This is a genomic window from Nocardia testacea NBRC 100365 (assembly GCF_000308775.1).
GTDB classification, from domain to species: domain Bacteria; phylum Actinomycetota; class Actinomycetes; order Mycobacteriales; family Mycobacteriaceae; genus Nocardia; species Nocardia testacea.
The window spans coordinates 1-47,571 of record NZ_BAGJ01000262.1; the positions used below are offsets into that span (position 1 = coordinate 1).

Below are 47,571 nucleotides of genomic sequence, written 5' to 3' on the forward strand. Positions count from 1 at the left end.
GCCGCCGCACCGGGCGCCGGTGCGGTCGTGGGAGCCGAGGCGGGAGCCGGCGCGGAATTGCTTGCCGGAGGCGGGGTGGCGTTCGGGGGCGGCGAAACGGGCGGCGGCGCGGGCGCCGCCGGCACCGAGCCGTTCTTTCCGCCACCCCCGTTTCGACGCTCACCGGGCTTGGCCGGCTGAGCGTCTCCGCCGTCGCGTTCCTCCCCTACGACCTCGATCTCGAACGGATACGGACCGATTTCCGCGCTGGTCACCCGGCATCCCCCAATACCCGTTTGATCTGTATCTCGGCGTCCTCAGGGATCCTCAGACGAACGAACTTCCCGCTGTCCACCGTCACCAGTTCTCCCGGCCCGAGCGCGACGCCGACCCGGGTCGCACGGCGGTCGACGTACTCCCAGAACACCAGGTCACCGGGCGATGTCGCTTTCGGGTCGACCGCTTGCCCGCAGTATCCCTGGTCGCCGACCGTGGCCGGCAGGATCACGGATGTCGCGGCCGCGGTGGGGTCTCCGCAGTTCTCCGTCACGACCGCCGCCGGTGCCCGGGTCGGGGCGCACTGTCCGGTCGATCCGGCGATCGAGGCACTGTAGATCACGTCGCGTGCGTAGTCGGCCATCGTGGCGGTGCCGCCCGCTTCCGGGTAGCGCAGCGCCAGGTCGGCAGCGCACGAGACAGCGGGCCCGGTATTGACCTGCTGCCACGGCTCGTCCTGTATCGGCGCCGTCTTCATAGCCGACGCGCAGGCCAGATCTCGAGCGGTGACGTTCGGATCGTCGGGGTCGAAAGTCAACTCCGCATAGGGATTCTTCTCCGGCCGCTGCTGCCGATCGACCGATGGCGGAACCGATGCCGCGGTCGTGGTGGCGGTAGCCGCCGTCGACGCGCCTGCCTCCGGCCCCAGCGCGATATCGCACTGCAGGTTGTAATGCTTCTTACCGACCGACATCATCTCCCCCAGTGGGACCCCAACGGCTGTGAGCGCGCCACCACAGCAGCAGATCAACAGGACGGCGATCACGATGACCAGCCGTATCGGCCCCGTGTAGCCGTCGGAATCCGATCCACCCGCCATCGTCACGCCCCGGTCACCGCACCGCCTCCGGCTCTCGCCGCTCGGTCTTCGCGACGACGGTCGGCGTACTGGTGATGGCTTCGGCTCTGTCCGTACGCGCGGGGCCGAGTACCTTGCCGCGCCCGATCCGGCTCAACGCATCCCGCATGAACATCTCACCACGGCGCTCTTCGGGTACCTGCCGGCCCGCGCCCACCGGTGGTGAGGTCTCCTCTCGCAGCGCCTGGAGTAGGAACGGCGCCTCCTCCAGATCGACTCCCAGCCATTCCAGGCTGTTGCGGGCCAGTGTCTCGTCGCGCTGGCGGAAGACGAAGCGATTGGGGATCAGATTGTGCGCGGCCCCCTTGAAGTCGGTGGCGGGATCGTGCGACGCGAGTCCGATGGCGGCGAGGTGTTTACGTCCGTCACGGCTGAAATCGGAAGTCACCGCGGCACCCACCTGGGTCTGGGTGAAATGGTGCGCCTCGTCACCGACCAGCAGACCGAACCGGCCGTTGTCGGAGAGGAACGCCTCCCGGGCGGTGACCCCCACCAATTCGTACAGCGCGGTGCCCAGCCGCTTGGTGAGCGGCAACCGGTTGTACAGATGAGGGGTGGTGAGTTCCTCGGCGGTCGGTAGCGCGAGCCGGTGACTGCGGACCACCGTGGCCGCGGCGTCCAGCCGGATCGGCGCCAGACCGGGATCGAACAGTACCGGAACACGCTCCACGATGGTCCCCAGGCGGGAGGCGAGGTCGGAGTACTCCTCGAGCGATCCCGGTTCGTCACGCAGCCGGCAGACGACCCGGAACAGGTCCAGCAGGCTGGTGATCTTGTGTTCTTCGATCCCACGCGGTGACAGCAGATTGCTGATGACCGCGCCGGTACCCGAGGTCGGGGAGAGGTCCAGCAGCGGCAGTACGGAGTCCAGCGCACGTTCCCCGGCCACCCGGGGATCGAACAGACGCAGCGGGTCCAGCGATACCGTGGGGTTTGCCAGATCGATGATCACGGCATCGTCGATGGCGGAGGCGAAATGCTCCCATTCCCCCACCTGGCTTCGGTCGATGGCGAGGAACTGCCCACCCATATCGTGGACGAGAACGGCCATCAGCTTCAGGAAATACGATTTACCCGAGCCGAGTTCGCCGGTCACCGCGAATGAAGCGGACAGATCGTGCAGTGCCGCCTCCATGATGCCGAAATGGATCGGCTCGAAATGCCCGGACAGCAGATTGATACCGATCACCGGGCCACTGTCGTCACCGATCTGGCTCGTGGTGAAGGGGACGAACCCGGCCCACATATCCGAGGGCACGATATGGGCGAAGTCGTCGAATGCCCGCCGCGGGGGGCTACCCGGCACGAGCAACGACCAGAGGTCCACCTGCGCGCCCACCGGCGCGGTCATTTCCACCTGGAAACGCTTGTAGCGGCGCCGTAGGGTGTTCACCGCGTCCATGGTCTCGTCCCGAGAGGGCCCCCCGATGGCGATGACCGTGGTGAACGAGACTTCCGATTCGCCGCCGTTGACCTCGAAATGCTGGTTGTACTCGCTCAGCATCTGCGCCTTGGACATCAGAGTGTTCTGCGCGAAGGAGATCTCCTGGTCGCGCTGGTCCATCTGCTCGCCGAGCCGCCGCAGGTTGATCTCGTTGGCCTTCAGTACCTGCTCGGCGGGTTTGGTGGAGATCCGCATCCCCCAGTCGACGGTGACATCGCCGAGACCGTCGATCACGTTCAGGAATTCACTGCCCCCGGGGAACATCATGCCCGCGTACGGAAAAGAACGCGGGGTGAGCATCGCCTGATAGGAAGGACGATAACCGGTGTCCGGCTGTACCACCTTGATCACCGGCACGAAGGAGGGGCGCAGCCGGCGCTGCGAATCGGCCCGGGCGCCCTCGTCCAATGCCGCGGATTTGAACACCGCCGCGGTCGCGTCGTCCAGGGCGCCGGCCCGGGTGGGGGCCACCGGATCACCCACCGCGCCGCGGGCCAGATAGTGCTCCCACAGCCACTGGAACATCGCCGCCGGCACCGGCACCGGATCGAAGTCGCCACCGATACGGGACAGGATCTCGTTCGCTTCGTTCTCGTAGGCGTCCAGTTCGGCCCGGGAGATGGCGGTCGCATCGATCGTGGTGGTGCTCCCCCGCCACATCCGCGAGAGCGCGGAGATACCGCTGGTGTTGGCAGTACCCACCGGGATCGAGAGCAGGAAGATCCGCGTCTGCGGGGCGATGGCGCGGACCCGCTCGTAGGAGGCGAACACCTCGTCGGCGTAGTCGGCGCATTCGTCGAGGTCCACGCCTTCGACCATTTTGCTCAGCACATCGATGGTGTTCTGCCGGGCCTGGATTCCGAGCAGCAGCGATCCGTTCGGCAGATTGTTGACCAGGGAGTGATGGGCCAATTTGACGTCGAACTTATCGCTGGCCTTACGCAATCCGTAGCCGAGCGGAGTGATGAAATAGTTCGCTGTGACCAACCCGGTGTGGGTGAATTGCAGATGCCCGCGAATCGCGGCTGTGGGTTGTAGATCCCGGTTGAACCCCATCAGCGTCCCTCTCCGCTCTTCGGTCGCCCCCCGTTACCACCTATCATCGTCCGCCAATTCGAGGGCGTACCGGACGCGGCGGCTGGTTCGATCACCTCCACCGGCCGCAGGAATCGGTTCGTCCCCAGCATTTCCAGGATCTGACCGCCGCGGGCGGCGTCCCGCTTGCCACGTTCCCGCGCCGATACCGGAATGGTCGGCTCGTGCGGCAGGATCGCCACCACGGTCTCCTCGACGAACATGGTGATCCGCGCGGACTCCGGAGTGACCGGCATACCGGAGGCGAGCGCGGGTTTCGGGTAGAGGATCAGCCGGCCGAACCATACGACCCGGGACAACAGTCGCACCCCGGTGTAAGGGATCAGGCCCAGCCCGAATCCGATCACTACGGTCAGCGCCACACCGACCAGGAAGGTGATCGCCGGATTCACCGGCAGGGTCATCGCGCCGAGGCCCGTGAGAATCAACCCCACGGCCACACCCGCCACCTGCGGCAGGGTGTAGGGCCCGAACGGCAACTTCTGGCCGTTCTGGGCCTTGCCGATCATGGTGGGGACACGTTTTACCGGCGTGAAGACCTTGATCACCTGGGTCACCTATAACCGCCCACAGGGTGGTCCGGCACGATCATGTTGGCGTCACCGCGCGCGTAGTTCACCAGGGTCGGCAGCATCCAGAACAACACGGCGGCCAGGATCGCCGAACCGGCGACCCCGAGGATCTTCGCGGGGGACAGTTTGGATTTCGCGGCCTCGGAGATCATCACGCCCATCGAGACGATGGTGATCAGGATCAGGCCCGCCCAGCGGACGAAGACGAGAATTCCGTACAGGATATTGGATATGTTGCCCATGTTTTCGTCGCCTCACGTCAGTTCTGGGTGGCCCGTGGAATCTCAACGGTCGTGGTGGGTGCCCCGGTGGCGGGACCCGGTGCCGGACCGGCTTTCTCCCCCTGGTTCACGACAGCGGTGAGCGGTTCTTTCAAGGCCGGCAGCGTCTCGATGACCCGTACCTGCCACTGCCCGTCACCGCGCGTCATCGTCAGCGGATAGGCGAGCGCCGGCGCGGCGCCGGACTGCCCTTCGGGAGTCACGGTCGCCAGCACTCGCGCGGTGTCCCCGGCGGCCCCGCAGGTGGTGTCCTCGGCGGTGACGGCCACAGTGGACAGCTCGGTGAACGGCGCCGGGCGCAAGGCCGCGATCCCGGAGTCGACGCTCACATATCGCGCGACGTCTCCCGAGCCGGTGAGGTAGGCGGTGAGGAATCCGGTGACGACCTGCGCGAACGGAGTTTCCTCACCGCACGGCGCCGAATAGGCCTGGGCCAGATCGGCTCCGACACCCGGCGGCTGCACCGCGGCGGGCAGGGTGAGCGCCCGGAGGTTCCCCTCCGATATCGAGACCGGCACGCGATAATACTGCCGAGCGCTGTCGGATTGGTTGCGTCCCACATGGACCGATACGGTTACCGACCAGACCTCCACCGTCCCGGCGGACAGGGTCCGGCTGGTGTAGACGATGATCGGGTCGCGCACCTGTTGACCGGTTTTGGGTAGCGATAGCTGCTGGGACCCGCCGACGTACCGTGACAGCGCTTCCTGCTGTCCGGTCCCGGCACTCAGATAGGCGACCACGAAATCTTCGGCGAAGGACCCGGCCAGGCGGTCGTGACCGGCAATGGTGACCATGGCGTCGTCGCCGGGAGGTTCGGGGTCGGCGGCGAAGAAATCGTAGACGGCGTGGCCACCGCCCAGCACGGCGAGCACCGCGAGGACGATCACGACGATATTGTCGCGGCGCCTGCGCGCGGCCATCTGGCGAAGCAGCGCTTCGCCAGAATCTGCACGTCCGGCCACCCCAGTCCTCACTCTCGAAATGGTAGAGAGCAGCCGGGCCACCGACCGGGGATCCCTTCCCACATCTGGGGACTCGAGGGGTCGGACACGGGCCCGTGATACTCAGGACATCGCGTTGTGCCGCAACCGGCCGGCCAGCCGATATCGGAGTTGGTCGTCGTATCCGATCGGCGTTCCCGGTGCGGCCAGATCCGTCGGTTCCGGTTCCACCATGGGGATATCGTCGGCAACCCGTACGAGCTGAGCGATGGCCAGCTCTCGATTGGAGAACCCGGGGTACGGATACAGCAACAGGGAGGTCGGCGTGTAGCCGCCGGCGTAGTTGAGCGCCCGCAGCGTGACTCCGGCACTGTCGCCACCGTTCACCCGGGAGCCCAGCTCCATCAGCCGGACCCGATCGTCGGGGTGGAAGACATCGACCGGCCGGAACAGGTAGTCCCAGCGGACCCAGGGCGCGGGATCGGTCAGCCAATGGGAAATGCTGGCGTGCGCCAGCTGAACCACCGCCAGGTGGTTTCCCGCTCGCCGGTGCGCCTCCCGCAGCCCGACGCTTTCCAGGGTCGGCCAGATCGCCGGGTCGCGGTCGGAGGTGATGTCCTCTATGAGCCACCAGGCACCGCGCATGTATTCGTCGTTGCGCGCCCGCATCGTGATCCGCCACCGGGTGGCGCGGCCCGCACTACGCAGCACGGAGACCTCGAATTGCAGCTTGTCTCCGGCAACGGGCCGGTAGAGGAGATCGAGTACTTCGGCGTGCCGATCGAAGGCCGAGATCCGGTGGAAGAACTCCGCGATGGACATTCGCGGCACGTATTCCTCGGGGGCGATCCCCGAGAGGGCGGTGATTCCGCTCGGCTGCGCCAGTGTCTGACTGTCCAGGTCCCAGATCACTCCGACCGCGCCGGGCAATGGGGGGACCGGGGCGTTCTGCGGTCCGGCCCACCAGCGAACAGCATGCACCTCTCCCCCGGGCCCGAAGACCGGGCGCACGATCAGCCGATGCGGTCCCGAGCGGGTGGACACCGCTTTGTCCACCTCGACCGAGCCTTCGAGGCACGCGCGGAGAGCTTCGGTGATATCACGCGTGCTCAGCCCGTCGTACAGAGCCGGCGTGCGAGAGAGCTGCCGCTGCAGTACTCGTCGCCAGTCGGCGAACTCCCGGGCGGTATCCCCGACCGACGCGACCGAGAACCCTTCCGGCGCCAAAGTTTCGACCGTCACCCAGGGGATCACTGCGCCCTCTCATCGCGTGCGTCCTACTGTTGCGCGGTGGGTGCCTCAAACGAGACAACGGCCGCAAGAGATAATGTACCGTTGCGCAGCGGTACGTTCAATAGTGGACCTTGGGTCGGCACCTAGAGCGCGTCTCGCAACCGGATCCGTCCGCAAGCCCTATTGACCGGGCATCCCGCTCGCCCACTGGGGAATTCTACGGAAACCCTTGGCAACACGAGCGATTCGGACCGCGTAGGCAGCACCGGCACCGGCTACCGCCCGGTTCGAAACCGCGTACGGCACCCCGCCGGAGAAAGCAGCTAATCATCGGCAATCCGCCGCCACCGGCCCCGGCCGCGGCTCGGCGGTTCCGCGGCCGCCACCGCACGGACCTCGTATCGCGGTGTCCCGAACGAGCCGGTCGCGCCGAGTCCGTTTTCCGAGAAAGGTTTTCACTCACTCTGAGAGGTCAGGGCGATAACGCCCGCGCCGGCCAGCAGGCCGAGATCCTCCAGCTCGGACGCGACCGCTCGCAATCCGGTGAGGAACGGTAGCCGCGCGTGCATCGCGACGGCATTGTGCAGCGGTTTCCACAGCGCCGATCCGGGCGTGGCGATCGGCCCGCCGATCACCACCCGGTCGATATCGAGCAGAGGCGCTACCGAGGCTATCGCCCGGCCCAGCGCCGTACCGGCCCGTTCGAGCGCCTTGACCGCGGTCCGGTCGGCCGCCTGCGCGTCGGCCGCCAGAGCCTCCAGCGAATCGCCGCCCCAGCCCTGCTCACGCGCCCATTTGATCAGCGCCGCACCACCGGCCACCGATTCCAGACATCCGCGTCCCCCGCATACGCAGCGGTCGTCGTAGCCGGGCACCAGCACATGGCCGACCTGGCCGGCGTTGCCGGTACGCCCGACCACCACGAAGCCGCCGACCATGACTCCGCCGACGATCGTGTCCGAGACATACATCGCCAGCGAGTCCATGATCTCCTGCGTGGCGCCGAAATGCCGTTCGGCCAGCGCCAGGCATACTCCATCGAGGGCCATCGCGACGGTCGCGGCCGGAAACAGCTTCTGTACCGATTCCACGAGCGGAAACCCGGATTGCCATTCCCGCACCTGATCCGGCGCCACCACTCCGGAGGCCATATCGATCGGCCCGCTCGAGGCGATACCGACCGCGGTGACATCGCGCCCGGCGGCGATCTTCAGCAACAGCTCCCGAACTCGATCCCACGCCCCGACACGAGGGACCGGGATCCGTTCGACCCGGTCGGCCCCGACGTCGTCGGCGATCTCGATCGCGGCGAACCGGGTCGGACCGATCTCCAACGCCAGGATTGTCATCTACGCACCACCCGAGCTAGATCCGTGCTTGCCCCCGGAGCATAGTCAGACCGCCGCCGACTCCGTCGGCCGCAGTGGGCGACCCAGCACGATATGCCGCTTCGGGGCACCGGCGACCGCCGTGCCGTGGGTGGGACGCGGGCCGTTGCGGATTATGCGCATCGGGCGCTTGTGGTCGATGGGCACGGTCCGGTGGCGATCGAGGTTCTCGATGACATTGCCCGAGTTGTCGTAGGCGACACCCGCCCAGATCATGGCTCGCGGTGCATCGCCCCGCTCGATGAGGGTCTGCGCCAACCGGCTGCACTGCACGAACAGCGGGCACCCATAGCAGATGCGCACTGCCGAATGCCATGCTTCCGGCGTCCCGGAGTCGAGGTCCCAGCTGTCGGGCACCTCGGCGCACGGGGGCCGCTGTGCCGATTTCGCGGGCGCCGGCAGCGGCGTCGCGGGAAGCCGGGAAGAAGTGGTGGAGCGAGGTGTGACCACGCTCAAGGAACGAACTCGCGTTGTGCTCATAACCGTCTCCGGAACTGCCGAGGGCACGCCGGGGGAAACCGATCGTGTCCCGTTGGTCGGGCGGAACGTCAGGGCTGCTCAACAGTCCCCGGAAACCAGCTGGTGTCAGCTGTATCACGCACGTTAGAGCACGGAAGGCGCTTCAGGCAAGGTCTCGTGCCGTTAGGTAACGGGACGTTGACGTGTTTTTCACATCTTTTAGCCGCTGCTCAGCGGTTCGTTTGGTTACGGACCGTTTATCTACGGGCCCGATTATGGTTTCCTATAGGTATGGCTGGCGAATCCGAGTACACGATCGACGAGCTGGCGCGGGCTGCCGAAACCACCGTGCGCAGTGTCCGCGTGTACCACGAGCGTGGGCTGCTGCCCTCGCCCGACGTCCGAGGCCGGATCGGCTATTACGGCTCGGACCACCTCAACCGGTTGCAGACCATCAGCCGTCTGCTCGGCCGGGGCATGAAACTGAACGGCATCCGGGAACTCCTGGCGGCCTGGGATCGCGGTGACGGCCTCGGGGACGTACTGGGCGTCACCGACCAGACCGTCAGCACACCCGGCCGGCAGGCCCCGGCCGCGGCACAGCCCGAGCCCGAAGAGCCGGTCCACGAACTTCCCGAATACGTCCAGCAGGCATTGGCCGCCAGCGACGACCCCTTCGACGTATATCGGGTCACCAACCCGCGCTGCAGCGATCTCGCCACCCGGCTCACCGACGCCGGCCTACCCGCCGCCGCCACCTTCCATCTGGTCGAACGTATGCGCGCGGATTGCGACCGCATCGCCGACCGCTACGCCGCCGAGATCTTCTACGTACTGGCCAGCCGGGCGTACGAGCAATCCGAACGAAATCCCAAAGACCGCACCAAACTGGAGACCGATCTCGCCATCGCACGGCTGATCGTCACCCGGGCCGCGTCCGAATTGATCGATCAGGCCTTCGGGCGCCGCGCGGAACTACCGGCGCCGGATGTGGACATCTCGCTTCCCCGTGCCGGCCAGCAGAGCGCGGTGACCGACGGAAAACAGCCGTCCCGGTCGCGGATCTGAGGGGCAGATCCGCGGCACGCGGCAAAGAACGAACACTTGTCGGGGTGACAGGATTTGAACCTGCGACCACCCGCTCCCAAAGCGGGTGCGCTACCAAGCTGCGCCACACCCCGTACTCTCCCGGAGGAATCGAGCACCGGCCCGGAGCGGGTGACGGGAATCCGACCCGCACCATCAGCTCTCGGAAGACGGATCTCCAGTAGTACGGGACCTGCCCATATATCAGAAAACCGCTGGTCGAACCGACTCTCGCTCCGCCCGATCGTACCCGATCGGGCCGATGGGACCGAACCGATGTCCATACCGGCCGGGTCTCACCGTGTTCTCCGGTCCCCGGTGCCCGGGGACGTTCGAACGAGAACAAGATGCCACGGCATCCACGGCGAAGGCAAACCAGGTAGAAGCCGCGCCCGCGCACAATGGGGCAGCGGCTCCCGGACTCCCCTCGTACCGGTCGCTCCTACAGTCCGCCCCCCACTCGGTGGACGACGACTCCACCGAATCGGCCCTTGCCACCGAACCCAGCGGATCCACGCACACCCGCCCGGTCTCCAGCGGGTCCACCGGTGATCGCCACTCGGTACGGCTCGTCATCCCCGCCCACCGAGGACCCGGGATATCGGACCCCGCGAGCATGGACAGCCGGATTCGCCGTCCTCTCCGGCACCCTCGGCTGCCCACGGCCGCCACGGCAAGCGGGAACGACGGCAGATGGCGGTGGCAGCCGGTACGCCGGGTGGGCACTCGCGGCCGGCCGGTCACCGCCGAGGACAGGCCGGGACAGGCCCTGAACGGAAAGGCTCCACCATGGGCCGGACTCGGCGCGGTACGGAGCGTGCAATGAAAAAGGCCCTGATGACAGGGCCCTTTCAGTGGAGCGGGTGACGGGAATCGAACCCGCACCATCAGCTTGGAAGACGGAATTTCAGTACTATGGGACCTGCCCATATGTCGGAAAACGCCTGGTCAAGCTGACTCTCGCTCTACCTGATCGTACCTGATCATTCCGGTACGACTACACCAATGTCTACACCGGACTACACCGGCCGACATGGGTCCACGTTGTACCTTCCCCGTCCCCCTTCTCTGGGGACGTTCGAACGGAGAACAAGATGCCACGCATTCGCGGCGAAGGCAAACCATACAAGGAGCGCCGCACCAAGACGGTCGTCGATAAGAAGACCGGCGAGAAGAAGGTTGTCGAGACCTTCCTGTGGGCATGGCGGGTCGAGCTGGACCGGAAACCCAACGGCGACCGGGACTACACAGTGGTCCGGCGCAAGAACCGCAACGACCTGATCGAGGCGCGGCGCGAGCTACTGGTGAAGATCGCGACCGGCCAGCCGCTCAAACAGTCGTCGGCCACCATCGCCGCCTTCCTGGAGTACTGGCTGGAGGAGATCGCGAAGCCTCGCCTGCGGCCCCGCCCGTGGCGGAACCACGTCTCCACGGTCAACTGCAACATCGTCCCGCACATCGGGAAGGTGAAGCTCGTCGACCTGGAGCCGCAGAACGTGCGGTACATGGTCAAGCAGATCCTCGCGTCCGGGCTGTCGCTCCGTACCGCCGAGATCGCCTACAACACGCTCTCCGGTGCGCTGGAGGACGCGATGAAGGAGCCGAGCCTCGGCCTGACCCGCAACGTCGCCAAGGCGGTGCCCAAACCGGGCGCCCGGACCACAGTCGTCCAGACCACGATGGTGCAGGGCGGCGCGGTCGCCGAGCTGCCAGCCGCTGCGGGCGAACTGGAGTCCGCGGGCCCGAAGAAGCGCAAGCAGCGGTCCCGTGCTCCGCTGACCTCCGAGCAGGCGCGCGCTGTGATCCGGCACGCACTCGATACCGAGAACCCGCTGGCGGTGCGGTTCGCGTTCGCGCTGCTGACCGGCGTCCGGCAAGGCGAATGTCTGGGCCTGACCGCGGACCGGGTCGACCTCGACCGGGGCCTGGTCGATCTGTCCTGGGCGTTGCAGGCGGTGCCGTTGAAGCGGAAGAAGGGCGACCCGCTGCCCAAGGGCGACGTCTACCCGCTGGAGGCGTTCGACTCCCCCGCCGGTTTCGAGGTGAAGCCGCTGTTCCGGTCGTACTGCCTGATCCGGCCCAAGACGACGAAGTCCGTCCGGATGCTGCCGCTTCCGGATCCGCTGCTCATGCTGCTGCGCGCCCATATCCAGCAGATGAAGCCGAACCCGTACGGGCTGCTGTGGGTCACAGACCGCGGCCGCCCGTACTCGTCGAAGGCAGACACTGCGGAGTGGACGGCGGCCCTCGCAGCGGTCGGCGCCCCTGACGTAGTGCAGCACGCGGCCCGGCACACCACGGCCACCCTCCTGCTCGAGGCGAAGGTGCCGGAGGACGTCCGAATGGCGATCATGGGCCATAGCTCCGCCGCGGTACAGCGGATGTACGCGCACGCCGACCACGGAGTGAAGCGCGCCGGCCTTTCCGCTCTCGGCGGGCTGCTGGCCGAGAAGAAGCAGGAGGAGCCGCCCGAGGAGGAGCTGCCCGCGCTGGCGTCCTGATCCCGTGAGTGCGCCCCGCCCCGGAATGTCCGGGCGGGGCGCCTTGGTGTCAGTTGTAGGTGTGCAGTGGAGGCCGAGGGGGCAGGCTGCGGATCACCGTGCACCGCAGCGGCGGTGCGGCTGGGGTGGACGGCCAGATGATCCGACGGCCGATACTCATAAGGGCCTGGGCCTCGTCAGCGACAAGATGACGTACTCGCTTGGCGAGAAGAGATACTGTGACGCCGAGCTGCTGCGCGATCAGGTCCGCCTCCGCCCCGACGTGCGCAAGCGCCCAGCTCAAGTCCGGTAGTTCGATGAGTCTTCGCGCAGCCAGCCGTTGAGCCTCGACCTCGTGGCAGACGGTGTGGTCCGCTGATGCCAGGTGTGCCGGGTGTCCGAGGTCGACATGGGCGAGCATGTGCGCGCACATCGTCCGGCGCTGCGCGGGGTCGAGTGCCTCGTTGAGGAGGATGGTGCGGTCCTCGCAGATCAGCCATGCATCGCTGGCTGGTAGATCGGGGGTGACCCCGACCGTGTATCCAGTTCTGTGAAGCAGGTCCTCAAACGGGTCGTACATCCCCACCACCTTGTGCAATGTCGCCTGAATGCTGTTCAGCGCCGCCCCCTTTCGGACAAAACGGAGACCCCACCTGCTCCACAAATCTGCTTAGCGCCTCTAAGCGTTACAGACGTTTCACTGTCCCCTTTCCTGCTGCTTGAGGAACTTCACGAAGTCCCGCACTTTGTCCACCGCCTCGGGTGGCAGCCCGGTAACGTCGACCGTTTCGACGCCGAGGCCGGCAGGGATATCTCCGACGAGGTCCGGGTTGAATCCGGCGAGTTCGAGCATCTCGGCTACGTCGAGGCCGACCGTGGACGCCATACGCGCGACGGTCTCGGGAGTGGTGCGGACCACGACCTCGATGCCGCGGACGTTCTCGACGCCAAGTTCTAGTTGCCGCCATCGGGACTCGGATATGCCTGCGCGCTTGGCGGCTTGCCGCTTCGACATTTGGGCCGCCTGCCGCGCCTGTTCGATCCGCTGCCCGAAGGCCCACTGGGGTCTCATGTGCATATTGTTGCTGCGCACTGGTGCGAAGTAAAGGACCCGACCTTACCAGCACTGCGCAGTGTAGGTAGTATGCCACTCCTTTTAATTCATAGGCGTTCTAGCAGCTCAGGGTGTCCTAACGACTCTGACACGGTTCCATTATTCCTCGTTATTCCATATTGCACTGCGCACGCACTGCGCGTAGTGTCGGTGACGTCATAGCGACACCGCCCGCCGCCACGGGCGCCCGAAAGGAACCGATCAAGTGGGAATGACAGCTACCGCCGAGACACCGGCGGTCCCCCTCAACCAGCGGATGGCACTCACAGTGCAGGAAGTCGCCGATCTGACTGGCTTCGGCTATGCGTTCATCGACCGCGAGATCGCGGCCGGTCGGCTCGCAGCAGTCGCGCCGAGCGGTACCAACCGCTCCAAGCGCATCAGGCCGGCAGATGTCGACGCCTGGCTGCAAGCCTCCCCGTGGGAACCCGCCGCCTGAATCTCCCCTGAAAAGGGGTCGACCCGCATCTCTCCGCCAAGAGAACTGCGATGCGGGTCTTTGCACCCGAAAGGAACCAACCCCAGATGCAAGGCCACCATACCACCTTGGAAACCGCGTTTGCGGCCCTCGATGGCACCGTCCCGATCAGCAACCAGTTCGGAGACCGGCACTGGACCCTGACGTCCTACGACGCCAGCTATCGGGTCTCAGTTTTCCTCCCTGACGAATTCGTCGGGCTCCCCGGCGTCCAAGCAACGGACAACCGTCGCGTTGTCTGGCTGTCCGGCCTGGGCGATACCCCGCTGAAGGCCGCGAACACCGCGCTGGCTGAACTCGGCCGGGTCCTGTCGGCCCAGCCCGCCGGGGCTGCGGCATGAGCGGCCCGCAGCGGGAGCCGCTGTCCCCCAACGTCGCCCACATGGCCGCTGCCGCGATCGGAAGTTTCGTGACCGTGCTGCTGCTCGGTGTGGTGTGGCTGGTCCGGATCGGGGTGCTCGGATGACCACCGTCGAGGCACCGGCCCCCACCGCGCCAGGCGGGGCGGTGTGGTCGCGGAAGATCACCGCGTCGAAGATCCCCGGCCTGTTCAACGCCAGCAAGTACAGCTCGCCGACGAAGGAGTTCTACCTCCTGCGCGGTGAGGTACCCCGTGACGCCGAGAACGAGGCCATGCAGCGGGGCACGGATTTCGAGCCGATCATCCTGGAACGGTTTTTCCGCCGCCATCCCGAGCTGGAACGGCTCCCGGCGGGGTCGTTCTCGCGGCCCGGCCTGGAAGCGTGGGCGGCCGCTACACCGGATGCGCTGGCGCGCCACCGCAAGACCGGTGAGGTGTTCGTTGTCGAGGCGAAGACCGACGGCCGCGGGGACTACCAGTGGGGTCCGGCCGGATCGTCGGAGATCCCGCTCGGCTACTACCTGCAGGTGCAGTGGCAGATGCACATGGTCCGCGTAATGCGGGCGTATGTGGCGTGCCTGGGCCCGTTCTACGACGAGACCGACTACCTCATCAGCTACGACCGTGCGCTGGCCGACGATATCGAGGACTTCTGCCGCGAGTTCCACGCGAACGCGATGGACCCAGACGGTGAGCCGCCGGACGTCGACGGTCACCTGGAGACCTACAACGCAATCAGGAGGGCGCACCCGGAGATCGACCGGGGCGACCACGAGGACTGGCCGGTGTCGTTCGCACTGGCGCACGAGTTCGACGGCGCTCTCCAAGCCGCCGACGCGGCTGAGGAGGCGCTGAACCTGGCGAAGTCGAAGCTGCTGCGCACGATGGGCCGCGCCCGCCGCGCCGTGATCGGCCACGGCAAGAACAAGCAGGTTGTCGCGACGCGGCGGCCCACCAAAACCGGGGTCGCGCTCTACAAGATGAGCAAACCGATCGACTTCGCGGCCGCCGCCCTGCCGCCGGTCACCAAGTAACCCGACCTCCGCCAAAGGTCACCCCTGCCCGGCACCGACCGCCATCGGTGCCGGGCTCACCCGAGAGGAACCACATGTCCAAGTTGAAAACCCGCAAGCCGACCGGCGCTGTCCCGTGGCCGTTGATCCTGGTCGAGGGCGGCGAGAAGACCGGCAAGTCCTGGCAGCTCGCCGAGTTCACCGCCGACGAACGCATCGGCCGGGCATTCTGGCTCGACCTCGGCGAGGGCGCGGCCGACGAGTACGCCGCGATCCCCGGCGCCGACTACGAGGTGCTGGACCACGACGGCACCTGGAGCGACATCGTCGGCCAAGTCGCCGCGGTCCGCGAGGAAGCGGCTCGCGCCAACGCGGCCGGAGAGAAGCCGGTCACTCTGCTCATCGACTCGATGACAGCCGAGTGGGACATGCTCAAGGACTGGGCAACGGCCCGCGCGCTGGCATCCAATTACGCCAAGCGGATCCTGGCTCGCGACCCGAACGCGGAAATCAGGCCGGACAACCGGCTGTGGAACGACGCCAATAGCCGTCACGCGAGCCTCATGCGGATGCTGATGACCTTCCCCGGCATCGTCGTGATGACTGCGCGCGGTAAGGAAGTCGCCGCGATGGGTGACGACGGCAAGCCGATCCCCAACCAGAAGGATTACCGGGTCGAGGGGCAGAAGGGTCTCGCGTTCGACGCGTCCGCGTGGGTGCGGTTGTCTCGCGATGAGGCACCCCGCGTCATCGGTGCCCGCAGCGTCGCGCACGGTCTTAGGCCCGGGGTCGACAAGCCGAAGCCCGCGCCTGACTTCTCGATTGCCTGGCTCATCTTCGACGTCCTGAAGTGCGACCCGAAGACAGCGAAGGTACGGGATCTCCGCACCCTGGACAGCACTCCGGAGCACGTCGCGGACGACTCCGACGACCAGGGCGCACCAGCTGTCGCCGACCGGGCACGCGCCGCAGTTCGCGGTAACCAGCCAGCATCCGCACCGGACCCGGAAGCCGTCGCGCGTCGTGACGCGGAGCTGCGCAAACAACTCGGCGACGCGTCGACCCGTGAGGCATTGCAGCGAATTTGGCGTCTCGCGGGTGAGCTGCCCAATGATGTACGCGACGCGCTCCGGAGCGATGTGGAGGCGAAGGTCGCCACGCTGGACGTTCCCGAGAGCGACGCGGCATGATCACCATCGCCCCCGGGTCCGGTACCTGCGGCACCGACGCCGGATACCACCGCCACAAACGCCGACGCGAACCGTCGTGCCAGCTATGCCGCGATGCGCACGCCGACGCGATCCGCGACGCGCGACACGGCCGCCGCGACGGCGCGCCCGGTCAGATCCGCGTCGACGCGCTGCTGTTCGCGTCGATGTATCTGGAGACCACCCCGGCGCGTCAGGTCGACGCAGAGAACGCACTCGGCCGCAAGGCGATCGACCGGCTCGTTGCGGCACTCGATCGGCTCGCATCATGAGCCGCGCTGGTTCCCACTGGGTGTGGTGCCCGACGTGCGAGAAGCGCCGCTATATCTCGCGGCGCGATGCACGCCGCGTCGCCCGAACCCTGCCCGGCAACCACATCAGCACCTACGAGTGCGAGGAGCTCTCCGGCTGGCATATCGGCCACCTCCCCAATCGGGTCCGTTGGGGTGAGGTGACGCGCGATGAGCATTTCGCGTCGAAACGCGTCACCGGCCTGCACTACGTCGACGTCGCGTGACCGTCCCGGTAGCGGCCGACCTCGCGGCATGGGTCCTCGCGGCCCGCTGCGAGGTCGGTCGCACCATGTCGCGGCGCCGCAGCCCCTGCCCGCGACACCCTGACTGGCTCGTAACGCGCCACGACTGCGACGCGCGGCCGCCGTGGCTGTCCGACGCGTACATCTGCCGCGAACATCTCGCCGAACTCGCGTCGCTGCCGTACCCGTACGTCGCGTGCGTCACGTGCGGCCGCCGGTTCGCGACGTTCGGTCACGCAGTACCTGACATCAGGCCCATCCGATGAAGTTCGAGCGACGGCACTACGCCGACCATCCCATCCACTACGCCCAAGCCGAGGCCGGCCAGTTGCCCGCCGAGGTACTCACTCCTCGCGACCGTCGGCTACTGGTCCGCCAGCTCGTAGCCGAGGGCATGACCGATGACCAGATCGCGCAGCACACCCTGTGGACGCTCTACACCACTGCGCGCGTCCGGAGGTCGATCGGTCTCCCCCCGAACCAACCCCAGACAGGAACAGCCCCACATGCGTAAGGACTCAAGGCCGTTCATCACGATCAACGTCGACATGCCGCGCCATCCCCGGTTCGCTGGACTGTCGAAGGCACAGAAATGGGTGATCGTCGAAGCCTGGTGCCACTGCGGTGAATACCTCACTGACGGCGTCCTCGACCCCGCCACCTGGCGCGGTCTGGGCACCAAACGCGACCGCGACGCCATCCTCGGGACCGGCGTCGCGGTCGAGTTCCGTAAGGGCGAAGCGCAGCCAGATTCGAACGGATTGCGACAGGATTTTGGAAAAATTCGTTCCGAGTTCGAGTCTCAAACCGGCAGACCACTCGCAGCGGATTGCATCATTATTCCGGGCTGGGCAGACCACCAGCGCATCCGGTCCGAGGTCGACGAAATGAGGGAAAAGCGCAGTTCAGCGGGACGCAAGGGCGGACAGGCCAAAGCCCGGAACGCTACCAAACGGGGTAGCGAGAACGTAGCAAGTGCTACAGCAGATGCCTACCAAACCCGTACCAAAAACGTGCCATATACAGATACAGATACAGATACAGATACAGATACAGATACAGATACAGATACAGATACAGATACAGATACAGATACAGAAGTAACTACTGACGTAGTTACTCCCCCCAACCCCCCGCAGGGGGCGACCGCTGCGCGGCCGGTGAGCGTCGACCCGCCCGGCTTCCCGGAATTCTGGGCTGCCTACCCACGGCGAACCGACAAAGGCGGAGCACGACGCGCCTACGCGAAAGCGGTCCGCAAAGTCGACCCGGCCGTGATCGTCGCGGCTGCGCGCGGTCTCGCCGAGGATCCGAACCTGCCCGAGCCCCGATTCGTCCCGCACCCCTCAACGTGGTTGAACGGTGAGCGGTGGGAAGACGGGCCGCTGCCGTCCAGGGCCCCGTCCGCTGCCCCCGCCGACGGTCATCCTCGCCTCACACCGGGCGAGTTGAAGTACGCGAGAGCCGAAGCGCTCAAGGAGAACCCGGACCCGCGCATCCTCGCCGCCGCTGGTATCCCGATGCCGGAACCGAGGGCGACCGTGACTGCCCTCGACGAGTGGAGCCGGACAGCGCGCGAGGTCGAAGCCTCGTGAACGCGGACGAGATCATGGTGCTGCTCCAGGTCGCGCAGTCCTACGACTCCCGGAATATCGACCGGCTCATGCAGTCCGCGTGGTTGGACGCCTCGCAGCGGGCCCGCTGGGATCGGGACGCCGCGCTGGTCGCGGTCCGGGCGCACTACGCGGAGTCGACGGAGCGGATCATGCCCGGTCATGTGACTGCGCGTATCCGGGCGGCCAGGCCAGCACCGGGGTATGCGCCGAAGTATCAGCGGGAGTTGCTCCCGGCTCCTCCGGCGACGACGGAGCAGCGGGAGGAAGCAAGGCGGTTGTTCGTGCCTACGGGGCGAACACAGGGGGGTCGGAAACCGGGCCTGTCGCGCCGCTGGCGTCGTGAGGCACCGGTTCGCGGGACGGAGGGTGGTCCGGAGCCGCAGAGGGCGTTTGCGGGCGATCTGGGGGCGATAATCAAGGGCGCGAGGAAGGATGCACAGTGAGCGACGACATGTACGGCATGGACTGGGACGCACCCCCGACCGGCGACGACTACGAAGTGCTGCCAGACGGTCGGGTACCGGTCTACGTGGCCTTGACCGTCGGCGACAAGGCGTACTGCGTGACGCCGTGGCACAAGCGCCGGGACACGCTCATCCTCTCGGCCGCTGAGATGGGCAGGGACTGCGATATCCCGGCGGGTGAGGTGGTCGGCCGGGAGTTCACGGCAGCGGGAGGCCAGCATGAGCGGCTGCACGACTTCCGTCTGGTGCACGATCCGCGTCTGTAGGATGAGGCGCGGGAAGACCCCGGCGGCTACTACCCGCCGGGGCCTTCCTTCTTACTGGCCGCTGTCGAACCTGAGCACTTCCAACGTCGCCTGGAACCTCGTCAGCGCGTCGTCTGCGGCTTCCCCGCACCACACCTCGACGTGGCTCATCCTGGTCAGCACCACGGCGGTCAGCCAGTCGAGCGCGAGCTGATCAACCAGGTGGATGTGGTGGGGGTCTCCGGGCATGTCCTTGAGAACGTCCCGGGCGAGCACCACGTTCTTGCGGACTGCGTGCGGCCGCCAGTTTTCGAGTTCCAGGTCTGGTATCTCGACGGGCAGCAGCATCTCGGTGAGCAACGCCTTCCGGAGCGCGGTGTATGCGTCGTGGAGGCATTTCGAGCGGTTTTCGGTCATCCGATTGCCTTCTCTCTGTTGAGTTTTCAATGTGGTTGTCGGCCTGTTGCCGACCCCTTAAGTATGCCAAATTAGTTGGCATATGACAAGTTGAGAGGCCAAGCGATTTGGCATATCCTGGAGGCATGGACGATCTCGACAAAGCACTCGACGACCTCGCCCGCGCACAACAGCGCGTCGACGAAGTCATCCTCGACATGCTCCGCAGCGGCAAACGCGGCGTGCAGGCCGACCTCACGCGCCGCACGGGCAAGAGCCGCGAATACTTCCGCCTCCTAGCACGTGAGCACGGACTCTGACGGTTTCGCATAGCTGACCCACATGGCAGGATCGGCGCGTGATCGACTGGCTCGCACAAGATCCCGGCCCATCGCCGAGCACCCCGTGGTGGGTGAGCCTCCTGACCCTCGGCGCGCCCGTGGCTGCAATCGTCGTAGCGTGGATCGGCGGCCGGTACACGCTGCGCAGCTCCCGAAAGACGGCATACGACCGGCTTGAAGCGCTGGTCAACCTCCGCAAAGAGTGGCCCGAGACCCTCGAGGGCCTCAGCTCACTTGACAGATCGATCGCGCACGCACTATTTGAAGTTCGCCGCGTAGAAGGCGAGCTAGCACATCCGCTCTGGAGTTTGGATAGCGAATGGGATGTGTATCGAACCTACGTCGAGCGGGTCGACCGGCTACGTCAAGACGCCGTGGTCGGCGGTCTCATAATCGTGCTGCCTCTCGGCCTAGCGAGCAACATCTACGTCTGGCGGCGGATGCTTAAACTGCCTAACGGTACGGAGGTTCCTGGCGACATATGGATCGTCATAACGGCAATGGCTGCGATCACTGCAGCTATTTTGGGCGCCATGCTTTTTTCATATGCACGGAACCTGCGAAAACTCCACGACGAAATACACGCCGAGCGCTTGCGATACGACAGCGCGGGGGGTGCCTAGCCTGGGGAAGCTGGCGAAGCACCCCGACCACGCGGAGAACGCTACCGAGGAGCCCCGACAAGCCGACCCGGACCAGCCCGCTACGGTTCCGGTTTCCGGCCGACCCCAACCAGAATGAGCCCCTACGCGATCGACGGTGCCCTACTGGCCTGACCCGGAAACGCTGCGCGGTGCCGGTTGGGCTGCAACGATTTCCATGTGATTGCAGCTCTCGCCCAGCAGCCGCAGACGACCAACGTCGCCTGGTGGGTACCCTTCCTGATTCCGCTTGGTGCCCTGCTCGCCGCGATCGTGACCGGCTCCATGACATGGCAATCGAATAGGAAGAAGCCTCATGAAAAACTCCAGCACCTCGTCGAGGTTCTGAATGACTGGCCGAAGGTCGGCGATGAAGACCTCCCCGGCAAGAACACCGTACAGATAGCGATTGCGCTCACACTCGGCGAGATGCGCCGGAAAGACAAGCTCAAGGTGTTAGACACGCCGCGAGAATGGGCGACCTTGACTGAACCAGAACATGTCGACTTCTATGAGCACCTCGTCGACCTTGAGGTTGCACGCCGCGCCAAGGGGTCGATGTTGGCTGAGTTCGCCTTCAACGCGGTGCTGCTGGCTGGAGGCACGGGCGCCATCATGTTCTTGATGTGGTCCAACTCCGCATTGCAGTGGGTGCGTGAGCATCCAGTCCCCGCCGCCGCCGCGCTCACCGTACTGATTGTCGCTTTATCAGCATGGAGGACCGCCCTCTTCGATTCTGCCTGGATCCCCAAGAGGTTGAAGGAGGAAATGCGAGAGCGAGGGCGGCAATGGATCTTGGAGAAGTCTCCTTGGCGAGACGATTTCGACTCGGAAGGCCGATACCGTCCAGGCCATGAGAAGTCCGGGCAAACGCACGATCGCGGGGAGGGCGGCGGCGAGTAGCCGACAGGCCGATCTCGACCCAGACGACCCGGCTACGGCTTCCGAGCCACCCCCGCCAGCACTAGACTCTCAGCCGTAGTCGGAAACTTCCGCGCCGGACCGCTCGGCCACCACTCCCCCGGCGTGACCAGGCCGGGGTCGAGCAGCTCCAAGCCGTCGAAGAGGGCGGAGATCTCCTCGCGGCTTCGGAACCAGCCCGACCCCATCAGGTCGAGATATAGATCCTGGCACCTGGCGGCCGCCTGAGCCAATGGTGACTCGCCGCCCGGGTTCCACTGATGCGTGAGCACGAAGTACGAACCGGCCGGGACCGCGTCGACCCAGCCGCGCACCACGGCGGCCGGATCGGTCTCGTCGTCGACGTGGTGCAGGACGCCGCACAGCAGCACACCGACAGGCTTCTCCAGTTCGAGGTAGGTCGCGGCCTCCGACCCCGCCAGACCCGGGGTGAGCAGATCGCCTTGCACGTAGTGGGATTGGTCGGTGGTCTCCAGTAGCACCCGACCGTGGGCGAGGCACACCGGATCGTGGTCGACGTAGACGACTGTCGGGCGGTCCGCGTCCGGCAACGTGTGCATGTACGCGGTCGCCTGATGTGTATTGACGTCGGAGGGGGCCGGGAGCGGGAGGCCGGCACCGATATCGAGGAACTGCCGCACCCCCGCGAGCTCGATCAGATACCGGAGGGCGCGCTGCTGGAACTGCCTGGATGCCCACGCGGCCGCGGTCTGGCTCGGCGCGACGCGGTCGAGCTGCTCGCCGACATTCCGATCATGGGCGTAGTTGTCCTTCCCGCCGAGCATCCAGTTGCAAACCCGCGCCATGCTCGGCCGGGTGGTATCCACCCCAACCGGTGCGTGCACTCCCCCTGGTCGGGCGGTTTCAATATCGGTCATGTCGTCACCGCTCCGACGAACCGGACCGCGTCGGTGTAGCGGTCGCAGCGGTGGCGGGCATGGATCGCCATCAACTGTTGCGCATGCGCGTGCCCACGGATCGGCACGGTGCTGCGGCAGTGCGACGACGGGTAGTCGTCGGGTAATGCCCGTAACCCCCGGGCGACCCGTTCCAGTAGCGAGCGGTCGCGGGCGCGGCTGCTGTGCCAGTAGCGCAGCGCGGCGGCCATCGCCCGGTTTCTCGGGGGCCGCGTCGGCAGCGGCGGGAGGGTCTCGCCCATGGGTTCACCTCACGGGTTCAGGGGTTGGTTCGGAGGCCACCCGGGGACCGGCGACAGTGGCACGAGGCGGTGCCGGGTGGCTGTCTCCGACGCTATGGGCGGAACCTCAGCCGACACCATGACTTTGCGGCACTTTGCGAATCCCGCTACCGCTCACCACTCCCAACCGCCACGATGGAGCAGGTACCGTGCAAACCTCAAGGGAGACAACAGTGAAGCTCAGATTCCTTGGCAAGAACACCGGACAGCACCAGTCGCCGACCCTCTACGCCACCGACCACGACAGCTACGTGCTGCAAGGCTGGCGCACCGACCGCGACGACACCGTCGAGATCCCGCACCAACTGCTGGGATACCTGGAGTGGGGGACCTTCCTGGACGCCCCGCACCAGGACACCGGCCGGGGCACCTTCTACCTGACCGGCCGCCCTATCACCGACACTGAGACCCTTTCCCAGATGGACATCCCCGACCACGAGGCCAGCGTCGAGATCGGGCGAGGCAAGGAGGTTCGACCGGATGCGACAGCTTGAGGACCCCGCAGGTATCGCCCTGCTGCAGGAGGCGCGGACGTCGGCCCGCCATATCGAGGTCCGCGACAACTACCACACCGGAGCGGAAACCGAACGACTAGAACGGTTCCGGGCCGGTGAACCCGACCCCGACCTCAAAGCCTGGTTCGCGCCGTGGACCGAGACCGTGACCGGTCTGGTTAGCCGCGGGGTCGCCGTCGACCGGCTCCGTGTCGTCACCGAACCGTTCACCCTGTACTCGCGTTGGCTGCATTCGGTGACCGGTTTCAACGTCGACGCGGGCGAGACCGTGCGGTGGCTGCCGCGGCACAAGGTGACGGCCGGCCTGATCGCGCGGGACGACTGGTGGCTGATCGACGACCGACTGCTGCTGTTCTCCCTGTTCCACGATGGGGATCACGTCGAAGGGTTCGCGGTCACTGAAGACCCGAACCTGGTGCAGGCCGCGCGCATAGGCTGGGACCTGCTGTGGGCTGAGGGGATCGACCACAGCGACTACCAGCCCGCGGGGTGACCGGTAGCGACCAAGCACGGCAGGCGTTCGGGGCGCGGCTGCGGGAGCTGCGCCGCGACGCCCGCCTCACCGGTCTCGACCTCGCCGCCCGCCTCAACTGGCACTCGTCGAAGGTGTCCAGGTTGGAGCACGGCAAACAGGTGCCCTCCGACGACGATATCCGCGACTGGTGTGTAGCGACCGGCGCCGAGTTGCTGGTCCCTGATCTGCTGGCGTCGGCGCGGAACGTGCGCGCCGCCTATATCGAGTGGCGGCGGTTGCATGCGGGCGGGCACCGGCACCGGCAGCGTAAGGTCGCCGAACTCGAATCGGGGGCGCGGCTGCTGCGCTGGTTCGAGCCCGCGCTGGTGCCGGGCCTATTGCAGACCCGCGAGTATGCGGCGGCGATCTTGCGGGCGTGTATCGACCTGTTGGACACCGGGGTCGACGACCTGGACGCTGCGGTCGACGCGCGGATGGAGCGGCAGGCGGTGCTGGGCGCGCCGGGCAGGGAGTTCCGGTTCGTGCTGGGAGAGCAGGTGCTGTACTCGACTGTCGGTGATGAACGGGTGATGGCAGGGCAGCTCGATCACCTGCTGGGGACGCTGGACATAGGCCGGGTGGGTGTGGGGGTGATCCCGCGTGCCGCGGAGTTCGGGGTGCCGTCGACGAACTTCCTCATGTTCGACCGAGGTCTGGTGATGGTGGAGACGGTGTCGGCGGGGCTGTCGGTAACGACACCGTCAGAGATCGCACTGTATGAGCGGACTTTCGCGGCGCTGGCGGCCCGCGCGGTCTACGGCGGGAAGGCGCGGGCGTTGATCGCTGCGGCTCGCGCCGGTCGACCCTAGTCGGTGTCAGGATCCTGGTCGTCGAGTTCGGCGAGCCAGGATTGCCATGCCTGACGGTTCTGTTCGCTCGGGCCGCGGTCTTGGGTGATCGGCGGCTCGTAGGGTGGGATTGGTTTCAGTTCGATGGTCATGCGGGATTGGACGATCCGGCCGCACTGCCGGTTCCGCGGGCACATACTGGAGTGTCGGGCCAGGGCGTTCGGAACTCCCGGTCCGGCCTCAAGGACCGGGGCGGTCGGTGCGCCCCGGTTATTTCTTGTGCTCGACCCAGCGACCACGCTCGGTCTCGCAGGTGCAGTATTCGTCGCCCGGTGGGGTCTTCACCACGTACCCGCAGATGTTGCAGCGGTGGGTGCGGTGTCCGCGCCGGCCTGCCGCGCGGCAGGCGACCCAGCCGACTGTGGCGCGGCCGCGACTGAGGGGGTGGTTGTTGCGACAGGTGGTCGGGGCTGGTTCTTCCCAGTCGCCTGCGTCGTTCTGGTAGAGGCGCCGCGGGTTGACTCCGGTCCGGCCGTTGCCGAGCCCGTAGGCGGGTCGCCACTCACCGCCACCGATCGATGTCATCAGATGACACTACCGTTCAAAATCTGCATCCACCTCTGCGGCGGGCCGCTCGATGAGAAATGTGCGCAACAATGGAGTCACATCTACTTCGACAACTTCCGCAGTAAAGTCGGTCGGCCCGTATACATGGTTGTGCTCGGCAAAGGTGACTCGCCATTTTCCATGTACCTCAGTCAGGTCCGACGAATTCGTTATCAACACAAAATCGGCGGCGAAACTGAGAGACAGTTCCTCCGAACGCAACTCGGGTAGCGATCCAGTGAACCCCACACCCCCATCTTCCCAACCTTCCTCCGTCTCCAATATTCGCCAATCCAATTCTCCATGCCCGGCCCGTTTCGGCACAGATGGCGAAAATATGTTCAGGCCGTATGACGAGCCCACTCGGGCGATACCCCTCGCACCCCACGGATCTGGAGGCTTGGGGAGGATCCCATAGGGGTCGAAATCATCCTTATCAACTGCGTCGACCGCCCAGAGGTGGAGTCCCTTAATCAGCGCTCCGATACGAGGGTGCTTGAGATAATCTTTGCTCTTATTGTGCAATTGAATTTTCGGCGGAAGACCGAGCGCACCAACAGCAGCCGCTACGACGTCTGGCCATTCCTCCCTCGTCTCCGACTCCCACTCTTGAAGTTCTTTCTGGAAGTCAACCCAAGTTCGGGTATCACCGAAAATGACTTCTGCCAGACGGTACGGGTTGCTCGGCCCCGGGGTCACTCTAGACCGTACGGCAGCGATGTATTCATCGACCAGCGATTCATCGCATCCGTATCGATACACCTTGGCGTTGATTCCTAGTTCAATATCAGCTTTCGGCGAACCCCCACCGATCATGCGGCGACAGAGCTCTCCGATCTCGTCTCCAGTTGCCAACCGTGTTTCGCCATCACCGCGGATATAAACTCCCCCGTTCCTGAGCCCCTCTTCGCTGTGCTCTCTGTAGCAGACCCACAATGGGTCGCCATCCTTTGGAGGGTCAACGATGATGACGATGACATCTCGGTCAGTGCCATCGACCGGAATCCGCTTGAAGTCCCAAGACGGACCAGGAAGTCGCGTATAGTCGAAAACCCGCTTTTCGAGGTCCTTGACCTCTGGGAATCGGATGCCGGTGACCGCCCCCTTCGAGACGCCAACAACCAGAAGGGCATGACCTCCGAAGTACTTCACAGCCTTGGAAGGGCTCCGATTCGCGGCACCGAGGATGAACTTCGCAACTTTCGCGCCGCCACTGCGCGACGCAGGACCGATGTCAGATTTCAGTTCCAGGTAGTGACGCTCCTCCCGGTCGTCGATCGTGCTCACCATGTCGACAAACTGTCGCCAGCCTCTGTCGCCGGTCGGAAGTTTGGCGAAGTCCATAAGGCCCCCTTGGCTCCGTGGTCGATTAAACGATAACCAGCCCTGAGCGCTTCCGGTATCCACACCTACTTCCCGGCCGCCAGCCCAGGACTCCACCAGCGAGGCTTGCGAAATAGATGCGCATTTTTCTGCGCAGTGCGTGCGCAGTGTTGACATTGCAAATGGGCGAGGATACTGTCAAACGCGTTGGGCCGGAGCCGAGAAAGACCGTCCCAGCAGCGAAACCCGGCCGGATTAACCGGCCGGCCGCGACTGGGCCGCCGCCACGGCCCGCCCCATGCCCGCGCCAACGGGCAACCGAAAGGAACCGAGGAAGATGACCATTCATACGTTCGCGTCCACAGGCGAGGCATACGACCGCAGCCAGTTCGACGACGCGATCGAAGACGGCGACATTCTGATCGTCCCGAGCGAGGGTGTCGCCGGATGGCTCGAACAGGCGTGGCCGATCGCCGCGACGCCGAGCATCGGCCAGTTCCACCGGCTCGCCGATACGGCCTGGCTGCTCGCCGAGAACCCCGACCGCGGCCAGGACCACGTCGCGACCAAGGTCCGGGAGGCGACCGCGGCGCTCATCGCGGCGCGTGAGGCTGCCCTCGAAGACGAGGCGTGGGACCGCAACGCGGAACTCGACCGCCGCGCCGCCTGATGGGTGAGACACGGAAGCGTCGCCGCCTGGCGGCGGCGCTCCGTGTCGACCGACACCAGCCCGCCCTCGGGCTGCTGTTCAACGTCGACACGGAGGGCCACGAGTACGCGGCCGATCTCCTCGACCTCGCCGCCGACACCGACGGCAACTCCTGACCGCCGCCACGGTCACCCCGGAAGGAACCAGATGCCGAACACCACGGCCACCGAGCAGACCCCGCAGCGTCGCAGCAGGCGCCGCGAGACCGTCGAACACTGGGCGATCTGCTCCAACTGCAACGGCGGCGGCTGCCGCGACTGCAACGGACGCGGCGAGTACCCGACGTTCATCCCCCTCTGACCGCCGCCACGGTCACACCCCCGGCCGGGCACTGGCCGCCGCCAGTGCCCGGCCCCCGGAAAGGAACCACACGCAAGTGCTGACCATCAGCCACAACGCCGCCGAAGGCACCCTGCTCACCGGCACCAGCCGCGACGACGGCACCTACGAAGTGATGCGGGCGATCCGCGACCGCGTCGGCCACTGGAAATGGGCGCGCAGCCTCCAGTGCTGGATCGTTGTCTCCTCCCGCAACCGGCAGCCGAAGGACTACCACATCAACGCGGCCGCGAAGATGCTGCGAGAGGCCGGTTTCGAGGTCGAGGTGAAGATCGACCGCAGCGTCCAGGACACCGCGGAGGCCGAGGCCCAACGCGCCGGTCGTCAGGACGACCGCGTCGCCGCTCTCGCCGCGAAGGCCGAACGGCGGGCCGGGCAGGCCGAGGCCGCCGAGCAGGCGCACCAGCGCGCTCACGAAGCCCTGCCCCCGGGCGGCGAACCGATCAAGGTCGGTCACCACTCCGAGCACAGGCACCGCCGCGCCATCGAGAAGTCGTGGAACGCGCTCGGCAAGTCCGTCGAGGCGCACAAGGCGGCCGAGTTGGCTGCGGACCGCGCCGACGCCGCCACCCGCACCACCGGGCATCGCTACAACCCCGTCACCGTGGGGAACCGGATTCTCAGCTTGGAAGCGGAGCAGCGCAGCGACCAGCGCATCTTGGACGGCGGGAAGCGAGGCCGCGCCCCGTACGTCACCGAGGTGAAGCCCGCCAGCGGGGCATACCGCGAGCGCGTGCAGGCCCGCGTGGACCAGCGCGCCAGCGACATCGAGTACTGGAAGGCCGTCCGCGCCGAGCAGATCGCCAACGGCGAGGCCACCGGCTACACCAAGGCCGATATCGCCAAGGGCGACTACATCCGGTACCGGCACGGCTCCTGGCACAAGGTCGTCCGCGTCAACGGCAAGAGCGTGACCGTGGAATCCCTGTACATCGAGGGCTGCACCGGAACCGTGCCCTATCACGAGATCCGCGCCCACAAGTCGGCCGATCAGATGGCCGCAGCGCAGTAGCCGCAGCGCCCGTCAGGGCCGCAGCACACCCGGGGGCGTCGACCGCCATCGGCGCCCCCGGTTTCCCGAGAGGAACCACAATGTTCGACCTGCCCACCATCCCGATCCGCCCGCACAGACCGCCCGCGCGGGTCCGCCCCTACGTCCGCCCGCGCTGCGTGTGGTGCAACGCGCCTGCCGGCCTGCACACCCTGCTCGCCGGAGGTGGCAGGCATCAGCGCTGCCCCGTGGACCGGTCGCAGTGACTACCGCCATCCGCACCAAGCACGGAACCACTGGCACCTACACCAAGGGAAGGTGCCGGTGCTCGGAGTGCCGGAAAGCGATGGCGGCCTATGCCGCCAAGGTCCGGGTTCGCCGCAGCCGCCATCTGACGACCGGCGCGAATGGCAGGCCGTTCGCCGCGTCCGACAACGAGTTCCAGCCGCTCCCCCACGGCGTGCTGTCCACCTACGTCAACTGGCTGTGTCGGTGCGACCGGTGCACGGCCGCCAACGCCTCAGCCTCCGCCAAGTACCGATCCGAGAGGAACCCGTGACCGTCCCCGCCCCACCGTCCCCGCCGCCGCATATCGAGCGGACGGCAGCCCACGTCACCGCCTTGTGGCATGAGGTCCGGCAACTGCTGGTGCTGCTCGACCTCACCCTGCCGGACATCGTCGATATCGCGACGATGCCGGACCCGGCCGACGCGCTCACCGCCTGGCTCGCCGAAGCCTCCCAGCCCTACAGCGACACCGAGATCCGGCGCCGATTCCGACGCATCAGCGAACTGTCTCGCGCAGCCGCGCGCTGACACCCCGAGAAGGAGAACGCCTCATGGCAAACGACACCACCCTCACCGTCATCGGCAATCTGACCGCCGACCCTGAACTCCGCTTCACCCCGGCCGGTGCGGCGGTCGCGAACTTCACCGTGGCCTCGACGCCGCGGATATTCGACCGCAACACCAACGAGTGGAAAGACGGCGAGGCGCTGTTCCTGCGCTGCAATATCTGGCGTGAAGCCGCGGAGAACGTCGCCGAGTCGCTGGTCCGCGGGTCGCGAGTGATCGTGACCGGCAACCTGAAACAGCGGTCGTTCGAGACCCGCGAGGGAGAGAAGCGGACCGTGGTGGAGTTGGAGGTCGAGGAAATCGGCCCGAGCCTCAAGTACGCGACCGCGAAGGTCAACAAGACCAGCGGAGGCAACGGCGGCGGGGGTGGGCAGCGGCGCCAGTCCGGGCAGCAGCAGCGCGCCGACGACAGCGACCCGTGGGGCAGCGCCCCGGCGCACAAGCACGACGAACCACCGTTCTGATCATCTGGGTGTGTCCGCCGAGAGCAGTGCCCGGCTCTCGGCGGACACGCGAGCCGATATCCGTGCAGCCTCAGCAATTGCATCTTCAAGGAAGTCGGCGTACATACGTGCCCAGTCACGAGTTCCAATATTAAAATTGTGCGCAGCGCTGGCGTTGGCGCCATCGGATATTGCTCTGCCAGCGATGCGGATGATGGAACGCCAGGTCAGTACGAGGTCGTGAGGGGTTCCTGGCCACAGATCAGTCGACATTCTGATTTGCACTACAAGCCTCTGCAACTGATCAAAAATGCGTTCAATCGTGTGGGCAGGAGAGCTCTCGATTGTGCGCAGCACCGAAGCGCCGCCAAAAGAGAAGTCTCTCAGCTCTTCGAGTTTCGCAACGAGCACCTCGAATTCGACCTGTGGAAGTTGGAGAACCGCAGATGCCTGATCGGAAACCGGTTCAACCAGTGGCCGGAACGGGTCGGCTTCAGGACTACCTGCGGGCTCCAGCAGCGTCGTTCGGATAGCAGCAGCGTCCTCCCGACGGGAATCATGTGCAAGCTCGGTAGCAGTGGAGGATACGTCGCGAGCCAAATCCTGAGCCTGTCGCTCGACCTCGGCCTCCGCACCGAATGCCGCAACCCTCACTCTCTGCATTTGTGCTAGCAGAGTCCGCGCTGGGGTGTGTAACAGGGCAATCGCAAGCGCAGCGATCACTGGCCACTTCAAGGCGTTGATGTACTGGAGAACCATCTCAGGCGCGCTCACCGGCCGATCGTAAACGCCGCCGCCCCAGAAAGATACAGTCAATCCGCGCGGCAACGCGCAGGCCCGCCGCCACGGGCCACCCGAAAGGAACACCCCCATGCCCACCACCGTTGACCCGTACGTGGTCGAGGAAGACATCACGTTCGCCGAGATGAGCGCCCGACGCCGCTCTGGCACCCGCGCCGAGAAGATCACCGTCGAGGAATCCAATCTGGTCGGCGATTACTTCTGGCTGGCAGAGGACGGGCTCGCGTTCGAGACCATCGCCCGCCGCCTCCACCGCAGCCCCGACGCCCTCGCGCAAACCCTGCACCGGACCGGGCTGCATCACCGGACCCCGGACCGCGCAGCGGTCGACAAGGCGCTGGCGCTCCTCGTTGCGCGCGGCGCCGGGCACCGGTTCACCACCGACGACCTACCGCCGGTCGACCTGGCGACCATCAGCCACGCCCTGAAGACCGCCAAGAGCGCCGGGCACATCCGCCGCGGCGGGAGTGGTGAGTGGGTTGTCATCACCCCGAAGGAGAATCCCGATGTCTCAGCCTGACCAGCCCCGCATCCTCGACCAGACCGGCCACGAGGAGCGGGTTGCCCTCGACAGCCAGATCGCCGAACTCACCGCGCAGCTCCAGCAAATGACGTCGAGCAGTGAACGTACCGCCCACCACCAGGGCCTCAAGCAGCTGCGCGAGTTGCAGCAGCAGCGCAAGGCCGCGTTCCGGCGTGAAGTCGGCTGGGCTGCCGCGTAGCGCCGCTCACCCGGACCCTTCGGCAGAATTGCTTCTGCCGAAGGGGTTTACACTCTCCGTCCCCGGGAGTCCGGCCGCTAGCAGGATCGACGGCAAGCGGGCCTGATGACACTGCCTATTCTGCAGCTGGATTACATGCAGCAGAAAGTCGCTTCCAATCTGCGGCCTCAGTGTCGGGACGGGTACGGAGCCATTCGTCCAACTCCTGCACCACCGCCATGAGGTCTTGCACCGATCGCTTCACTTCTTCGTCATCTTCGCCATCATCTATGCCAGGCAATGCGATCTTGGCCGCCACAATCTCGTTCACCAACCCGGTCAGGTCATTCGAGCAGTCAGAAACTGGATCCAACAATCTCATGGTGTCGCGAATATGTTGGCTGCTGATACTGACGTGCCCCTCTTCATTGACCCACAAGCCCCAGACGACACCGAACCTATACTCCTGTGGCCAGACCCCGATGTCATCTGACCCTACGCAAGCGTCGACGCCGTCAGCGCGAACGACGAATGTGCCTCTCTCCGCGCGCTGTCCGACAGCTACGCCGATGCTGCGCTGGTGCTTGGCCTCCAGACCGGGCAAGTTCGCTGCCATCAAGCGAATCTCCAGCTGTCCGGCATGAAAGATCTTTCGTTCGCCAATAAGCGCGTCGATCAACTGGTCGGGTCGCCCTTCGGCAAAGTAGCCGATGCGCCTCAGTGCCCACCGCACCCACATCAAACTCCCGTCGAGTGCCATGTGCAGCATCTCGTCGGCAAGATCCGGAACCCGGAACCGACCATGCCCGCCACCGTAGTTATTTCGGATTTCGGCGAGGTTGCAGGCGATTTTCTTCGATTGAGTCGACATGTCCCCGAATGGGGAAGTGTCGACCAATTCATAGCCGGGCTGCTTGGCCAGCAGGTCGTGCGCGCGCTTAACCAGACCCTGGAAGTTGTCATTGGAGCCCGGCGGGGTGCCGTTGATATCGAGCACGATCTTTGATACCGACTCCACCAGGCACTTCAAGTCGCTAAGCGCCTGGGAGGCATCCCCAGCGTCCAGAGAGCGAGACAGTCGATCTGCCTCGACCTTGATGCATTCCCAATAGCTGTCAGCCAGGTATTGGGGCCTCTCAACCTGGAACCGCCTATAGGATTCAGTCACACCTCAAGTATCGCAGCAACCTGCGTGCAGGTGCAGGCTGCGGTCAAGTATCCCGCGGGCCTCAGCTGCACTCCGTTGGTTACGAGGTGCAGCTGACTCGCTCTCCGCAGACACAGCAAACCAGCCATACCGTTGCGCCGTGCTCTCCTACACCATCCAAGGTGCGTCCGACGACACCGCGATCGTCACCACCTCCGACGGCTTCTCTCGAGAAGTCGAGGAATACAGCGCCTACGACGGCGCGGTCTTCCACATCGTCTCCCGCACCGGCGGCCAGCTCCGAGTCCGGCTCGACCAGGACTCCGACACGGGCTGCTGGAACATCGGAATCGGCGCGACCAACGAGGCCAAGCCAGTGCCCAACTGGCCGCTGCGCATCGAGCCCAGCGGCGACGACTACAGCCCCCGGCTCACGATCGAGGCCCCCGCCGACGCGCGGCTCCTCGAGGTGACCAGCTGACCACTAACACCTCCGGTCCCGCCAGACCGGCCAAGGAACCAACCCCAGTCCAGCCCCAGGAGATACCAGCCGTGTCCACAGCCGCAGCCGCTATCGACGCCGTACTGCAAGCCATCACCAACGAGGCTTCGCACGGCCCTGCGACGAGACTGGAGGCGCTCGCGCGGACCCTCGACTCGCTCTCCGGATACCTCACCGGAGGCATCAGCGGCCCCGTCCTCACCAACGGCCCTATGGTCGTCCCTGTCTCCGCCCCCGATGTCGCCTACCTCGAAGGCTTCATCGACAACGCGGTCATCGTCTCCCAGACCGACGCCTCGATCTGGGAACGGACCGGCGCGTTCTGGTACACCACCGGATCGGACGCCGGACTGACCTCCAACGACCTCGCCGCCCGAGGCCCGTGGCGCGTCATCCGCCACCGCGCGAACTGACCGCCGCCCCCCGAACGCCGGGGCTGCACCCCACTTCTCGACCCCGCCGCCGCGAGCACAGCGCCGCAGGCACAGGGGTCGACTGGTGCAGCCCCGGCCCTGCACCCGAAACGAGGGCTCATGAGCCTCACCGATCAACTGCGCGCGGAGGACCGCACCACCCGCCGCTGCATTGCGGGCCGCTGGCTCGCCTCCCTGCCCGACACCGAGCAGGCCGAAGTGCGGCAGTGGCTCGACAACGGCGGCCGGAAGTCCGTGCTGCTTCGCGTCGCCCGAACCCGCGGCTACGAGGGCTCCAACGCGATGCTCTACTCGCACACCCTCCACTCGTGCTGCTGCCCGGTCGAGGCGACCGCGTGAGCATCGGCGAGGAACTGGCCGCGACCGCCACCGCGACCAGCGACCCCGGATATACGCCGCGCGTCGAGTTCGACGGCCGCAGCGGCTATATCGACAGCGAGCAGCACCGGGCCGACGAGGCCCCGCCGGCCTTCGCCGAGCTTCTCGAAAAGCACAGCCTGGCCGGTGTGAAGCTCGATCCGACCCGGTCTGTTCGGGTGTCGCGGTGGCAGAACTTCCACCGCGAATGGTTGCAAGCCGACCGGTTCTACATCGTCGCCGACAACGGCGAACCCGAGCCCGGTGAGCGGCTCATACAGCAGATCGTCGAACGTGCCGCGTCACCGCGTCGGCCTGTCGCGGCGGGCGCCGCGGTGTTCAACTTCCAGGCCAGCGACTTGCAGATCGGCAAGGTGGACAACGGCGGAACCGACGCGATCCTGGAGCGGTACTGGTCCGCGTTGGAGCGCGCCGTCGCGAAGCTGACGCAGTTGCGTGCGACGCGTCCGATCAGCACCGTGCACCTGATGTTCCCAGGCGACTGCGTCGAGGGGAACCAGTCGCAGTCCGGTCGGCTCATCTGGCGCACCGATCTGACGCTCACCGAACAGATCCAGGTGTTCGAGCAGATCCTGTACAGCACTATCGACGCGTTCGCTGACGTCGCCGACGAACTGCTGTGCGACGTCGTGAACGGCAACCACGACGAGGCGCAACGCGTCCCCGTGACGCGACCGGGTGACGGGTGGGCGACGCACGCCGCGAACAGCGTCGCGCGGGGGCTGACGCGTAATCCCGACGCGTACGAGCACGTCACCATCCGCACCCCTGAGCCGGAACGCGGCAACATGACTGTCCCCGTGGGCGACACGGTATTCACCATCGCGCACGGTCATCAGTGGCGACGCGGCAAGGCAATGGAGTGGTGGCAGCAGCAGGCATTCCATGGACAAGGCCCGGGAGGCGCTGACGTGCTCGTGCACGGCCATTTCCACACCTTCGAGCTGGAGACGACGCGGACGCGTACCCGTATCCAGTCCTCCACCCTCGACGGCGGCTCCAACTACTACCGGGACCGGCACGGCGCGGAAGCGCGACGCGGAGCCCTCGTATACCTCACCCAGGCCGGGGACGTCTCGGACCTATCGCTCGTCTAGGAGCCCGCCATGCCACCAAACCTGCTCGACTTCAGCAGTCTTCACACGGTCTGGCTGCTGCTACCTGGCCTATTTGTATGCACCGCAAGGCCGTTCGCCTCTGCCTGCGGCGCGGAGCCGGCCGCCACGCGCCGCGCAATCGATCCTGCGCTAGTGGATTATGACAGCCCGTACCGTGAAGTCATCACCCGTAAGGGAATTAAGGTCATTCTCGACTCCGGTCGAGTTCCTGATTCTTCGCTTCGGGTCGTAAATAAGGATGAATAGCCCCTGTACGTGCGGATGGCCGCGGAACCAAGCCACATCAGATGCCAGCTCCTCCCGAAGCTTCGGCAAGGTCAGACTTTCCCGAGTCATTTTCGTCTCGATAGCCAGTCTCTCACGTTTGAGTAGGAAATCGAGCCGCGAAGAGCGCCCACCCATCGTGGGCGTAGGCTCCTCCGCTTGCACCTCTTCAAAGTGCAGGACAGTAATCGAATGCAGGATGTGCTGTAGGTCGTACTCGTCATTTACGACCAGGCCAGCCCTGCCCGACCTGGCCCCCTCTGCGAGGATAGAAAGAGATTCGGGCAACTTGCGTGAGATATTTTCAAGCAGTTCGAGACTGTCGGCCGTACCCGCGTCTATTCCCAAGCGAGACAATGCTTCGTATAGATAGCTAACCTGCTCATTGAGTGGATGGATAAAATTCTTTTCATATGGCCACGACCATGGAGAATTGAATATCTCTCGCGATGCGTCCGTCATCGTGTCCGGACTGACCGGAAATGCCCGCCGAGGTTCTTCCAAAAACTTCTTTATCTTCCAGCTAAGCGTTCCACCCTCATACTCCTTTCGAAAGCGATCGCGCAAATCTTCCGGGAGCACCGCCAGGCTGGATGAATACCAACTGCGATATTCCGCACGCAACTTAGCGGCAGCGGACTCGCCTGCTGCTTCATCGTTCCCTTGAATGGCTCCCGCTAGAGCTTCGAAGTTCGATGCAGCGTCGATGAGTTCCTGAATCTTGCCTGCCGCATTGCGAGTAGCCATGACAAAGAGTTTACAAAGCCCGACCGTCTCCCACCCAGCTTGCGGCCGTTGACGAGTTGGAACCCGCAACACGCAACACACCACTCCTCATTGCGCAGTGAATGCGCAGTGGAGAGCATCGTGTCGTGAACCACGAACGGGAAAAGCAGCAGGCATCGTGCCGACTCGACTCCCGTTTTGTGCAGCCCGGCGAAGACCCCACCTGGCACCTGCACCCGGACACCATCGCCGCCATAGCGCACTGCGAAACAGCCTGCCCGATTAGCCAAGTTGTCGACTGCGCTCGCCGCGCACTCGGCGCCGGGCAGCTCGCCACCGAACCGGAGATCACGCTGCCCGCTGACGGAGTGATCGCCGCCGGAATCATCTGCCGGGGTGACAACTCCACGGTGCTGGCGTTGCAGGCCGTGATCGACCGGTATGGGCGTGGAGCCCAGAGGATCCGGCTTTGCGCGGGCTGCGAACGGCGCCTCATCCCGGCCGGGGAGACGCTCGGCGTGAACGAAGCCCACCTCGCCGCCCGCGGTTTGTGCAAGGGCTGCTACTCCGCGACCGACCGGTCCGGGCAGATGGCGAAGGTGTACCAGCTCCGCCCGGAGCACTGCGTCGACTGCTCCCGTCCGATGGTCGGCCCACGCGACCCCGTCCCGGAGGGCCATGTCCGCCACGCCTCACGCGGCCGCTGCTCCGGCTGCCAGACCAAACACCGCCGCGCAAGGAAGACCGCATGACCAAGCTATTCGGCGAACTGAACTACGACGATGTCGGCTCGACCCTCGTCTACCGGGTGAAGCAGAAGACGCACCGCGTGCGCCTGGTCGACGTGCTGCGCCCGCAGACCCATGTCGTCGCCTCAGTAGTCCGCGGAGTTGGTGCACCGCAGCCTCTCACGCTGCCCAATGACACACCCGTGGTGCTCGAACCCTGACGCCGACCGCCATCGGCAAGGAGCCAACCCTATGCCCAACCGCGCCACCCTCCCACTTCCCTACTCGAAACCACCGCTGAGCCTCAACGACTCCGGCGCCTCGCGCGGCGCGATGTTCGCCAAGGCCCGGGTCCGCCGTCAGATCCGCGCCGACGTGTGCAGGCTCGCCGCGCTCGCGTACCTGCCTCGCGGAGTCGAGCATGTGACTGTCCAACTGCACTACCAGCCGCGCGACAACCGCACCCGCGACACCGACAATCTCGCGGCCACCCTGAAACCGCTGTGCGACGCGTTGACCGTCGGGAAACCGGCCAGCGTCACCGCGAAGGGCCGCAAGATCGCCGCGGTGCTCGGGTACGGGATAGTCCGCGACGACGGCCCGAAGTGGATGAGCAAACCGGAGCCGATCATTCACCCAGCGGTCAAAGGCGAGGCCGGCCGAATGTGGCTGGAACTGACCTGGCCGGACGCGGTCGACCTCAGCCAGCAGGTGCCCGCGTGATCTGCATCGATCTGCGACTCCCGCTCGGTGTGCGCCTGCACATCGAGGTGCGACGCGGGCCGGACCCGCTCGACATCGTCACCGCGGTCTGGTCCGAGCGGTACCGCGAACCGCCCTACTGCGACGACCACCAATGCGATTGCCCGTAATCCCTGGAGAGGAACCCATGTCTCAGGACGCCGTTCTCGGCATCACCAAAGAGCAGCTCGATGCACAGTTCACGGAGCTGTCGAAATCGGTCCCGCCCGGACCGTTGAGGGACGAGATGCGCCGCCAGTTCGACGAGGGCATGGCGCGTGTCCCGGACGGCGTGACCCTGCCGTTCGTGCGCGGTGGCGGTGGCACCGGCCACGCCAACAGTGGCGGGGGCGTGAGCGGCATCGGGCCCTACGGTCCCACAGCGTCGGCAGTGCCCGCACCGGAGGCGCCCGAGCCGACGCCGCAGGACGACGCCACTGTGCCCGCCCCCGATGTGCTGGCCGAGGCTCGCACGCTGATCTACGGCGACCGCGAAGACCAGTACGGGGACCCTCGCGACGCTTTCGCGCGGATCGCGGGACTGTGGTCGGCCTACCTCGGTATCGAAGTGACCTCGGCCGACTTCGCCAACCTGATGATCCTGATGAAGACGGCCCGCACCAAGGACGGCTATCACCGGGACTCCTACGTCGACATCGTTGGATACGCAGCCAACGCGGAGAGGATCGCCGGATGACCTCCGTCGCCATCACCGACCTGATCCCGTACCCGGGCAACCCGCGCCGCGGCGATATCGAGCAGATCGCCGCCAGCCTGCGGAAGACCGGCCAGTACCGGCCGATTGTCGTGCAGCGCAGCACCAGCTACATCCTCGCAGGCAACCACACCATGCAGGCTGCTGCGTCTCTCGGCTGGAAAGAGATCGACGTCCATCACGTCGACGTCGACGACGAGACCGCGCGCCGGATCGTGCTCGCCGACAACCGCACTGCGGACAAGGGGCACTACGACATAGCGGCCCTGACCGAGCTGTTGCAGGACCTGCCGGACCTGGAGGGCACCGGATACACCGACGCCGATCTGGAGGCGTTGCTCGACTCGATCGACACCGAGCCCGATCTGCCGGGCGAGGAGGAGAAGCCCGGCCTCGGCGAGGCGGTCATCTCCTACAACCTCATCTTCGACGACGAGGACCAGCAGAACACCTGGTTCGAGTTCACGAAGTGGCTGAAACGCACCTACACCGACAAGGACACGGTCGCCGAGCGGCTGACCGAGTACCTGCAAGCCACAGCAGGAGACCGGACATGAGCAAGGGCGTCGCCGCGGTGCCGTACTGCACGCGCAGCGGCAACATGCTGGCCTACCCGGACCCCGGTTCGGAGATGCGGACCAACGCTCCGTTCACCGCAACCCTGCGGATCGTCGACTATATCCGTGGTCGGTCCGCAGCTAGGTTCGTGCTGGAGGACAAGGCAACCGGCCTCACGTTCCCGATGTTCCTGACCGACATGCTCAACGTGTTGCAGCACGCGTCGATCGAAAAGGGCGTCGTCTCCGGCCGCTGGATCGGCTGCAAACGCGGCCAGAACTACGGGCTGCGCCTCGAATCGCAGGACGGTGACGACTGATGCCGCGCGTCAAAGGCTTCATCGACGCCAACGTCTACGACGAGGCCAAACGCAGGATGCACCGCGTCTACGACCTGTTCGACACGGTGCTGGTCGCGTTCTCCGGCGGCAAAGACTCCCTCGCCGCGCTGCACCTGGTCCGGGAGGTCGCCGTCGAACGCGGCGACACCCGCCCGATCAAAGCCGTGTTCCGCGACGAGGAACTGATCCCCGATCAGGTCGTCGACTTCGTCGACGAGTACCGGCAACTCGATTGGGTCGATCTGCGCTGGTACTGCGTGCCGCTGGAGTCCACCAAGTACATCCTCGGCACGAGCACCCGATACATCCAGTGGGACCCGGCCCGGGAGCACATGCGCCCCATACCGGACTGGGCACTCACCGCGGAGAAGCTCGGGCTGCCTGCCGGCCTCGTGCTCGACCAGTACACCGCCGACACCCTGGTTTCCCGGGGTGAGCGCGGGAAGGTCGCAATCGTGACCGGCGTCCGGGCTGCGGAGTCGCTAATGCGGTTCAACGCGATGAAGGCGAAGCTGCACGACAACTACATCAACGCGACCAAGGACCCGCGCGTGATGACGGTCAAGCCGCTGTTCGACTGGCAGGAAAACGACATCTTCCGGTACTTCTACGACCAGGGGATCCGCTACTGCCCGCTGTACGACGCGCAGGTGCTCTCCGGTGCACCACTGCGGGTGTCGACACCTTTGCACGCCGAGTCCGCGAAAACGTTCGGCCGCCTGCGGGAGTTCGCGCCCACCTTCTACGCGCAGGTGATCGACCTGGTGCCGGAGATGGCCGTGCAGGAGCGGTATTACGGCGAGCTGGATCGGGCCGGGTTGCTGCGCCGGTATGGGCAGTCGTTCGACGGTGTGCGGGCCTATATCGAGGAGCACATCACCGACGAGCAGCAGCAGGCGAAGGCCCTGGCGCGGCTGCGGACCGTGCGCGGCCGCGCAGCGCACAGCCCAGCCGCTTATCCGCCCGACCACGTTCTCAAACAGATCATGGCGGGCGGCTACAAGCGTGACCTGCTGCCCTTGACCAGGACCGAACAACAGAAGCGAGCAGCGAAGTGAGCAACGCTGAGGGCCTGCCCAGGCTCACCCCGACCCCGGCCGACGAGAACCCGATCGACCATATCCAGTGGGTTCCGGCCGACACCCTGGACCCGAACGTGTGGAACCCGAACCGGGTCCACCGGCCGGAGCTGCGTCTGCTGGAGCGGTCCCTGCTGTCGACCAGCTGGATTCAGCCGCTCATGGTCAACCCCGACCGGATCATCATCGACGGCTTCCACCGCTGGCGTCTGTCGCAGGACTCCGCCGCGGTCCGGAAGCGTTGGCGCGGCCGGGTGCCGGTCGCTGTGCTCGACGTCGACCGGCCGACGGCCATGCTGATGACGATCCGGATCAACCGCGCGAAGGGCACGCACGCCGCGGTGGAGATGTCGGCGATCGTGCACGAGTTGCTGACCGTGCACCATCTCGACCCCGACCAGATCGCCGCCGAGATCGGCGGCACCCGCCAGGAGGTCGACCTCCTGGCCCAAGATGGCGTGTTCACCGCTCGCGGTATCGCCGACCACGCCTACTCCCCCGCCTGGTACCCGAAGGACGCGAAAACCGCATGAGCCGCTACGACTCCGCCGAACACCTCTACGACTGGCAGCGCAACGGCCGGTTCCCGAAGATCCACGACGATATCTACAACCTCGTCCGGTCCGAGGTCGGCCCGGAGGACGGCGCTGTCCTGGACCTCGGTTCGTCGACCGGGCTGCTGACCCGCCGTCTGGAGCAGGCCGGTTTCGACGTGGTCGGTGTCGAGGCCGACGCCAACGCGATCGAGGCCGGCCGAACCGCGGGCACCTACGCGGGCAGCGTGCCGGTCCGGCATTGGATGCTCACCCCGAACCAACTGCCCGAGTTCGGTGACTTCCTGCGGTCGGCTCGGATCAAGACCGTGGTCGCGCGCCGGGTGCTGCCCGAACTCGACGACGCTGGGGTGACACCTGAGCGGCTGGGCGAGGCCCTCCGTGAGGCCGGTGTGCGGCATCTGTTCCTGGAGGGCCGCGCCCCTCGTCAGGACGCCCGGCACAGGCTACGCTCGGTCATCGTCGAATGCGCGGAACTCCAAAGATATTGGACGACAACCACTTTGGATGGAATGCACCGCATGTATCTCACTGTGAAGGAGTAGGCCCGTGGCGCTGTCCACATACAACGGATTCCCCGGCGAATACCGCGACCGGGTGCAAACCGAACTGAACAAGATGTGGGCATCGAGCCTGTGGGAGCCGCCGTCGGTCTGCGTCGTGTGCGAGCAGGCCGACGGGGCGATCCACGGCCATCTGGAGGACTACTCGCAGCCGGAGAGCTACGTCCCGTTGTGCATCACTTGTCACCTGATCCTGCACACCCGATTCCGGCAGCCCGACCTCTGGACTGAGTACTGCGCGTGGATACGGGCAGGACACCGACCCGGCCCGCAGTCCCAGCAGGGCGGATTCTGGGCGGTCAAGAAGTGCTACCTGTCCGGCCGGTCGGAGGACTGGCCGGGCGCCCTGGTCAACCGGCCGCGCCGCGCCACCTATCTCGATGCGCTGGCGCCGGTGAAGTTCCAGCACCCGAACGCACCCGTGCCCGGCGAGATCGTGCACCTGTTCTGAGGAGAATCCCACTGTCGCCGAAAGCCACTGTCGCCGAGCTGCTCGGCGCGCTCCGCCGCGACCTGCCGCGCATCCCCGAGTTGTTCCGGCAGCTCGACGTCACCATCACTCGGACCGACGTCACTCGCCGACCCAGCGCCGACGACGTCCGGGGCGGCGGGGATGAGTCGCCGCTGATCATCAACGATCGCGCGAGCGAGCGGCGCCGGGCGTTGCTGCGCGCTCTGCGGCTGGCGGCCGCGCAACCGCCCTACGCTCCTCGCGCACTGTCCCCGCACGACGCGGCCCTGGCCATCCTGACCAACCTGTCGTGGACATCACGGGTGCTTGGCGCCGAGGAGTGGATGCGGGAACTCTGCGAGGCGATCACCCGGGCATGGGGCTGCGTCGACGCCGCGCCGGAAGTGGAGTTCGCCGGCCTGTGCGAGAACTGCGGCCGCTCGGTCGCGGGTCCGGGATATTTGCGGGTACTGAAATGTCGCCATTGCGGCGAGGACCATCGCGCGGAGCTGTACAAGGGCTGGATGCGGGAGGCGGCAGAGGAGTGCACCGGGACCGCGGCGGAGCTGGCGCAGATGCTGCCGCACTTCGACGGTGCGCCGGTCAAGGCGGCGACAATCCGCAAGTGGCATGAGCGCGGGAAGCTGATTGGCTGCATCACCGAGCGCGGGACGACCTTCCGGATTGGCGCTGTGCTGGCGCTGCATCGCGCGCAGCGGGTGAAGCTGCGGCCGGTGGCCATGCCAGGGCAGTTCGACACCGTCCGCGGGTGAACTACTGGTCGGCGTTCTCCCGAAGCCTCACCCAGCTAGTACCTAGTTCTTCCCAGATACTCTGAAACTCGTCGTAGGACTTTCGAATCTCCTGCGGGTCGAGCTGCTGCGGGTCAGTCGTTGCGACATAGAACTTCAAAGCGTCCCTGAGGCGGTTGAAACGGTATGAAGCTTTCTCCATGGCGGCCCATAGAGGCCTCCACGCAAAGAATGGCTCCAGCGCGCTGACGGCCGTCACGACAGCTATGAGGGCAAACGCGGTGCCCGCCCAGGGGTTGAGGGATTGCAGTCCGAGAATGATCGTGGATGCGGCAGACAGAGCTACCACAGCCACCCGCAAGGCAACGGCTCGCCGTCGGAATTGATGCTTGCGGCGGCGCGCATAGGCGTGGCTGGAATCTATCTCTGCACGTATATAGTTCGCCAGTTCCAAAGGTGTTAAGCCAGAAGGCAAGTCGCTCACAGGGCCGACGATAGCGGTTGGCCTGTAAGGGCTGACGGTTTGCGGAGCCATCCGGCAAGGGTGTGCCGGGGCTCACATGAGCCCCGGCACTGGTTGGGTCAGTCTTCGACGCGGACCAGGCGCGGGTCATGCAGCGCCTTGTCGTCCTGGATGCGGAACGTCTTGCCGAGGATGCTGATCAGGTCGCCGTCGGCGACGTCGATCACTTCAGGCAGCGCGATCGGGTGGGAGGAGATCACGCTGGCCTGCGCGGTCATGAACGCGTATTCGCCTTTGACGATCGGGCCCTGGTACTCCCGACGGGTCTCGGTGGTCTCGTCGAAGTAGGTCACCGTGAATCGGCAGGTGTGCCGCTGGTGGCGGAACCGGCCGCGGAGTTCGACGGTGCTCTCGAACTGGTGGCCGTACCACTCGTATGCGCCGTGCTTCGGGCTCGTGATCATCGGGACGACGGTGACGTTCTGGTTCTCGGTCATGTTGGTTCCTTTCGGTTCGGGGGTGGCGGCCCCCTGTGGGTTGATACTCAATCGCCATACATCGTGACAATGTATGCCGCAAGCAGGACTTTTAGACCGACACCGATTGCACTTCTCCATACATCGCCGTAGTGTATGAACGGTCGGGCGGCCGCCACCGCCCCCAACCGAAAGGAACCAAGATGACCCGCCTCAACACCAGCCTCCCCAGCCTCCCCCCGCTGACCACCCCGCGCTGCAAGACGCTCGACGAGTGGCACCGACGTCTCGACGAGCGCTGCGCCGCCGCACTGAAGATCGCCGAGAACACCACCAACCTCGCCGAACGGCTCATCGACGACCCGGCAGCCTGCCGAGAGCTGTTGGACGAGGCCCACGCCTACCTGGAGGAAGCGCACACCATCGACTCGATGCGCAAGAACCCGGTCCTGCCCGCCCGCACTCCGTTTCGGCCGGGCCGCTACTGGACCTCCCGCCCGGCCGGAGCCAAGATCACCGAACTCGACAACGCCTCCGCCCTGGCGTCCGAGGACGGCGCATGGTGGGTCATGGACGAGGCCGGCAAAACCCTCCAGGACGGCAAAGCCTCCGACCTCGACACGGCGATGATCGCCGCGGAGGCCGCGATCGACGCGCTCGGCCTGACCGGCGGCTACGAAATCGGCTGGAACGGACTGTCGCAGCCGGTCGGTGACTCGCTCTCCGCAGTGTCGCAGCCCCGGCAATAGGCTTGAGCCATCGGCGCGTGACGTAGACCCCCAGGGGTTTCCGGCACGCGCCCCTCGATTCGAGGGCCGCCTGGCGCCAGTACGCCGCGAGCCCTCCACAGGCGCCCACGCTCCCGAAAGGTCGAGCGTGGGCGCCTTTCACCTTTCTCGAAAGGAGGTGAGTCCCATGACCGAATGCCTGATCCGCCTGCTCGTCTTCCTGGTCGAGACCGGCTCCGCTGCCCTCGCCTGACGCGACGGCACCCGCGCACCCCGGCGCGTAATCCGGGCACATCTTGCCTTTCCTGCGCGGCCGCCCCCGCACACAGCACCTACAGGAATCGGCGGCTGAGGCGCCGCGCAGGAAAGGCGAGCCGGACCCCAGGACGGACCGGCGCACAGTCGGCCGCCGGGTGAGCCCGGCCCACCACGAGGAGGCACCCCAGGTGCCAGGCACCGATAGGACCAGCCCTGAGTCCATAGACCGCCGCCGCAAGATCGCGCAGGCGCTGCAACTCCGCGAGTCCGGAGCCAACTACCGGCAGATCGCCCAGGCCCTCGACGTCTCGACCTCCACCGCGCACGAGTGGGTGCAGGAGGCGATGAAGGAGCTCACGAAGGAACCCGCTGAAGCGGTCCTCCAGCTCGAATTGTCGCGGCTGGACGCCATGATGCTCGGCATCTGGAAACTCGCGTCGCGGGGCAATCTGAACGCGATCGACCGCGCCTTGAAGATCATGGAGCGCCGGTCGCGGTACACCGGCCTCGACCAGCTCGCCGCGCAGAAGATCGCCCAGGACGGCAAAGACCTGCCCGCTGTGGACGCGTGGCTGGCCGCGATGCTCGGTGACGACTCCGGCCCAGATGAAGGCGGCGCCGAGTGAACGCGATACAGCCGCTGGTCGGCAAACAGCTCGCCGCGGTCCAGAACTCGACCGCGCGTCTCAACTTCTATGAAGGGTCGGTCCGGTCGTCCAAGACGGTGTGCTCGCTCCTCGACTGGACCCGCTACTGCCGCAAAGGACCGAAGGGCGCGCTGCTGATGACCGGCCGCACCGAGCGGACCGTCATCAACAATTTGATCCTCCCGATTCAGGACATGCTCGGCCCCGGCCGCGTCTCGATCAACCGCGGCAACGGCACCGTCAACATCTGCGGCCGCACGGTGATCCTGGTCGGCGCGAACAACGAGTCTGCGCGGACCAAGATCCAGGGCCTCACCCTGGCAGGCGCCTACGTCGACGAGGCGCCGACGCTCCCTGAGTCGTACTGGAACATGCTGTTCTCCCGGCTCAGTGTTCCGGGTGCGCAGATGTTCGCGACCGGCAACCCCGAAGGTCCGCGACACTGGGCCAAGAAGTCGTGGCTCGACCGCGCGAAGTACTGGATCACGCACGACGGCAGCATCATCGACCGTCGCGATCTGTACGCGCTGCTGGAGCCCGGCGACCCGGACAGGCCGCTCGACTTGCACCGGTTCTCGTTCATCCTCGACGACAATCCGACCCTCGACCCCGAGTTCGTCGCGTCGCTGAAATCGAGCTACACCGGGGTCTGGTACAAGCGGTTCGTTCTCGGGCTGTGGGTGGTCGCCGACGGCGCGGTCTACGAGTGCTTCGACGAAGGCCGGCACACTGTGCCGTTCAGGGAACTGCCGCCGATGACGCGCGTCATGGCGCTCGGCGTGGATTACGGCACGACCAACCCGACCGCTGGCGTGCTGTTGGGTCTGGGTACCGACGGTGTGCTGTACGCCATCGACGAGTGGGCGCCGAAACGGGGCACCGACGCAGAGCTGTCGCAGCAGCTCGCCGCGTGGCTGCGTGACGCGACGCACCAGCCCGAGTGGGTGTTCGTAGACCCGGCCGCCGCGTCGTTCAAGTTGCAGCTGTACCGCGACGACGCGGCACGCGTCGCTGACGCAGTGAACGACGTGGTCGACGGTATCCGCACCGTCGCCGCGTTGTTCTCGACCGGCCAGCTACGCATCTCCGACCGTTGCACGCGGCTGCTCGCCGAGATCCACGGCTACGTCTGGGATTCCAAGGCGTCGGAGAAGGGCGAGGACAAGCCGATCAAGCTCGACGACCACTACTGCGACGCACTGCGGTACGCGGTCGTATCCAGCCAATACACCTGGTTCTCGCAGCTCAAGAAACCGATACCACTACCCGCAGCCAAGGAGGCAGCGTGATGCCGTTGCCTGACGCGAATATGCCGTGGCCGCCGCGCCACCTCTCCCCCGCGTTCCAGTTGTTCGCCACCTGTCAAGTGTGGTGGGAGGGTGACGCGGAGAAGCTGTCAGCGACGCACGGCGAGCCCGGCCGGACGTCGCTCGGCCGTGGTCTCGTGGACCGGATCAAACGGCTGTTCTGGGGAACGAAGCCCGACGCGTCGAATCAGATCCGGCAGATTCATGTGCCGATCGCCGCGGATATCGTTCAGACGCTCGCGTCGCTGCTGCTGCCCGACCCCGTCGCGTTCCGCGTCGCCGAGGGCGACACCGTCGCGAATGCGGAGGCGCGCAAACGCGTCGACAAGATCCTGAACACTCCGCAGATGCATTCGGCGATGCTGGAAGCGGCGGAGGCTGGGTCGGCGCTGGGCGGTGTGTACGGGCGCATCGTGTGGAACAACGCGGTCCGCGATCACGCGTGGATCGACTGGGTGCACGCCGATCAGGCGATCCCCGAGTTCCTTTACGGCCAGTTGTCGGCGGTCACGTTCTGGACCGTGGTCGACGAGAACGTGGACGAGAATCGAGTGTTACGTCACCTGGAACGGCACGAGGCCGGCCGGATCGAGGTCGACGAGTTCGGTGTGGAACAGCCCGTTTTCGGGCGCGTCTATCACGGCCTGTACGAGGGGACCGCGGTCACGCTCGGCAAACCGGTCGGGCTGGACAAGCACGCGGAAACCGGGAGCATCCCGGTCAACGATGAGGACTACGTCGACACCGGCACCAGCCGATTGACCGCGTTCTACATCCCGAACGCCAAGCCCAATCCGGCGTTCCGCGGCAAGAGCGTGCTGCGGCACTTCGGCCGTTCCGATATCGGCGACGCGGCCGTGATCGGGTTGATGGACCAGATCGACGAGACCTACAGCAGCCTGTCACGTGACGTTCGGCTCGCTAAGGCTCGGCTCCTGGTCTCCGAGCACCTGCTCGAGGTCCGCGGCCCCGGCAAGGGCACCTCGTTCAATGTCGAGCAGGAGGTGTACGAGAAGGTCGGCGGTGTCCCCAACGGCAACCCCGTCCTCGAGGCACACCAGTTCGCCATCCGAGTGGACGACCATCTCCGGACCGCTGAGGGGTTCCTGCGCGCCATCCTCCGCCGTGTCGGGTTCTCCCCGTACACGTTCGGGCTGCCCGACGAGTCCGGCGCGGCGATGACCGCAACCGAGGTCGACGCGAAGAAGGACGCCAGCACCGCCACCTACAAGGCGCGCTCCGGCATCTGGAAGGGCGAACTTGCCGAGGCAGCGAGAACCCTGATCGAGGTCGACGCAGCGGTTTTCGAGACCGGCGCGAAGCTCGGCGAAGACCTGGAGGTCTCCTGGCCGCCCGCTACGCGGGAGTCGATCGCGTCGAAAGCGCAAACCCTCCAAGCCCTGGAGTCCGCCAAGGCGGCGTCGACGGAG

General features: G+C 65.9%; 70 protein-coding genes and 1 tRNA gene. 49 read left to right on the top strand and 22 right to left on the bottom strand.

Annotated features, from left to right (window positions below):
* A partial coding sequence (locus ON38_RS37185) for a hypothetical protein (protein WP_039828076.1) occupies positions 1-180 on the top strand: 180 nt, incomplete at its 5' end.
* A gap of 70 nt (positions 181-250) precedes the next feature.
* On the opposite strand, the gene ON38_RS28100 is transcribed toward ON38_RS37185, so the two are convergent.
* The 8 genes from ON38_RS28100 to ON38_RS34445 all read right to left on the bottom strand — a co-directional run bounded on the left by ON38_RS28100 (position 251) and on the right by ON38_RS34445 (position 8,551).
* Positions 251-1,075 (bottom strand): NlpC/P60 family protein, encoded by an 825-nt coding sequence (locus ON38_RS28100; RefSeq protein ID WP_039828078.1) that lies wholly within the window; start codon positions 1,073-1,075, stop codon positions 251-253.
* A gap of 13 nt (positions 1,076-1,088) precedes the next feature.
* On the bottom strand, positions 1,089-3,614 hold the full coding sequence (locus ON38_RS28105; protein WP_039828080.1) for an ATP-binding protein: 2,526 nt from the start codon (positions 3,612-3,614) through the stop codon (positions 1,089-1,091).
* On the bottom strand, positions 3,614-4,201 hold the full coding sequence (locus tag ON38_RS36890; protein WP_174372469.1) for a hypothetical protein: 588 nt from the start codon (positions 4,199-4,201) through the stop codon (positions 3,614-3,616). Before ON38_RS36890 ends, ON38_RS28105 begins: the two co-directional genes overlap by 1 nt.
* A gap of 5 nt (positions 4,202-4,206) precedes the next feature.
* Positions 4,207-4,467, bottom strand: coding sequence for a hypothetical protein (locus ON38_RS28115; protein WP_030525365.1), 261 nt, complete (start codon positions 4,465-4,467; stop codon positions 4,207-4,209).
* Positions 4,468-4,484: 17 nt separating this feature from the next.
* Entirely contained in the window at positions 4,485-5,429 is a 945-nt protein-coding gene (locus ON38_RS28120; RefSeq protein WP_039828082.1) for a conjugal transfer protein, read from the bottom strand.
* A 144-nt stretch (positions 5,430-5,573) separates the two neighbouring features.
* Positions 5,574-6,692, bottom strand: coding sequence for a GAF domain-containing protein (locus tag ON38_RS28125; RefSeq protein WP_039828132.1), 1,119 nt, complete (start codon positions 6,690-6,692; stop codon positions 5,574-5,576).
* 446 nt (positions 6,693-7,138) lie between these two features.
* Positions 7,139-8,032, bottom strand: a complete 894-nt coding sequence (locus ON38_RS28130) for an ROK family protein (protein ID WP_039828083.1) — start codon at positions 8,030-8,032, stop codon at positions 7,139-7,141.
* Positions 8,033-8,077: 45 nt separating this feature from the next.
* The gene (locus tag ON38_RS34445) at positions 8,078-8,551 is read right to left on the bottom strand and encodes a hypothetical protein (protein ID WP_157181948.1); all 474 of its coding nucleotides are present in this window, start codon (positions 8,549-8,551) and stop codon (positions 8,078-8,080) included.
* Between the two features lie 270 nt (positions 8,552-8,821).
* On the opposite strand from ON38_RS34445, the gene ON38_RS28140 reads away from it, so the two are divergent.
* Complete coding sequence (locus ON38_RS28140; RefSeq protein WP_083873161.1) at positions 8,822-9,598, top strand: MerR family transcriptional regulator; 777 nt, start codon at positions 8,822-8,824, stop codon at positions 9,596-9,598.
* Positions 9,599-9,637: 39 nt separating this feature from the next.
* Here ON38_RS28140 and ON38_RS28145 read toward each other — a convergent pair.
* Positions 9,638-9,711 (bottom strand) — tRNA-Pro (locus ON38_RS28145).
* 999 nt (positions 9,712-10,710) lie between these two features.
* Here ON38_RS28145 and ON38_RS28150 point away from each other — a divergent pair.
* Positions 10,711-12,117 (top strand): site-specific integrase, encoded by a 1,407-nt coding sequence (locus tag ON38_RS28150; RefSeq protein ID WP_039828084.1) that lies wholly within the window; start codon positions 10,711-10,713, stop codon positions 12,115-12,117.
* Between the two features lie 49 nt (positions 12,118-12,166).
* Here ON38_RS28150 and ON38_RS28155 read toward each other — a convergent pair whose 3' ends face one another.
* Together ON38_RS28155 and ON38_RS37190 are read right to left on the bottom strand one after the other, a co-directional pair.
* Positions 12,167-12,676, bottom strand: coding sequence for an ImmA/IrrE family metallo-endopeptidase (locus ON38_RS28155; protein WP_157181949.1), 510 nt, complete (start codon positions 12,674-12,676; stop codon positions 12,167-12,169).
* Positions 12,677-12,793: 117 nt separating this feature from the next.
* Positions 12,794-13,189: a helix-turn-helix domain-containing protein gene (locus tag ON38_RS37190; protein WP_218000850.1), complete on the bottom strand. Its 396-nt coding sequence runs from the start codon at positions 13,187-13,189 to the stop codon at positions 12,794-12,796.
* 232 nt (positions 13,190-13,421) lie between these two features.
* On the opposite strand from ON38_RS37190, the gene ON38_RS28165 reads away from it, so the two are divergent.
* From ON38_RS28165 to ON38_RS28215, 11 genes are all read left to right on the top strand, one after another.
* Entirely contained in the window at positions 13,422-13,649 is a 228-nt protein-coding gene (locus ON38_RS28165; protein WP_039828086.1) for a helix-turn-helix domain-containing protein, read from the top strand.
* Positions 13,650-13,735: 86 nt separating this feature from the next.
* A complete protein-coding gene (locus ON38_RS28170; protein ID WP_039828087.1) occupies positions 13,736-14,029 on the top strand; it encodes a hypothetical protein in 294 nt (97 codons plus the stop codon).
* The gene (locus ON38_RS37975) at positions 14,026-14,154 is read left to right on the top strand and encodes a hypothetical protein (protein WP_281004641.1); all 129 of its coding nucleotides are present in this window, start codon (positions 14,026-14,028) and stop codon (positions 14,152-14,154) included. Before ON38_RS28170 ends, ON38_RS37975 begins: the two co-directional genes overlap by 4 nt.
* Positions 14,151-15,083: a YqaJ viral recombinase family protein gene (locus ON38_RS28175; RefSeq protein ID WP_039828088.1), complete on the top strand. Its 933-nt coding sequence runs from the start codon at positions 14,151-14,153 to the stop codon at positions 15,081-15,083. Before ON38_RS37975 ends, ON38_RS28175 begins: the two co-directional genes overlap by 4 nt.
* A 74-nt stretch (positions 15,084-15,157) precedes the next feature.
* Positions 15,158-16,252: an AAA family ATPase gene (locus ON38_RS28180; RefSeq protein ID WP_051165341.1), complete on the top strand. Its 1,095-nt coding sequence runs from the start codon at positions 15,158-15,160 to the stop codon at positions 16,250-16,252.
* Complete coding sequence (locus ON38_RS28185; RefSeq protein WP_039828089.1) at positions 16,249-16,542, top strand: hypothetical protein; 294 nt, start codon at positions 16,249-16,251, stop codon at positions 16,540-16,542. The genes ON38_RS28180 and ON38_RS28185 overlap by 4 nt, the downstream gene beginning before the upstream one ends.
* Positions 16,539-16,787, top strand: a complete 249-nt coding sequence (locus ON38_RS28190) for a hypothetical protein (RefSeq protein WP_039828090.1) — start codon at positions 16,539-16,541, stop codon at positions 16,785-16,787. The genes ON38_RS28185 and ON38_RS28190 overlap by 4 nt, the downstream gene beginning before the upstream one ends.
* Positions 16,788-17,067: 280 nt before the next feature.
* Complete coding sequence (locus tag ON38_RS28200; RefSeq protein WP_039828092.1) at positions 17,068-17,319, top strand: hypothetical protein; 252 nt, start codon at positions 17,068-17,070, stop codon at positions 17,317-17,319.
* Positions 17,312-18,400, top strand: coding sequence for an LvrA C-terminal domain-related protein (locus ON38_RS36960; RefSeq protein ID WP_083873163.1), 1,089 nt, complete (start codon positions 17,312-17,314; stop codon positions 18,398-18,400). The genes ON38_RS28200 and ON38_RS36960 overlap by 8 nt, the downstream gene beginning before the upstream one ends.
* Entirely contained in the window at positions 18,397-18,864 is a 468-nt protein-coding gene (locus ON38_RS28210; RefSeq protein WP_039828094.1) for a hypothetical protein, read from the top strand. Before ON38_RS36960 ends, ON38_RS28210 begins: the two co-directional genes overlap by 4 nt.
* Entirely contained in the window at positions 18,861-19,151 is a 291-nt protein-coding gene (locus ON38_RS28215) for a hypothetical protein (RefSeq protein ID WP_039828095.1), read from the top strand. The genes ON38_RS28210 and ON38_RS28215 overlap by 4 nt, the downstream gene beginning before the upstream one ends.
* Positions 19,152-19,202: 51 nt before the next feature.
* Here ON38_RS28215 and ON38_RS28220 read toward each other — a convergent pair whose 3' ends face one another.
* Positions 19,203-19,547: a hypothetical protein gene (locus tag ON38_RS28220; protein ID WP_039828097.1), complete on the bottom strand. Its 345-nt coding sequence runs from the start codon at positions 19,545-19,547 to the stop codon at positions 19,203-19,205.
* Positions 19,548-19,672: 125 nt separating this feature from the next.
* Between ON38_RS28220 and ON38_RS36395 the strand changes: the two genes are divergently transcribed.
* From ON38_RS36395 to ON38_RS28230, 3 genes are all read left to right on the top strand, one after another.
* Positions 19,673-19,846: a hypothetical protein gene (locus ON38_RS36395; protein WP_157181951.1), complete on the top strand. Its 174-nt coding sequence runs from the start codon at positions 19,673-19,675 to the stop codon at positions 19,844-19,846.
* 38 nt (positions 19,847-19,884) lie between these two features.
* Positions 19,885-20,490: a hypothetical protein gene (locus ON38_RS28225; RefSeq protein WP_039828098.1), complete on the top strand. Its 606-nt coding sequence runs from the start codon at positions 19,885-19,887 to the stop codon at positions 20,488-20,490.
* A 198-nt stretch (positions 20,491-20,688) separates the two neighbouring features.
* On the top strand, positions 20,689-21,411 hold the full coding sequence (locus ON38_RS28230; RefSeq protein ID WP_039828099.1) for a hypothetical protein: 723 nt from the start codon (positions 20,689-20,691) through the stop codon (positions 21,409-21,411).
* Between the two features lie 32 nt (positions 21,412-21,443).
* Here the strand turns inward: ON38_RS28230 and ON38_RS28235 are convergent, their stop codons facing one another.
* Together ON38_RS28235 and ON38_RS28240 are read right to left on the bottom strand one after the other, a co-directional pair.
* The gene (locus ON38_RS28235; protein ID WP_083873164.1) at positions 21,444-22,307 is read right to left on the bottom strand and encodes an SAM-dependent methyltransferase; all 864 of its coding nucleotides are present in this window, start codon (positions 22,305-22,307) and stop codon (positions 21,444-21,446) included.
* Complete coding sequence (locus ON38_RS28240) at positions 22,304-22,588, bottom strand: hypothetical protein (RefSeq protein WP_039828101.1); 285 nt, start codon at positions 22,586-22,588, stop codon at positions 22,304-22,306. The genes ON38_RS28235 and ON38_RS28240 overlap by 4 nt, the downstream gene beginning before the upstream one ends.
* A 212-nt stretch (positions 22,589-22,800) precedes the next feature.
* On the opposite strand from ON38_RS28240, the gene ON38_RS28245 reads away from it, so the two are divergent.
* From ON38_RS28245 to ON38_RS28255, 3 genes are read left to right on the top strand one after another with little or no spacing between them, the layout of a single operon-like run.
* Positions 22,801-23,121 carry a hypothetical protein gene (locus ON38_RS28245; RefSeq protein ID WP_039828102.1) on the top strand — a complete coding sequence of 107 codons (321 nt, stop codon included), beginning with the start codon at positions 22,801-22,803 and terminating at the stop codon, positions 23,119-23,121.
* On the top strand, positions 23,108-23,635 hold the full coding sequence (locus ON38_RS28250; protein ID WP_051165345.1) for a DUF6879 family protein: 528 nt from the start codon (positions 23,108-23,110) through the stop codon (positions 23,633-23,635). The genes ON38_RS28245 and ON38_RS28250 overlap by 14 nt, the downstream gene beginning before the upstream one ends.
* Positions 23,632-24,465: a helix-turn-helix domain-containing protein gene (locus tag ON38_RS28255; RefSeq protein ID WP_039828103.1), complete on the top strand. Its 834-nt coding sequence runs from the start codon at positions 23,632-23,634 to the stop codon at positions 24,463-24,465. The genes ON38_RS28250 and ON38_RS28255 overlap by 4 nt, the downstream gene beginning before the upstream one ends.
* Here the strand turns inward: ON38_RS28255 and ON38_RS37980 are convergent.
* The 3 genes from ON38_RS37980 to ON38_RS36400 form a co-directional block, all read right to left on the bottom strand.
* On the bottom strand, positions 24,462-24,596 hold the full coding sequence (locus ON38_RS37980; RefSeq protein ID WP_281004643.1) for a hypothetical protein: 135 nt from the start codon (positions 24,594-24,596) through the stop codon (positions 24,462-24,464). The genes ON38_RS28255 and ON38_RS37980 overlap by 4 nt on opposite strands.
* A gap of 118 nt (positions 24,597-24,714) precedes the next feature.
* Positions 24,715-25,029: a hypothetical protein gene (locus tag ON38_RS28265; RefSeq protein WP_039828105.1), complete on the bottom strand. Its 315-nt coding sequence runs from the start codon at positions 25,027-25,029 to the stop codon at positions 24,715-24,717.
* A 9-nt stretch (positions 25,030-25,038) separates the two neighbouring features.
* On the bottom strand, positions 25,039-26,394 hold the full coding sequence (locus ON38_RS36400) for an RNA-binding domain-containing protein (protein ID WP_157181952.1): 1,356 nt from the start codon (positions 26,392-26,394) through the stop codon (positions 25,039-25,041).
* 316 nt (positions 26,395-26,710) lie between these two features.
* On the opposite strand from ON38_RS36400, the gene ON38_RS28270 reads away from it, so the two are divergent.
* The 7 genes from ON38_RS28270 (at position 26,711) to ON38_RS28290 (ending at position 29,731) form a co-directional block, all read left to right on the top strand.
* Positions 26,711-27,043 (top strand): hypothetical protein, encoded by a 333-nt coding sequence (locus ON38_RS28270; protein ID WP_039828106.1) that lies wholly within the window; start codon positions 26,711-26,713, stop codon positions 27,041-27,043.
* Positions 27,043-27,198, top strand: coding sequence for a hypothetical protein (locus ON38_RS36405; RefSeq protein ID WP_157181953.1), 156 nt, complete (start codon positions 27,043-27,045; stop codon positions 27,196-27,198). The genes ON38_RS28270 and ON38_RS36405 overlap by 1 nt, the downstream gene beginning before the upstream one ends.
* Before the next feature lie 31 nt (positions 27,199-27,229).
* Entirely contained in the window at positions 27,230-27,382 is a 153-nt protein-coding gene (locus ON38_RS36410; RefSeq protein ID WP_157181954.1) for a hypothetical protein, read from the top strand.
* Between the two features lie 76 nt (positions 27,383-27,458).
* Positions 27,459-28,433 (top strand): DUF3560 domain-containing protein, encoded by a 975-nt coding sequence (locus ON38_RS28275; protein ID WP_039828107.1) that lies wholly within the window; start codon positions 27,459-27,461, stop codon positions 28,431-28,433.
* Positions 28,434-28,513: 80 nt separating this feature from the next.
* Complete coding sequence (locus tag ON38_RS36415; RefSeq protein WP_157181955.1) at positions 28,514-28,678, top strand: hypothetical protein; 165 nt, start codon at positions 28,514-28,516, stop codon at positions 28,676-28,678.
* Positions 28,679-28,967: 289 nt separating this feature from the next.
* Entirely contained in the window at positions 28,968-29,228 is a 261-nt protein-coding gene (locus ON38_RS28285; protein WP_039828109.1) for a hypothetical protein, read from the top strand.
* Positions 29,229-29,251: 23 nt separating this feature from the next.
* A complete protein-coding gene (locus ON38_RS28290) occupies positions 29,252-29,731 on the top strand; it encodes a single-stranded DNA-binding protein (protein ID WP_039828110.1) in 480 nt (159 codons plus the stop codon).
* Here ON38_RS28290 and ON38_RS36420 read toward each other — a convergent pair whose 3' ends face one another.
* On the bottom strand, positions 29,732-30,484 hold the full coding sequence (locus ON38_RS36420) for a hypothetical protein (protein ID WP_157181956.1): 753 nt from the start codon (positions 30,482-30,484) through the stop codon (positions 29,732-29,734).
* A 97-nt stretch (positions 30,485-30,581) separates the two neighbouring features.
* Between ON38_RS36420 and ON38_RS28300 the strand changes: the two genes are divergently transcribed.
* The gene (locus tag ON38_RS28300) at positions 30,582-31,031 is read left to right on the top strand and encodes a hypothetical protein (protein WP_039828112.1); all 450 of its coding nucleotides are present in this window, start codon (positions 30,582-30,584) and stop codon (positions 31,029-31,031) included.
* Positions 31,018-31,233 carry a hypothetical protein gene (locus ON38_RS28305; RefSeq protein ID WP_039828113.1) on the top strand — a complete coding sequence of 72 codons (216 nt, stop codon included), beginning with the start codon at positions 31,018-31,020 and terminating at the stop codon, positions 31,231-31,233. The genes ON38_RS28300 and ON38_RS28305 overlap by 14 nt, the downstream gene beginning before the upstream one ends.
* 115 nt (positions 31,234-31,348) lie before the next feature.
* Here the strand turns inward: ON38_RS28305 and ON38_RS28310 are convergent, their stop codons facing one another.
* Positions 31,349-32,380, bottom strand: coding sequence for an abortive infection family protein (locus ON38_RS28310; RefSeq protein ID WP_039828114.1), 1,032 nt, complete (start codon positions 32,378-32,380; stop codon positions 31,349-31,351).
* A 139-nt stretch (positions 32,381-32,519) separates the two neighbouring features.
* Here ON38_RS28310 and ON38_RS28315 point away from each other — a divergent pair, with 139 nt between their 5' ends.
* From ON38_RS28315 to ON38_RS28330, 4 genes are all read left to right on the top strand, one after another.
* Complete coding sequence (locus tag ON38_RS28315; protein ID WP_039828115.1) at positions 32,520-32,840, top strand: hypothetical protein; 321 nt, start codon at positions 32,520-32,522, stop codon at positions 32,838-32,840.
* Positions 32,841-32,911: 71 nt separating this feature from the next.
* Positions 32,912-33,274 carry a hypothetical protein gene (locus tag ON38_RS36425; RefSeq protein WP_157181957.1) on the top strand — a complete coding sequence of 121 codons (363 nt, stop codon included), beginning with the start codon at positions 32,912-32,914 and terminating at the stop codon, positions 33,272-33,274.
* 120 nt (positions 33,275-33,394) lie between these two features.
* Positions 33,395-33,634 (top strand): hypothetical protein, encoded by a 240-nt coding sequence (locus tag ON38_RS28325; protein ID WP_039828117.1) that lies wholly within the window; start codon positions 33,395-33,397, stop codon positions 33,632-33,634.
* Positions 33,631-34,770 carry a hypothetical protein gene (locus ON38_RS28330; RefSeq protein ID WP_157181958.1) on the top strand — a complete coding sequence of 380 codons (1,140 nt, stop codon included), beginning with the start codon at positions 33,631-33,633 and terminating at the stop codon, positions 34,768-34,770. Before ON38_RS28325 ends, ON38_RS28330 begins: the two co-directional genes overlap by 4 nt.
* A 150-nt stretch (positions 34,771-34,920) precedes the next feature.
* On the opposite strand, the gene ON38_RS36430 is transcribed toward ON38_RS28330, so the two are convergent.
* Positions 34,921-35,802 carry a PD-(D/E)XK nuclease domain-containing protein gene (locus ON38_RS36430; protein ID WP_157181959.1) on the bottom strand — a complete coding sequence of 294 codons (882 nt, stop codon included), beginning with the start codon at positions 35,800-35,802 and terminating at the stop codon, positions 34,921-34,923.
* A gap of 125 nt (positions 35,803-35,927) precedes the next feature.
* Here ON38_RS36430 and ON38_RS28340 point away from each other — a divergent pair, with 125 nt between their 5' ends.
* The 12 genes from ON38_RS28340 to ON38_RS28390 all read left to right on the top strand — a co-directional run bounded on the left by ON38_RS28340 (position 35,928) and on the right by ON38_RS28390 (position 42,283).
* Positions 35,928-36,533, top strand: coding sequence for a hypothetical protein (locus ON38_RS28340; protein ID WP_157181960.1), 606 nt, complete (start codon positions 35,928-35,930; stop codon positions 36,531-36,533).
* Complete coding sequence (locus ON38_RS28345) at positions 36,530-36,730, top strand: hypothetical protein (protein ID WP_039828119.1); 201 nt, start codon at positions 36,530-36,532, stop codon at positions 36,728-36,730. The genes ON38_RS28340 and ON38_RS28345 overlap by 4 nt, the downstream gene beginning before the upstream one ends.
* 31 nt (positions 36,731-36,761) lie before the next feature.
* Positions 36,762-37,232, top strand: coding sequence for a RusA family crossover junction endodeoxyribonuclease (locus ON38_RS28350; protein ID WP_051165355.1), 471 nt, complete (start codon positions 36,762-36,764; stop codon positions 37,230-37,232).
* Positions 37,229-37,381 carry a hypothetical protein gene (locus tag ON38_RS36435; RefSeq protein ID WP_157181961.1) on the top strand — a complete coding sequence of 51 codons (153 nt, stop codon included), beginning with the start codon at positions 37,229-37,231 and terminating at the stop codon, positions 37,379-37,381. Before ON38_RS28350 ends, ON38_RS36435 begins: the two co-directional genes overlap by 4 nt.
* A gap of 17 nt (positions 37,382-37,398) precedes the next feature.
* Entirely contained in the window at positions 37,399-37,947 is a 549-nt protein-coding gene (locus ON38_RS37195; protein ID WP_218000851.1) for a DUF6378 domain-containing protein, read from the top strand.
* Positions 37,944-38,522 (top strand): ParB N-terminal domain-containing protein, encoded by a 579-nt coding sequence (locus ON38_RS28360; protein ID WP_039828120.1) that lies wholly within the window; start codon positions 37,944-37,946, stop codon positions 38,520-38,522. The genes ON38_RS37195 and ON38_RS28360 overlap by 4 nt, the downstream gene beginning before the upstream one ends.
* Entirely contained in the window at positions 38,519-38,842 is a 324-nt protein-coding gene (locus ON38_RS34450; protein WP_051165357.1) for a hypothetical protein, read from the top strand. Before ON38_RS28360 ends, ON38_RS34450 begins: the two co-directional genes overlap by 4 nt.
* A complete protein-coding gene (locus tag ON38_RS28370; protein WP_039828121.1) occupies positions 38,842-39,921 on the top strand; it encodes a phosphoadenosine phosphosulfate reductase domain-containing protein in 1,080 nt (359 codons plus the stop codon). Before ON38_RS34450 ends, ON38_RS28370 begins: the two co-directional genes overlap by 1 nt.
* The gene (locus ON38_RS28375) at positions 39,918-40,475 is read left to right on the top strand and encodes a ParB N-terminal domain-containing protein (protein ID WP_039828123.1); all 558 of its coding nucleotides are present in this window, start codon (positions 39,918-39,920) and stop codon (positions 40,473-40,475) included. The genes ON38_RS28370 and ON38_RS28375 overlap by 4 nt, the downstream gene beginning before the upstream one ends.
* Positions 40,472-41,041, top strand: a complete 570-nt coding sequence (locus tag ON38_RS28380; RefSeq protein WP_039828124.1) for a class I SAM-dependent methyltransferase — start codon at positions 40,472-40,474, stop codon at positions 41,039-41,041. The genes ON38_RS28375 and ON38_RS28380 overlap by 4 nt, the downstream gene beginning before the upstream one ends.
* 4 nt (positions 41,042-41,045) lie before the next feature.
* The gene (locus ON38_RS28385) at positions 41,046-41,510 is read left to right on the top strand and encodes a hypothetical protein (RefSeq protein ID WP_039828125.1); all 465 of its coding nucleotides are present in this window, start codon (positions 41,046-41,048) and stop codon (positions 41,508-41,510) included.
* Positions 41,511-41,590: 80 nt separating this feature from the next.
* The gene (locus ON38_RS28390; protein ID WP_039828126.1) at positions 41,591-42,283 is read left to right on the top strand and encodes a hypothetical protein; all 693 of its coding nucleotides are present in this window, start codon (positions 41,591-41,593) and stop codon (positions 42,281-42,283) included.
* A gap of 1 nt (position 42,284) precedes the next feature.
* Here the strand turns inward: ON38_RS28390 and ON38_RS28395 are convergent, their stop codons facing one another.
* Both ON38_RS28395 and ON38_RS28400 read right to left on the bottom strand, forming a co-directional pair.
* Entirely contained in the window at positions 42,285-42,746 is a 462-nt protein-coding gene (locus tag ON38_RS28395) for an SLATT domain-containing protein (protein WP_218000852.1), read from the bottom strand.
* Between the two features lie 98 nt (positions 42,747-42,844).
* Positions 42,845-43,222 (bottom strand): hypothetical protein, encoded by a 378-nt coding sequence (locus ON38_RS28400; protein WP_039828127.1) that lies wholly within the window; start codon positions 43,220-43,222, stop codon positions 42,845-42,847.
* Between the two features lie 182 nt (positions 43,223-43,404).
* Here ON38_RS28400 and ON38_RS28405 point away from each other — a divergent pair, with 182 nt between their 5' ends.
* The 4 genes from ON38_RS28405 to ON38_RS28420 all read left to right on the top strand — a co-directional run.
* Positions 43,405-43,950 carry a hypothetical protein gene (locus ON38_RS28405; protein WP_039828128.1) on the top strand — a complete coding sequence of 182 codons (546 nt, stop codon included), beginning with the start codon at positions 43,405-43,407 and terminating at the stop codon, positions 43,948-43,950.
* Between the two features lie 425 nt (positions 43,951-44,375).
* Positions 44,376-44,813: a helix-turn-helix domain-containing protein gene (locus ON38_RS28410; RefSeq protein WP_157181962.1), complete on the top strand. Its 438-nt coding sequence runs from the start codon at positions 44,376-44,378 to the stop codon at positions 44,811-44,813.
* Positions 44,810-46,123 carry a PBSX family phage terminase large subunit gene (locus ON38_RS28415; RefSeq protein WP_039828129.1) on the top strand — a complete coding sequence of 438 codons (1,314 nt, stop codon included), beginning with the start codon at positions 44,810-44,812 and terminating at the stop codon, positions 46,121-46,123. Before ON38_RS28410 ends, ON38_RS28415 begins: the two co-directional genes overlap by 4 nt.
* The coding region (locus tag ON38_RS28420; protein ID WP_039828130.1) for a hypothetical protein at positions 46,123-47,571 on the top strand (1,449 nt) is incomplete at its 3' end. The genes ON38_RS28415 and ON38_RS28420, both read left to right, overlap by 1 nt.

What these genes read in the sequence shown, in the direction of transcription:
- ON38_RS28100 (WP_039828078.1), bottom strand. Translation starts at nt 1,075, where the DNA reads ATGGCGGGTGGATCGGATTCCGACGGCTACACGGGGCCGATACGGCTG.
- ON38_RS28105 (WP_039828080.1), bottom strand. Translation starts at nt 3,614, where the DNA reads ATGGGGTTCAACCGGGATCTACAACCCACAGCCGCGATTCGCGGGCAT.
- ON38_RS28115 (WP_030525365.1), bottom strand. Translation starts at nt 4,467, where the DNA reads ATGGGCAACATATCCAATATCCTGTACGGAATTCTCGTCTTCGTCCGC.
- ON38_RS28120 (WP_039828082.1), bottom strand. Translation starts at nt 5,429, where the DNA reads ATGGCCGCGCGCAGGCGCCGCGACAATATCGTCGTGATCGTCCTCGCG.
- ON38_RS28130 (WP_039828083.1), bottom strand. Translation starts at nt 8,032, where the DNA reads ATGACAATCCTGGCGTTGGAGATCGGTCCGACCCGGTTCGCCGCGATC.
- ON38_RS34445 (WP_157181948.1), bottom strand. Translation starts at nt 8,551, where the DNA reads ATGAGCACAACGCGAGTTCGTTCCTTGAGCGTGGTCACACCTCGCTCC.
- ON38_RS28140 (WP_083873161.1), top strand. Translation starts at nt 8,822, where the DNA reads ATGGCTGGCGAATCCGAGTACACGATCGACGAGCTGGCGCGGGCTGCC.
- ON38_RS28150 (WP_039828084.1), top strand. Translation starts at nt 10,711, where the DNA reads ATGCCACGCATTCGCGGCGAAGGCAAACCATACAAGGAGCGCCGCACC.
- ON38_RS28155 (WP_157181949.1), bottom strand. Translation starts at nt 12,676, where the DNA reads ATGTACGACCCGTTTGAGGACCTGCTTCACAGAACTGGATACACGGTC.
- ON38_RS28165 (WP_039828086.1), top strand. Translation starts at nt 13,422, where the DNA reads ATGACAGCTACCGCCGAGACACCGGCGGTCCCCCTCAACCAGCGGATG.
- ON38_RS28170 (WP_039828087.1), top strand. Translation starts at nt 13,736, where the DNA reads ATGCAAGGCCACCATACCACCTTGGAAACCGCGTTTGCGGCCCTCGAT.
- ON38_RS37975 (WP_281004641.1), top strand. Translation starts at nt 14,026, where the DNA reads ATGAGCGGCCCGCAGCGGGAGCCGCTGTCCCCCAACGTCGCCCACATG.
- ON38_RS28175 (WP_039828088.1), top strand. Translation starts at nt 14,151, where the DNA reads ATGACCACCGTCGAGGCACCGGCCCCCACCGCGCCAGGCGGGGCGGTG.
- ON38_RS28180 (WP_051165341.1), top strand. Translation starts at nt 15,158, where the DNA reads ATGTCCAAGTTGAAAACCCGCAAGCCGACCGGCGCTGTCCCGTGGCCG.
- ON38_RS28185 (WP_039828089.1), top strand. Translation starts at nt 16,249, where the DNA reads ATGATCACCATCGCCCCCGGGTCCGGTACCTGCGGCACCGACGCCGGA.
- ON38_RS28190 (WP_039828090.1), top strand. Translation starts at nt 16,539, where the DNA reads ATGAGCCGCGCTGGTTCCCACTGGGTGTGGTGCCCGACGTGCGAGAAG.
- ON38_RS28200 (WP_039828092.1), top strand. Translation starts at nt 17,068, where the DNA reads ATGAAGTTCGAGCGACGGCACTACGCCGACCATCCCATCCACTACGCC.
- ON38_RS36960 (WP_083873163.1), top strand. Translation starts at nt 17,312, where the DNA reads ATGCGTAAGGACTCAAGGCCGTTCATCACGATCAACGTCGACATGCCG.
- ON38_RS28220 (WP_039828097.1), bottom strand. Translation starts at nt 19,547, where the DNA reads ATGACCGAAAACCGCTCGAAATGCCTCCACGACGCATACACCGCGCTC.
- ON38_RS36395 (WP_157181951.1), top strand. Translation starts at nt 19,673, where the DNA reads ATGGACGATCTCGACAAAGCACTCGACGACCTCGCCCGCGCACAACAG.
- ON38_RS28235 (WP_083873164.1), bottom strand. Translation starts at nt 22,307, where the DNA reads ATGACCGATATTGAAACCGCCCGACCAGGGGGAGTGCACGCACCGGTT.
- ON38_RS28240 (WP_039828101.1), bottom strand. Translation starts at nt 22,588, where the DNA reads ATGGGCGAGACCCTCCCGCCGCTGCCGACGCGGCCCCCGAGAAACCGG.
- ON38_RS28250 (WP_051165345.1), top strand. Translation starts at nt 23,108, where the DNA reads ATGCGACAGCTTGAGGACCCCGCAGGTATCGCCCTGCTGCAGGAGGCG.
- ON38_RS37980 (WP_281004643.1), bottom strand. Translation starts at nt 24,596, where the DNA reads ATGACCATCGAACTGAAACCAATCCCACCCTACGAGCCGCCGATCACC.
- ON38_RS28265 (WP_039828105.1), bottom strand. Translation starts at nt 25,029, where the DNA reads ATGACATCGATCGGTGGCGGTGAGTGGCGACCCGCCTACGGGCTCGGC.
- ON38_RS36400 (WP_157181952.1), bottom strand. Translation starts at nt 26,394, where the DNA reads ATGGACTTCGCCAAACTTCCGACCGGCGACAGAGGCTGGCGACAGTTT.
- ON38_RS28270 (WP_039828106.1), top strand. Translation starts at nt 26,711, where the DNA reads ATGACCATTCATACGTTCGCGTCCACAGGCGAGGCATACGACCGCAGC.
- ON38_RS36405 (WP_157181953.1), top strand. Translation starts at nt 27,043, where the DNA reads ATGGGTGAGACACGGAAGCGTCGCCGCCTGGCGGCGGCGCTCCGTGTC.
- ON38_RS36410 (WP_157181954.1), top strand. Translation starts at nt 27,230, where the DNA reads ATGCCGAACACCACGGCCACCGAGCAGACCCCGCAGCGTCGCAGCAGG.
- ON38_RS36415 (WP_157181955.1), top strand. Translation starts at nt 28,514, where the DNA reads ATGTTCGACCTGCCCACCATCCCGATCCGCCCGCACAGACCGCCCGCG.
- ON38_RS28290 (WP_039828110.1), top strand. Translation starts at nt 29,252, where the DNA reads ATGGCAAACGACACCACCCTCACCGTCATCGGCAATCTGACCGCCGAC.
- ON38_RS28300 (WP_039828112.1), top strand. Translation starts at nt 30,582, where the DNA reads ATGCCCACCACCGTTGACCCGTACGTGGTCGAGGAAGACATCACGTTC.
- ON38_RS28305 (WP_039828113.1), top strand. Translation starts at nt 31,018, where the DNA reads ATGTCTCAGCCTGACCAGCCCCGCATCCTCGACCAGACCGGCCACGAG.
- ON38_RS28325 (WP_039828117.1), top strand. Translation starts at nt 33,395, where the DNA reads ATGAGCCTCACCGATCAACTGCGCGCGGAGGACCGCACCACCCGCCGC.
- ON38_RS36430 (WP_157181959.1), bottom strand. Translation starts at nt 35,802, where the DNA reads ATGGCTACTCGCAATGCGGCAGGCAAGATTCAGGAACTCATCGACGCT.
- ON38_RS28345 (WP_039828119.1), top strand. Translation starts at nt 36,530, where the DNA reads ATGACCAAGCTATTCGGCGAACTGAACTACGACGATGTCGGCTCGACC.
- ON38_RS28350 (WP_051165355.1), top strand. Translation starts at nt 36,762, where the DNA reads ATGCCCAACCGCGCCACCCTCCCACTTCCCTACTCGAAACCACCGCTG.
- ON38_RS37195 (WP_218000851.1), top strand. Translation starts at nt 37,399, where the DNA reads ATGTCTCAGGACGCCGTTCTCGGCATCACCAAAGAGCAGCTCGATGCA.
- ON38_RS28360 (WP_039828120.1), top strand. Translation starts at nt 37,944, where the DNA reads ATGACCTCCGTCGCCATCACCGACCTGATCCCGTACCCGGGCAACCCG.
- ON38_RS34450 (WP_051165357.1), top strand. Translation starts at nt 38,519, where the DNA reads ATGAGCAAGGGCGTCGCCGCGGTGCCGTACTGCACGCGCAGCGGCAAC.
- ON38_RS28370 (WP_039828121.1), top strand. Translation starts at nt 38,842, where the DNA reads ATGCCGCGCGTCAAAGGCTTCATCGACGCCAACGTCTACGACGAGGCC.
- ON38_RS28380 (WP_039828124.1), top strand. Translation starts at nt 40,472, where the DNA reads ATGAGCCGCTACGACTCCGCCGAACACCTCTACGACTGGCAGCGCAAC.
- ON38_RS28400 (WP_039828127.1), bottom strand. Translation starts at nt 43,222, where the DNA reads ATGACCGAGAACCAGAACGTCACCGTCGTCCCGATGATCACGAGCCCG.
- ON38_RS28405 (WP_039828128.1), top strand. Translation starts at nt 43,405, where the DNA reads ATGACCCGCCTCAACACCAGCCTCCCCAGCCTCCCCCCGCTGACCACC.